We start from the raw sequence: 57074 nt of genomic DNA, 5'->3' as shown, positions 1-57074 counted from the left end.
TCACGGCAGCGACAAGTTTCTGACCGTGAGGGGTGGTTCATGCCGGAATTCGCGACGCCTTAGATTGATGCCTCTCAAGGCTATTGGATCCAAGATGACTGCCGCGATGCGTCGCCCGGATTGAACAGCATGATAGCTGCCTTCGCATATATGTTGTCATCAGGGATAAACCCCATATCGAAGCGGCTATCCAGGCTGTTGTCACGATTGTCGCCCAACACGAAATAATGCCCGTCGGGGACAACGAATTCCCTGGTATTGTCGCCACGGGCGTTGTCCACTTGCTCAACGATCGTATAGCTGCGGCCGGATGGCAACGTCTCTCTAAAAGTCTGCACAGTGACTGATTGATACGTCAAATCACCAGTCGGCTCGCGCTCAATTGCGATACCATTCAAGTAGAGAATGCCGGATCTCATCTGAATGCGGTCGCCCGGCAGGCCGACGACACGTTTCACAAAATCTACCTTCGTGTCCATTGGCGTCCGGAACATGACGACGTCTCCCCGCTCCGGCCCATGTCCGAATATACGATGCTCCGGGCCGAGCCCGTACGGGAACGAATAACGGCTGTACCCGTAGACGTATTTTTGCGCGAACATGTAGTCGCCGCTCCGCAAAGTAGGAAGCATAGAACTTGATGGTATCGTGAATGGCTGGACGATCAGCGCTTTCACCAGCATCGCGAAGGCGAGTGGAGCAATCAAAAAGATCAGAAGAAGATTGTACCACCTGGAGTACCAAGGAAACACGGCGTCCTCTCGTATCTTCCTCGCCGCGAGATAGCCATGAACCCACCCGATCAGATGCCAGGCAAAAGTCAGGAAATACCCGTAAACCGCAGTCGAGAGAACGACGAACAGCCAGAGCTGTGCGATTGAAATGATGAGGCCGCCGACAAAATAGGCCAAGGCCTTCCGGCCGCGACCGAGGTAGGCCATGGCCACATCCGGACCGAAAACCAATCCCAGCGTGGCTGCGCATGCGGGGCGACGGGCAACAAAAGCTCTGAAAATTCGCATTAAAATCTCAACAGGTTTGACGGACATACCGAGGCCGTGGCCGCGTCTTCGGAGCTGACTTTGTTTCGACTTTTAGTCGATATTTTAAAAGATGCCAGTCAGAGGTTTTGCAGGCCGTTCCGAACGCGCAGCATATCGGAAATTCTCTTGGTTGATGCCGGAAATTTAAATCGTTCCAATAAATCAAGCCGAGTCTGCACTACGGAAACGACTGATGAAAGCCAAATAGCATGCGGCAAAAAATCAAATACCTCTTGACACAATTGGAACGTTCCAAATAAATAAGCGCCAGTCGACGATGTCGTTGGGAGGACGAAGTGACAAAGGCGCGGGTGACCGTAATCGACATTGCGAAGGCCGCCGGCGTTTCCAAATCGACGGTGTCGCTGGTGCTTCAGGGCTCGTCCCTCGTCAACGAGGGAACGCGTTCCAAGGTCAATGCCGTCATGCGGGAACTCGGCTATGTCTACAATCGCGGCGCAGCCAATCTCCGGCAGGCCGGGGCCAAGTCGAGGATCATCGGCGTCGTCGTCAACGACCTGACGAACAGCTTCTTTGCGGAGCTGGCAGTGGGCGTCGATATGGTCGTTCAGTCGGCCGGTTTCGTGCAGTTCCTGTCGAACACCGGTGAGAGCATCGACAGGCAGCGCGAGGTTGTCGCATCGATGCGCGAACATGGCATTTCCGGCCTGATCGTCTCGCCGGCGCGTGCCACCGACGCTGCGGATTTCAAGCCGCTGGTGGCGGCAGGCATTCCTGTCGTGGTGGTCGTGCGAAATCTGCCCGGCGCCAGGGTCTCGTCCATCGTCTCCGACAATAGGGCCGGCATGATGGCCGCCGTCGAGCACCTTGTAGGGCTCGGCCACAAGCGTATCGCTTTTCTCGGCGGCTTTCCCGACACGGCTGTGTTCGACGACCGCCTTGCCGGTTACCGCAACGGAATCGAGGCGGCCGGGCTCACCTATGACGAGGACCTCGTCATCTCGTCCGCCCCCTCGCGGGCCGGCGGGGTGGAGGCGATCGGAAAAGGGATCGCTCTTGGGCGTCGGCCCACTGCGGCCGTCTGCTTCAACGATGCCGTCGCCTTCGGTGTTTGCGACGGATTGCGCGCGCGCCGTCTGGAGCCGGGCGCCGACTTTGCCGTCGTCGGCTTCGACGACGTCATCGAGGCTCAGGCGGCGGTTCCCGCACTGACGACGGTCTCGGTCGATCCGCAGGGCATTGGGCGCCGTGGCGCACAGATGCTCCTCAAGCAGATCAATGCCGGCAAGGCGGAAGCCGAGACGGTAACGACAGCCGTTCGACTGGTGGTCCGCGAGAGTTGCGGAGCCGGCAAAGCCACGCCGGCGAGGGCCGGCAGAGCGTGAATTGAAACAGGGTTCCGAGTGACGCACATGAAGAAGCATCTCACGCCAGCCGAAGCGGCGGCACTGATCCCGGATGGTGCTGTCGTAACGGTATCATCCTCGAGCGGTCTCGGCTGCCCTGATCTCATGCTGAAGGCGATCGGCGAACGGTTCGATGCGACCGGTCATCCGCGAGGCATCACCACTCTTCATCCGATTGCGGCCGGCGACATGAGCGGCATCAAGGGCGTCGACTACATCGCCAAAAAGGGACTGCTCAAGCGTATCGTCGGCGGTTCCTATCCCTCGGGTCCGTCATCCTCCGAGCCGCCGCTGATCTGGCAGATGATCACAGGCAACGAGATCCCGGCCTACAACATTCCTTCCGGCATCCTGTTCGACATCCATCGCGAAGCCGCCGCCAAACGGCCGGGCGTGCTGACCAAGGTCGGCATCGACACCTTCGTCGATCCCCGCCGGCAGGGCTGCGCGATGAACGCTCTCGCTTCGGAGGATCCGGTGGTCAAGCGCGTCAGCTTCGAGGGCGACGACTGGCTGTTCTTCCCTTCGATCGTCCCGCAGGTCGCCATCATCCGCGCCACGACAGCCGACGAGCGCGGCAATCTCACCTATGAGCATGAAGGCGCCTATCTCGGTGGTCTCGACCAGGCGCTCGCCGCCCGCAACAATGGCGGCATCGTCATCGCGCAGGTCAAGCGGATCACCAAGGAAGGTTCGCTGAAGCCGCATGACGTCCGGGTGCCGGGAATGCTGGTCGACTATGTCATCGTCGATCCCGACCAGAAGCAGACGACCCAGACGAGCTACGATCCCGCGATCTCAGGAGAGATATTCCGCCCGCTCGACAGCTTCAGCGTTCCGGAATTCAATGTCCAGAAGGTCATTGCGCGCCGCGTCGCACAGGAACTCGAGGCGGGAAGCTGCGTCAATCTCGGCTTCGGAATCTCGGCCAACGTGCCGCGCATTCTGCTGGAAGAGGGGCTTCACGGCGCCGTCACCTGGGTGATCGAGCAGGGCGCGGTCGGCGGCGTGCCGCTGCTCGACTTCGCCTTCGGCTGCGCCTCCAACGCCGACGCCTATATGCCGTCTCCCTATCAGTTCACCTATTTCCAGGGCGCGGGCTTCGATGCGTCGCTCTTGTCCTTCCTCGAAATCGGCAGGGACGGTTCCGTCAACGTCTCGAAGCTCTCCTTTCGGCCGCATGTGACGGCCGGCGCCGGAGGCTTCGTCGACATCACGGCGCGGGCCAAGAAGATCGTCTTCTCCGGCATGTTCAACGCTGGCGCAAAGCTTTCGATCGCTGATGGAACTCTCCTCATCGAGAAGGAAGGCAAGCTGAAAAAGCTGGTGAACGAGGTCGAGCACGTCACCTTCAGCGGCAGGCGCGCGATCGAGCAGCGGCAGGACATCACCTATGTCACCGAGCGGTGCGTGATGAAGCTGACGCCCGACGGCATCGTCCTCACGGAAATCGCTCCCGGCGTCGATCTTCAGACCCACATCCTCGATCAGTCCGAGTTCCCGCTGATCGTCGCCCCCGACCTGAAGCTCATGGACACCGCACTCTTCCGCAAGGAAAGCATCGGCCTGTCGCTTCCGGCAAAGAAGGCGCGGACTTTGGAGGGCGCCTTCAATGGCTAGCGGAACGGTTAAGGTCGATATCGAAGGCCACGTTGCGACGCTGACGATTTCTCGTCCGGAGAAGCTGAACGCGCTCGACCTCGACATGTTGAAAGCCTTGGCGGAGGCGGCCGATGCCGTGGAGGCGAACCCGAATGTTCGCGCTGCCATTCTCACCGGCGAAGGGAAGGGCTTTTCCGCCGGAGGCGATATCAAGGCCTGGGGCGGAATGCCGCCGCAGGAGTTCGGCCATGCCTGGGTGCGGCACGGCCATCGCATATTCGAAAGACTGGCGACGCTCCGGGTGCCGCTGGTCGCGGCTCTGAACGGCCACGCCCTCGGAGGCGGGCTTGAGCTGGCGGGCGTTGCCGACATTCGTCTTGCCGAAGAGCAGATCAAGATCGGCCTGCCGGAAACCGGCCTCGGAATGGTGCCTGGCTGGTCCGGCACCCAGCGTCTCGTACGCCGCTTCGGTGCGCAGGTCGTCCGGCGCATGGCGCTCGGTGGCGAGATATTCACTGCCGAAGAGGCGCGTTTGCTCGGTATCGTCGATGCGGTCGTTCCAACCGGAAATGCGCTTGCCGCCGCCAGGGAATATGCCGAGCGGATTGCCGCGAGAGGTCCGGCCGCCATCGAGATCGTCAAGCTGATGATCGCATCGGCAAACGGCGAAGACAACGGAACCGCGGTCGAAGCCCTGGGCTCGATCCTTGCCGCCAAGACCGGCGATCTGAAAGAGGGCGTCGCGTCGTTCAGCGAGAAGCGCCCGGCAAAGTTCAAGGGAGAATGGTAATGACGATCCTCGTCAATCCGACGGCGCTGAGAAATGATAAAGCGCGCGATTTCAAGATGCTCATCGACGGCAAATGGGAGGCCGCCGCCGCCGATCCGATCGAGCGGATCGCGCCAAGCCATGGCGTTGTGGTCAGCCGCTTCCCGACCGGCAGCAAGAAGGATGCCGAGCGTGCCATCGCCGCCGCGCGCAAGGCCTTCGATCTCGGGCCGTGGCCCCGAATGACCGCCTCCGAACGTTCCGCCATACTTCTGAAGGCTGCCGATCTGATCGCGGCCCGCGCCGAAGAGCTCGCATTCCTCGATGCCATCGAGGCCGGAAAGCCGATCACGCAGGTGCGGGGTGAAATTGCCGGCTCCGTCGACATATGGCGCTATGCGGCCGCCCTTGCCCGCGATCTCCACGGTGAAAGCTACAACACGCTCGGCGACGGCACGCTCGGCGTCGTCCTGCGCGAAGCGATTGGCGTAGTATCGATTATCACGCCCTGGAATTTCCCGTTCCTGATCGTCGGCCAGAAGCTGCCATTCGCCTTGGCCGCAGGCTGCACGACAGTCGTCAAGCCCTCGGAACTGACATCGGGATCGACGCTCGTGCTCGGGGAAATCCTGCAGGAAGCAGGCATTCCGGATGGCGTGGTCAACATTGTCACCGGTACGGGACCTGAGGTCGGTGCGGTCATGACGTCCCATCCGGACGTCGATATGGTGTCCTTCACCGGCTCGACCGGCGTCGGCAAGTTGACCATGTCGAATGCCGCGCAGACGCTGAAGAAGGTCTCGCTGGAACTGGGCGGCAAGAACCCGCAGATCGTATTCCCCGATGCCGATCTCGACGCCTTCATCGATGCCGCCGTCTTCGGCGCATATTTCAACGCCGGCGAGTGTTGCAATGCCGGCTCGCGGCTGATCCTGCACAAATCGATCGCTTCCGATGTCGTCAAACGGATTGCCGAACTGTCGAAGAATGTGAAGGTCGGCGACCCCCTCGATCCCCAGACGCAGGTCGGCGCAATCATCACGCCGCAGCATCTGGAGAAGATATCGGGATATGTCACCGGCGCGAGAAGCAGCGGTGCGAAGATCGCGCATGGCGGCGAGAGACTCGACCTCGGCATGGGGCAGTTCATGTCGCCGACGATCCTCGAAGCGGTCACGCCTGACATGGCGGTGGCGCGCGAGGAAGTCTTTGGCCCGGTCCTGTCTGTCCTGACATTCGAAACGACTGCCGAAGCCATCAGGATCGCGAATTCCATCGATTACGGCCTTTCGGCCGGTGTCTGGAGCCGCGATTTCGATACCTGCCTGACCATCGGCCGGTCGGTGCGGGCGGGCACAGTCTGGATGAACACCTTCATGGACGGCGCCTCGGAGCTGCCCTTCGGCGGCTACAAGCAGAGCGGCCTCGGCCGCGAGCTCGGCCGCCATGCGGTCGAGGACTACACGGAGACCAAGACGCTGAACATGCATATCGGCAAGCGCACCAACTGGTGGATGCCGAGAACTTAAGGCCGGCTTGGCCGGCAATGAAACTACGCCTGAGGAGGGCGGGTGATCGGATGCGGGAATGGTTCCGCATCTTCCAAACTGAACTGGGAGGTTCTTTGATGCGTAAGTTTCTGACAACGACTGCCGTGATCGCACTGGCTGTAGCCGGCGCCGGCGTGTCCGCACGTGCTGCCGACGTAAAGGAAGTTCAGATGCTTCACTGGTGGACGTCAGGCGGCGAGGCGGCTGCTTTGAATGTCCTGAAGGAGGATCTGTCGAAGGAAGGCTTTGCCTGGAAGGACGTGCCCGTTGCCGGCGGCGGCGGTGATGCGGCGATGACGGCGCTGAAGGCGATGGTGGCGGCGGGGACCTATCCGACGGCCTCGCAGATGCTGGGYTATACCGTGCTCGATTATGCCCAGGCCGGYGTSATGGGYGACCTGACSGAGACGGCCAAGAAGGAAGGCTGGGACAAGTCGGTGCCGGCGGCATTGCAGAAGTTCTCSGTCTATGACGGCAAGTGGGTCGCAGCCCCTGTCAACGTCCACTCGGTCAACTGGCTGTGGATCAACAAGGCCGTGATGGACAAGATCGGCGGCAGTGAGCCGAAGACCTTCGACGACCTGATCGCCCTGCTCGACAAGGCGAAGGCSGCAGGCGTCATCCCGYTGGCGCTCGGCGGCCAGAACTGGCAGGAAGCGACGATGTTCGATTCCATCGTGCTGTCGACCGGCGGRCCGGARTTCTACAAGAAGGCYTTCAACGATCTCGACGAGGCRTCGCTGAAGTCGGACACGATGAAGAAGTCCTTCGACAACCTTGCCAAGATCGTCCAGTACGTCGATCCGAACTTCTCCGGCCGCGACTGGAACCTGGCGACCGCCATGGTCATCAAGGGTGAYGCGCTGGTGCAGGTGATGGGCGACTGGGCCAAGGGCGAATTCGTCGCCGCCAAGAAGACGCCGGATACCGACTTCCTGTGCTACCGCTTCCCCGGCACCGACGGCAGCGTGATCTACAACTCCGACATGTTCGGCATGTTCAACGTGCCCGACGACCGCAAGGCGGCCCAGGTGGCGCTGGCGACKGCGACGCTGTCGAAGAGCTTCCARTCGGCCTTCAACGTCGTCAAGGGTTCGGTTCCCGCCCGCACCGACGTTCCCGATACCGACTTCGACGCCTGCGGCAAGAAGGGCATCGCCGACCTGAAGGCGGCCAACGAGGGCGGCACGCTGTTCGGCTCGCTCGCCCAGGGCTACGGCGCGCCTCCGGCGATCGCCAATGCCTATAAGGACGTCGTCTCGAAGTTCGTCCACGGCCAGATCAAGACCTCCGACGAGGCCGTCACCCAGCTCGTCCAGGCGATCGACGACGCCCGCTGAGACCGCTGCCGATGAACAAGGCTTCCCCGCGTCTTCGCGGGGAAGCATCAGACCCGCGAAGACGCGGGCCTGGCGATGCAGGGAGGAGATGACATTCCATGAGCACAGTTGCCACCACCGATCCGGTTCTGACGCCGGGGCAGGCGACGCGGGTCTCGCTCAGGGGCCGGCTGCAGGATGCGTTGCCGAAGATCGTGCTGGCGCCGAGCTTCGTCATCACGCTCGTCTTCGTCTACGGCTTCATCGCCTGGACGGCCTATCTCTCCTTCACCAATTCCAAGACCTTCCCCTCCTACCAGCTGACGGGGGCGCGCGCCTATCAGCGGCTGTGGCGCTGGACCTTCGAGAGCGACCCGCCGTCCTCGTGGTATACCTCGATCACCAACATGGCGATCTTCGGCTTCCTCTATGTCGGCATCTGCCTGGCGCTCGGCCTGCTGCTCGCCATCCTGCTCGACCAGAAGATCCGCGGCGAGGGGTTGCTGCGGCCGATCTTCCTCTATCCGATGGCGCTTTCCTTCATCGTCACCGGGGTCGCCTGGAAATGGTTCCTCGATCCCGGCCTCGGGCTCGAACAGACGCTGCATCACTTCGGCTGGACGAGCTTCCACTTCGACTGGATCAAGAACAAGGACTTCGTCATCTACACCGTCGTCATCGCCGGTGTCTGGCAGGCGTCCGGCTTCGTCATGGCGATGTTCCTCGCCGGTCTGCGCGGCATCGACGGCGAGATCATGAAGGCGGCCCAGATCGACGGGGCCTCCCCCTTGCAGCTCTATCGCCGCATCATCATCCCGCTGTTGCGCCCGGTCTTCCTGTCGGCCTTCATCGTGCTCGCCCATATGGCGATCAAGTCCTATGACCTCGTGGTGGCGCTGACCTCGGGCGGGCCGGGCGGCTCGGCCTGGCTGCCGTCCAACTTCATGTATGAATATACCTTCAAGCGCAATGAGATGGCCGTTGGCTCGGCCAGCGCCATCATCATGCTGATGACGATCTCGGCGATCATCGTGCCCTATCTCTATTCCGAACTGAAGGAGAAGGCCCGATGAGCATCTCGGCTTCCTCTCTCTCCCACTCCCAGTCCAGCAATGCCCGCTTCATCGGCCGCATCGTCATCTACGGCCTGCTTGTCATCTTCGCCGTCCTCTATCTGATGCCGCTCTTCGTCATGCTCGTGACCTCGTTCAAGACGATGGACGAGATCCAGAGCGGCAACATGCTGGCGCTGCCGCAGGCGCCGACCTTCGATCCCTGGATCAAGGCCTGGGGCGAGACCTGCGTCGGGCTGACCTGCGCCGGCATCAAGGGCTACTTCTGGAACTCGATCAAGATGGTGGTGCCGGCCGTCGCCATCTCCACCATCTTCGGGGCGCTCAACGGCTATGTCCTGACCAAATGGCGTTTCCCCGGCCACACGCTGGTGTTCGGCCTGATGCTGTTTGCCTGCTTCATCCCGTTCCAGTCGGTGCTCTTGCCGATGGCGACCATCCTCGGTTCGTTCGGCCGCTTCGGCATGACGCTGCAGAACGCCACAGGCCTTACCTTCGGCTTCGGCAATCCGACGGTCAACCTGGTCTTCGTCCATGTCGTCTACGGCCTCGGCTTCACCACGCTGTTCTTCCGCAATTTCTACGAGGCCTTCCCGACCGAGCTGGTGCGGGCCGCCCAGGTCGACGGCGCGAGCTTCTTCCAGATCTTCCGCCGCATCATGCTGCCGAACTCGCTGCCGATCATCGTCGTCACGGTCATCTACCAGTTCACCAACATCTGGAACGACTTCCTGTTTGCCTCGGCTTACGCCGGCACCGGCGATTCCATGCCGATGACGGTGGCGCTGAACAATGTCGTCAACACCTCGACCGGGGTGGTCGAATACAATGTCAACATGGCGGCGGCGATGATCGCGGCCGTTCCGACGCTCATCGTCTATATCCTCGCCGGCCGCTACTTCGTGCGTGGCCTGATGGCGGGCGCAGTCAAAGGGTAAGTCATGGCCTTCCTGGAAATCTCCGGTCTCAGAAAGCGCTTCGGCGCCGTCGACATCCTCAAGGGGATCGATCTCGAACTCGAAAAGGGCGGCTTCCTGGTGCTGGTCGGCCCGTCCGGCTGCGGCAAGTCGACCCTGCTCAACACCATTGCCGGGCTGGAGACGATCACGTCGGGCGAGATCAGCATCGACGGGCGCGCCGTCAACGGCCTGCATCCTTCCAAGCGCGACATCGCCATGGTGTTCCAGTCCTATGCGCTCTATCCGAACATGACGGTGGCGGGCAACATCGCCTTCGGCATGGAGATGCGCGGCGTGCCGCCGGAAGAACGCAAGCARGCGATCGACAAGGTCGCCAAGGTGCTGCAGATCGGCCATCTCCTCGACCGCAAGCCGTCGCAGCTGTCGGGCGGCCAGCGCCAGCGCGTCGCCATGGGCCGGGCGCTGGTGCGCGATCCCAAGCTCTTCCTGTTCGACGAGCCGCTCTCCAACCTCGACGCGAAACTGCGCGTCGACATGCGCATCGAGATCAAGCGGCTGCATCAGGCGACCGGCAAGACCATCGTCTACGTCACCCACGACCAGATCGAGGCGATGACGCTGGCGACCCGGATCGCTGTCATGAAGGACGGCATCGTYCAGCAGTTCGGCACGCCGGCGGAGATCTACAACAATCCCGCCAACATGTTCGTCGCCGACTTCATGGGSTCGCCGGCGATGAACCTGGTCAAGGCCTCGGTCGAAAACGGCGCCGCGGGCCTCGCGGTCTCGCTCGAACGGCCGAACGCCGCCCCGCTCAGGCTTCCCGTTGCAACGACCGGCAACGGCCTTTCCTCCTATGCCGGCCGGCAGGTGATCTTCGGCATCCGGCCGGAAGCGCTGACTGATCCCGACGGCGCCGACCGCAACGCCCGTTCGCTGACCGAAGGCGACTGCCTGATCGAAGTCGTCGAACCCGCCGGCTCCGACACCTTCGCCGTCACCAAGCTCGGCGGCAAGGAAGTCGTCGCGCGTCTGCGCGCCGATGCCGGCATCGCACCCGGCCAAAACACACGCCTCGCCTTCAATCTCGACAAGGCCGTCTTCTTCGATCCAGAAACGCAGGCGCGGATTTCGTAAGCTCATCAGAGCATCGCACGTCTGATAAGGCGCGCGATGCTCCAACATTTTGAATCATGCGTTAGGCGACGGCCGTTACGGCAAGTGTTACCGGCGCAAAACGCGAAGAGACCGCTTCGACGGTGATTTCGCCGGTCAGCCCCGTCGCCTCCAGCCAGAAGCCCGCGGTGCCGCCCTGCAGCGGCACATTGGTCGGGCCGACGATTTTTGCCGGGCCATGCACCTTCAGCGAAATGCTGTCGTTCATGAAGGGCAGGCGCTGGCTGCACTGATCCAGCGCGCGGATGATGACGCGGGTGCTGTCGCGTTCGCGGGCTTTCAGCGTGAGGTTGTCGGCAACGATCTCAAGCGTCGTCGGCAAGGGATCGGCCGCCAGTGTCAGGCTCGTCACCGGCTGGCCGCCGATATAGCCGGTGAGGGTACCGTCGATCCATTCGAGACCCCAGGTGCCGAGTTCATCGGCAGTGAAGTGCCGATGGTCGAGCACGACCGGCGGATGCGGCAGATGCGGATAGTTCTCGCGGTCCGGACCGATGCGCTTGGAAAGCGCGCCGTATTGCAGCTCGATCTCGTCACAATTGGTCAGGATGATCAGCGGCAGCACGCCGCCGATATTGCGCTCGCCGCGCGCCCAGAAGGTCGCCGGCTTCATGACGATCTCCTCGGAGGGATCGCACTGGCTGATATAGGCATAGGCGGCGAATTTCGGCTCGCGGAACATGTCCATGACGCCGTGATAGCAGATGCGGTCGCCGGAGCCGAAATCCTTGTGCGTGTTGTAATCGAACATGCACCAGCCGATGGCGCCCGAAATGTCGGGGTCGCCGTAGGCGGCGTTCAGCACATCGAGGTGACGGCGCACATGCTCGGCCTGGCGTTGCTCCTGATCGTAGATCTTCGTCGGGTGCATATGGCCGTTGAACTCGGTGATGAGGTACGGCACCTTCTGCGACAGGCCGGTGTTTTCCTGCTGGCCGCGTAGCGCGGTGCGGGGGCGGTTGGAGCCCGGCAGTTCCTCGTTGCCGAGGATGAAGTCGTTCATCGTATAGACGTCTTCGAGCAGCTCGCTCTCGGTGACATAGCGCACGCCGCCGGTTTGGCGGGTGCTGTCGAGTTCGCGGGCCAGGCGGTTGGTCTCGACATAGAAGTCGTGGCTATCCTGGGATTCGTTGATGCGCACGCCCCAGATGATGATCGAGGGATGGTTCCAGTCACGCTCGATCATGCGGCGGACGTTTTCGATCGATTCCTTCTGCCAGTCGGCATCGCCGATATGCTGCCAGCCGGGGATTTCCTCGAAGACGAGCAGGCCGATCGCGTCGCAGCGGTCGAGGAACCATTTCGACTGCGGATAATGCGAGGTGCGGACGATATTGCACTTCAGCACCGTCTTCATGATGTCGGCGTCGCGCTCCTGGGCGGAGCGGCCGGCGGCGTAACCGACATAGGGGAAGGCCTGGTGGCGGTTGAGACCGCGCAGTTTCAGCGGCTTGCCGTTCAGCAGGAAGCCTTCCGGCGTGAATTCGGCGGTGCGGAAACCGAAGCGCGCGGAGAGACGGTCGGAACCGTGTGCGGTCCTCAGTTCGACCGTGACCTCGTAGAGGTTGGGATCGGTAATGTCCCAGAGGGCAATGCCGGTAAGGCCGCCGAAGGAAAGCCGGGTGCTGTCGCTGATGGTTTCGGTTGCTGCGGTGGCGATGACAGTACCGTCGGCCTGTTTCAGCGTGGCGGTGACGGTCGCCGCAAAGCTGCGGCTTTCCGGATTGGCGATATCGACGCGGATGCTTGCCGATTTCTCCAAGGCGAGAACGTCCGTGGTTTCGATCTTGAGATTGCGGATCGAGACCGGGTCGGTGACTTTCAGCCAGACGTCGCGATAGATGCCGGCATAAGTGAGATAGTCGATGCGGCCGCCGAAGGGTGGAATGGCGGGATTTTCACTGCCGTCGATCTTCACGGTCACAAGGTTTTCGCCCTTCACCAGCTTGCCGGTCAGGCGGGCCTCGAAGGGGGTATAGCCGTCCTTGTGAGCGATGATTTCCTCGCCGTTCAGATAGACCACGCTGTCGGCCATGGCGGCGTCGAAGATCAGTGAAACCTCGCGGCCCTCGAATTCCGGCAGCCAGCGCAGCATCTTCTGATAGGTGAAGGCGCGCTGATAGCTGGTCTCGTCGAAATAGTTGAAGGGCAGCTGGACGGCAGTGTGCGGCAGACTGACCAACTTGGCGGCGTCGAAGCTTTCGAGCAGGCGCTGGCCGAAGCCTTCGTGAAAACTCCAGCCTTCGTTGAAGGAAACGACGGAACGCATTTCAGGCTCTCCAGGTCATGGCATCAGGAGTGGTGCGGCGCCATTGAGCGCATGAAAATCGGGTCATCTTCTATTCCTCCTTGATGCGAATAAGGCGCGGGCGGCTCGAGCGCTTCGCGTCAAATCTGATTCATGCGATGCGCTTTAGCTTTTTTCATGCATGCCGTCATCTGGAACCGCCTCACACTTCCTGATGGCATGCATCCGGCGGGCGTAATCCTGTGCGGGCCTTCGATCGATCCTTACGGATATTGCGCGCCGTTCGTCTTGATATAGATCGAATAGACCGAGCGCGTTGCCGTGATGAAGAGCCGGTTCTTCTTGGGGCCGCCGAAGGTGAGGTTGGACACCGTCTGCGGCACCTTGATCTTGCCGAGCAGTGTGCCATCAGGCGAAAAGCAGTGCACACCGTCGCTTGCGCTCGTCCAGAGATTGCCTTGGACGTCGAAGCGAAAGCCGTCGGGATTGCCGACATCGAGGCTGCAGAAATAGCGGCTGTTCGTCAGCCTTCTGCCGTCGACGACGTCGAAAACTCTTATGTGGCGCGGCACTTCATGTTTTGCCGAGCCGGAGTCGGCGATATAGAGCCGCGTCTCGTCGGGCGAGAAGGCCAGGCCGTTCGGCTGGATGAAATCCTCGACGACGGCCTCGACCGCGCCGCTTGCGGGGTCGATACGGTAGACGTTGCGGGTCGCTTGTTCAGGCTCGGCCTTGTGGCCTTCGTAGTCCGAGAGGATGCCGTAGGTCGGGTCGGTGAACCAGACCGAGCCGTCGGAATGCACGACGACGTCGTTCGGCGAGTTCAGCCGCTTGCCCTTGTAGCTGTCGGCGAGAACCGTGATCGTGCCGTCCGGCTCGGTGCGGGTGACGCTGCGCCCGCCATGCTCGCAGGACACGAGCCGGCCCTGCCTGTCGCGGGTATTGCCGTTGACGTAGTTGGAGGGCGAGCGGAAGACGGAGACCGTACCGTCAGGCGTCCAGCGCATGATGCGTTCATTCGGGATATCGCTCCAGAGCAGGCAGTTCAGGTCGGAAAACCAGACCGGGCCTTCCGTCCAGCGGCAGCCGGAATAAAGTTCCTCGAGCGCTGCGCTGCCGATGACCAGAGCGGCGAAACGTTCATCGCGGATGTCATAAAGCGGATTGTCGGCCACGCCAGTTTCCTCCCTGAATGCTGCCGCTCCTTCCTATCCACAAAAATCCGGTGGTGCCAGAGCCCGGCTGCCGGAATTGCCGGGCTCCGGGTTTCTCACAGCGCCGCGACCGGATGCGGCGAGCCGTCATAGGCGCCCCAGATCGACTGGTCGAAGCAGATGACCGAGCCGGTCATCAGGCCGGATTCGGAAGACGACAGATAGGCGCAGGCGCGCGCCACTTCCTGCGGATCGACGAGACGGCCGAAGGGCTGGCTGGCGGCGGCCTGTTCCAGCCAATCGGCGGGTGCACCGTGATATTCGCGCTGGATGCGGTCTTCGCCTTCGGAGGCCATCCAGCCGATGTTGAGGCCGTTGACGCGGATGCGGTTGCGCAGCAGCGCGTAGGCGGTGTTTTTCGTCAGCGTTTCCAGCGCGCCCTTGGAAGCGCAATAGGCGGCGATGAAGGGCTGGCCAGCCTTGGCCGACATCGAGCCGATGTTGACGATCGTGCCCTCGATCTTTTCACGTCGCATGACCTTCACCGTTTCCTGCATCAGGAAAAACGGCGCGCGCACGTTGACGGCGAACATGGCATCGAAGAGGTCGGGGCTGGTATCGAGGATGGTGCCGCGATCGGTGATGGCGGCGGCATTGACCAGCGCGTCGACACGACCGAAGGCCTCGTCGCAGGCGTGGACGACATTCTGCGCATCCTCGACCTTGGCAAGGTCGGCTTTGACGTAGACGACCTTCACGCCGGTCGCAGCCGAAATCTCTTCCGCCTTCGCCTTGCCCTTGGCTTCGTTGCGGCCGCAGATGACGATGCCTTCCGCGCCGCGTTCGGCGAAGAGGCGGGCAATGGTGGCGCCCAGTCCCTGGGTGCCGCCGGTGACGATGGCGATCTTGCCGTCGAGGCGGCCGTGGTCTGTGCTCATGTGGTTCCTCCCTTATGATGATGTGTGCGAATGGCCTCCCGTGGGGCGCGGGAGGCTCGTATGTTGGTGCCGTGTGGCCCCCTCATCCGCCCTACCGGCACCGACCGGGGTGAGCCACGGGGCTCACCCCGGTCGGTGCCGGTAGGCGGGTGAGGGGGCTCCGATTTCCAAGTCAGCTCAACTTCTTTCGGGCCTGTTCGGCAAGTGCTGCCGCAAAGGTTTCGTCGCTCCAGCCCTCTTTCAACGCCTCATGCATCAGCTGTGCCTGTGTCTTCGGCGCCAGGCCGCCGAGTGGCGGGTCGCGGTCGAGATTGGTGGGGAAGGAGTAGCCTTCGGCGCAGGCGGCGACGGCATTGGCGATTTCGCCGGGGGAGAGCCTGCCCTGCAATGTTTTCAGCGCGGGAAAGAGCGTCGCGCTCATCCGCTCGCGGTTGACGGTTTCCATGGCGCGGCCGAAGGCGGAGGAGACCTGCAGGAGGTTGGCGACCCGCTTGATATCCGTGGAGCGGTTGGTGCCGGCGGCGTGGAAAAGGGCGGGGTTGAAGAAGACGACGTCACCCTTGTCTAGCGGCAGCTGGATATGGTTGGCCTCGAAATAATCCCGGAACTCCTGGCGCTTCAGCGCGAGATAACCCGGCACATAGGTCTGGCTGTGCGGCAGGAAGAGCGTCGGTCCGCTCTCGAGCGGCATGTCGCAATGGGCAACCGCGCCCTGCAGCGTCAATACGGGCGAGAGCCGGTGCACATGCGCCGGAAACTGTTCGATCACATCAGATGACTGGAAGCCGAGATGGTAGTCACGATGGGCCGATTGCGCCGCGCCGCCCGGATTGACGCGGTTGACTTGGGCCGTCATCTGGTAGCTCGGGCCAAGCCAGGCCTCGCTTGCCAGCGCGATGACGGCGTTGCCGTAATATTCGGCGAAATTCGCGGGATCGGCGAGGCAATGTTTTTCCAGCGAATTCCAAATGCGGTCGTTGGCGCCGGGCTTGGCGAAGTGATCGCCGCCGCCAGTCGCGGTGCGGTGCTGTTCCTCGATGATCCCGTCGAAGATGGCGCTGGCGCGGTCGATGATGCCGGTATCCTCGAAGGCATGCTTGAACACGACGACGCCCGGCCCTTCGCCGAAGGCCTCGCAGATCTCAGCCAGAACGGCACGCCGGCCTTCACGAGCTGCGGCCGCCTCCATCACCTTGCGGCTGTCATAGATCAGGATGTTTTTGTCGACCGCCGACGCCAAGGGATAATCGGAAAGCGCAGTCGTCTTTTCCGCAAGCCGGCGAAAATCGCCGAGATCGCAGGTCTCTTCGGTCAGCCACACGCGGTCGGCGCGTCGTTTCTGCTGGTTGTCGGTTTTCATAGCGGCTCCTCCCTGGTTCCGATGGAGGCACTATACGCCGGGCTGCCAGGTGATATAGATCAGGAATCCATCAAAAAACCATCAGGACGGCCAATGGCCCATACCTTTCTCGTCAAGGACATCGCCTTCCAGGCGGGGCTCAGCACCGCTACCGTCGACCGGGTGCTGAACGGCAGGCCGGGCGTGCGCCGGCAGACGGAAATGCGGGTAAGGGCGGCGATCGCGGAACTTGAGAAACAGCAGGCGGGTACGACGGGCAGCGGGCGCATGCTGGCGATCGATATCGTCATGGAGACGCCGCAGCGGTTCAGCGATGCGGTGCGCGCCGCTTTCGAAGCGGAGATGGCGGCCTTCCTGCCGGGCGTCTTCCGCTGCCGTTTTCATTTCGCCGAGGTGATGAGGCCGGCCGAGCTGGTGCAGCTCCTCGATCGCATCCGGCTGCGCGGCACGCATGGCATCGTGCTCAAGGCGCCTGACGTTGCGGAGGTGGCCGCCGCCGTTGCCCGGGCCGATGCGGCCGGCATTCCCGTGGTGACGCTGGTGACGGACCTGCCGAATTCGGCACGCATTGCCTATGCCGGCGCCGACAACCGGACGGCGGGGGAGGTGGCAGCCTATCTCATCGGCGAATTCCTCGGATCTGACGGCGGCAAGGTGCTGGTGACGCTGTCGAGCGGACGGTTCCGCGGCGAGGAAGAGCGCGAAATCGGCTTTCGCCGCGTCATCCGCGCCCATTATCCCGGGATCGGCATCACCGAAATCAGCGAGGGACACGGCACCGATGCCGCGACGGGAACGCTTGCGGCGGCTGCACTTGCGGCCGATCCTGCCATCAATGCCGTCTATTCGATCGGCGGCGGCAATCGCGCGGTGCTGGCGGCGTTCGATGCGGCCAGGCGTTCGGCTCGCGTCTTCGTCGCTCATGACCTGGATGCGGATAATCGAGCCCTGCTTGCCGCGCGCCGCATCGGCTTCGTGCTGCATCACGATCTCAGAACCGATGCGCGTTCGGCCTTCAGGGCGATCATGAGCCGGGCTGCGGCATCGGGGCGAGCGGTTTCGGCCTCGCTTTCATCGGTCGAAATCGTCACGCCTTACAATATGCCCGCGGGCGACTGAGGCATCGGCGTTCCTTCCGCGGTGAATTTGGGCTACAGCTTCGGAACGTACAAAGGTGAGCGGCATGGATTACAGCGACGTCAGCAGTATCGCGGCCTGGGTCACGGAGCAGGGACTGAAGGGCGCCTCGGAAGCCGAGCTCATGACCGGTTTCTGCGCGGCCTGTCGGGATGCCGGCCTGCCGCTCGACCGCGGCATGGCGCTGATGGACACGTTGCATCCCGTGCATGAGGGCCGTGCCTTCCGTTGGGACAGCGTGGAGGAAATAGAGACGGAATTCGAATATGGTCCGACGAGTTCGGGCGAAGCGGCGTCGAGTTGGCAGCGTTCGGCCTTCTACCATCTTTGGGCGGGCAACGAGCGGGAGGTGCGCCGACGCATCGGCTTTGGCGATCCAATCGATTTCACCATGCTCGACAAGATAGCGGAAGCGGGCCACACCGATTTCGTCGCAATGATGCATCGTTTCAGCGAAGCCGGTACGATCGGTGAAATGGATTGCTTTTTCTCGCATTTCGCAACCAAACATCCCGAGGGCTTTTCCGACCACGATCTCGCCATCCTGCGCAAGCTGGTGCCTGTTCTGGGGCTGGCGATCAAGTGCGTCGCGCTCGGGCGCATCGCCCGCACCATTGCCGAAGTCTATCTCGGCGAGGATGCGGCGCGCCAGGTGATGGAAGGCAAGATCAGCCGCGGCAAATCGGAGCGGATTTCGGCCGCACTCTGGTTTTCCGATCTCCTGAACTACACCAAGATTTCCGACCGTGTGCCGCCGGAGGAAATCATCCCGCTGCTCAACGATTACAGTGAGATGGCGATCTCGGCGATCCACGAGGCCGGCGGCAACGTGCTGAAGCTGATCGGCGACGGTGTGCTCGCCATCTTCAAGGGCGAGGTGCCGGCAGAGACCTGCCGGGCGGCGCTCAACGCCGAATCGTTGCTGCGCGAAAAGCTCATCAAGCTCAATGCCGCGCGCGCAGCCGACGGGCGGCCAACGACCGACGTCTATATCGGCCTGCATATCGGCGATGTCTTCTACGGCAATATCGGCAGTCAGGATCGGCTGGATTTCACGGTCATCGGCCCCGCCGTCAACGAGGTCAGCCGCATTGCCTCCATGTGCCGTTCGGTCGATCTCAACCTGCTGATCTCCTCCGATTTCGCCGCTGTGATACCTGAGGAACAGCGATCGGCTCTCGCCTGTGTCGGACGTTATGCGCTGCGCGGTGTGCAGCGCGCGCAGGAACTCTACACGCTCGACAGCGCCCGGCTGAGCGCCTGATCCGTCGAGGCAATTTCAGCTCTATCGCAGCAGGCCCTGGCCGCCGTCGATCCAGATCGGGGTGCCGGTAATGTGGCGGGCGCGTTCGGAGGCGAGGAAGAGGATGGTTTCGGCGACGTCCTCACTCTTGCCGGCCTTGCCGCCGGCGATCGGGATATCGCCCTCCGGCCAGATGACCGGGACCTCCGTCTCTTCGCGATGGCGGCTGTCGGTATTGGCGCTGATGTTTGTTTCGATCTCGCCGGGGCAGACGGCATTGACGCGGATGCGGTGCCGGCCGAGTTCCAAGGCGAGTTGCTGGACCATGGCGACCTGACCTGCCTTGGTTACGGTATAGGCGGTGGCGCCCGGCGTCGTGAAGGTGCGGGTGCCGTTGATCGAGGAGACGACGACGATCGAACCGCCGCGGCGCTTGAGATGCGGAACCGTCAGATGCAGGGTCAGATAGGTGCCGCGCAGATTGACGGCGATCGTCTTGTCCCATTCTTCCGGCGTCAGATCGTCGATCGGTGCCCAGACACCATTGATCCCGGCATTGGCGATAACGATGTCGAGGCCGCCGAAAGTCTCCGTCAGTTTCTGAACCGCGGCGCGCATTTGGGATTCGTCGCTGGTGTCGGCCGTCAGCGCGATCGACTCGCCACCGCCGGCCTTGATTTCGGCGCAGGTCTTTTCGACTTCGTCTGCCGTGCGGCTCAGCACTGTGACCTTCGCTCCTTCGGCCGCGAGCTTCAAAGCGGCTGCTTTGCCGATGCCGGAACCGGCGCCGGTGACCAGCGCGACCTTATCCTTCAGCTCCATGGGCAACCCTCCGTGACGTTCTGCCGATAGGCCAATGTTCAGCGCGGCAGTTGGTTCCGGAGGGAAAAGGCTAACGGAGGAATGTGTGCCTCAAGGCCCATTTCTCCGGTCCGTGGACGGCGGCAAAGAGCAGGCCGGCGAGGAAGGTGAAGTGATCGACGAAAAAGCCGAACTCGGCCTGGTTCTGCTGCCAATGGGATGGCCCGTGGAAGGCAAAAGCGAGGAAGATCACATAGATGCCGGCGAGCATACTGGCTTCGGAAAAGAAGGCGCCCGAGATGAAGGCGAGCGCGAGCGCAATCTCGAAGAAGGCTGCGACCCAAGCAAGGAAGGTCGCCATCGGAAAGCCGGCAGCGGTGATATAGCCCGCCGTCGCGCCCATATCGGCGAACTTGAAGCCGGCTGCCATGAAGAAGATGAAACTGAAGATGATACGGGCGACGATGATTGCGATTGCTTTGGCCATATCGAAACCTCCTGTTGAGCTTCCATTATGACGCATGAACTGCCAGCGACCCGACAGCGCGAATGAAAAAGGGCCGCTTGCGCGACCCTTCGATTTTTCACCACTCGGCGAAGCTGCCGTCGGCATGGCGCCAGATCGGGTTGCGCCAGCGATGGCCCTCCTTGGCGCGCTCGATGACATAGGCCTCGTCGACCTCGATGCCGAGCCCAGGCCCCTGGGGGATGGAAACGAAACCATCGGCATAGTGGAACACCTCCTTGTTGGAGATGTAGTCGAGGATGTCGTTGCCGGTGTTGTAGTGGATGCCGAGGCTCTGTTCCTGAATGAAGGCGTTGTAGCTGACCGCGTCGACCTGCAGGCAGGCGGCGAGCGCGATCGGGCCGAGTGGGCAATGCGGCGCCAGAGCGACGTCATAGGCTTCGGCCATGGCGGCGATCTTGCGGCATTCGGTGATGCCGCCGGCGTGGGAAAGATCCGGCTGGATGATGTCGACATAGCCGTCCGAAAGGACCTGCTTGAAGTCCCAGCGTGAATAGAGCCTTTCGCCGAGCGCGATCGGCGTCGAGGTATGGTTGACGATGTCGCGCAGCGCTTCCTTGTTTTCAGACAGCACCGGTTCCTCGATGAACATCAGCTTGTAAGGGTCGAGCTCCCTGGCGAGAACCTTGGCCATCGGTTTGTGGACGCGGCCGTGGAAATCGACGCCGATGCCGATATGCGGACCGATCGCCTCGCGGATGGCGGCGATGGTCTCGACTGCCCTTTCCACCTTCTCGTTGGTGTCGACGATCTGCATTTCCTCGCAGCCGTTGAGCTTGATCGCCTTGAAGCCGCGGGCGACCACCTCTCTGGCATTGTTGGCGACGTCAGAAGGACGGTCGCCGCCGATCCAGGAATAGACCTTGATGCGCTCGCGCAGTTGGCCGCCGAGCAGGGAATGGATCGGCTGGCCGAGCGCCTTTCCCTTGATATCCCAGAGCGCCTGGTCGATGCCCGAGATCGCGCTCATATGGGTAGCGCCGCCGCGATAGAACCCGCCGCGATACATCACCGTCCAATGGTCCTCAATCAGGAAGGGGTCCTTGCCGATCAGGTAGTCCGCCAATTCGTGGACGGCGGCCTCGACGGTCAGTGCGCGGCCTTCGACGACCGGTTCGCCCCAGCCGACGATGCCTTCATCGGTCTCGACCTTCAGGAACAGCCAGCGCGGCGGAACGATATAGGTGGTGAGTTTGGTGATCTTCATCTCAGGTCTTAATCTCTTCTCGGATTTGCGATGGGACAGCGCGTCCACGGCCTCTCGTGATCGATCATTTCGTTCTGCCGATCGCCTTCTCGGCGGCGGCAAGGTCGCGAACCGCAAGGTCGAGCATGCGATTGGCGCATTCCCTGGCGCTTGCCTTGTCGCGCATGCGCAAGGCCTCGACGAGTTCGCCATGAACGAGCACCGCATCCTCCCGGTTTTCGACGGCGATATTGGAGGCATGCAACGCATATTTCAGCGCAGCATGGATGGCGCTGGACAGACGGCGGAACACCTGGTTGTGGCTGGCGGTGAGCAGCACCGTATGAAACATCACGTCGGCGTCGGTGAAGCTTTCCGGATCGCCTGCGCTGTCGCGCATCTGCCGCCAGGCCTTGTCGAGATCGGCGATCTCCTGGGCGCTGGCGCGTTCGGCGGCATATTCGGCGGCTGCCGGCTCTATGGTGCGCCGGGCTTCGAGAATGCATCCCAAAAGGTCGAAGTCCTTGATGTAAGGCCCCATCCAGTCGAGCACTTCGGCATCCAGGATGTTCCAGTCGTCCCTGTCGCAGACGGTCGTTCCGACTCGCGGTTTACCGCGCACGAGCCCTTTGGATTCCAGCACTTTCAGCGATTCACGAATGACGGTGCGGCTGACGCCATAGAGGTCGCAAAGATCGTTCTCGCGGGGCAACGGCGAGCCCGAGGGATAGCGGTCCGCGCAGATATCCTGAGCGATTGCCGCCGTGACGTTGCGGCGTACCCGCGGCCGGCGTTCGCTGCCTGAGCTTTCCGTTCGGCCTTGTTCCTCAGTCGATTCCAACTTCACCTCTCCGCGCTCACTCCCGGGCAGCAACCGAACCTGATTATCCGAATTCGATCCGCTTTGCGACGGGTCCATCCGGCTCCCATGACTATCCTATTATCTAAATCATCATACATTGGCAATTGACTGGTATGATGATTTAACATAATTCATTGGACGCTGCCGGGGAGGCAGTTGCTCGATTTCAGAGTTTAGGGAGAGAGACATGCGCTTGTTCAAAGCAGCTATTCTGGCTGGCACTTTCGCCATTCTGACAGCCGGCTCGGCATTTTCCGCAGACGTCAAGATCGGTTTCATCGTCAAGCAGCCGGAGGAGCCGTGGTTCCAGGACGAATGGAAGTTCGCGGACCAGGCCGCCAAGGAAAAAGGTTTCACGGTCGTCAAGATCGGCGCGGAAGACGGCGAGAAGGTTCAGTCGGCGATCGACAATCTCGGAGCCCAGGGTGCGCAGGGCTTCATCATCTGCACGCCCGACGTCAAGCTCGGTCCCGGCATCGTCGCCAAGGCTGAAGCCAATCAGCTGAAGCTGATGACGGTCGACGACCGCCTCGTCAGTGCGGACGGCAAGCCGCTGGAAGATGTGCCGCATATGGGCATTTCGGCGACCAAGATCGGTGAGACCGTCGGCCAGGCGATCGTCGACGAAATCAAGAAGCGCGGCTGGGACATGAAGAATGTCGGCGCGATCCGGGTCTCCTACGACCAGTTGCCGACCGCTGTCGACCGCGTCGAAGGTGCGATCTCGGTACTGAAATCCGCAGGTTTCCCGGCCGAGAACATCTATGATGCGCCGCAGGCGAAGACGGATACGGAAGCAGCGCTCAACGCGGCGACCACCGTTCTCAACAAGCATGCCGACGTGAAATACTGGGTGGCTTTCGGACTCAACGACGAAGCCATTCTCGGCGCCGTCCGCGCTTCGGAATCGGTCGGTATTCCAGCAGCCAACGTGATCGGTGTCGGTATCGGCGGCGCGGAATCGGCGATCAACGAGTTCAAGAAGCCGGCAGCGACGGGCTTCTTCGGCACGGTCATCATCTCGCCGAAGCGTCACGGCTATGAGACGGCGCTCAACATGTACGACTGGATCGCCAACGGCAAGGAGCCGGAAAAGCTGACCTTGACGTCAGGTTCGCTGGCGCTGCGCGGCGATTATGAGAAGGTCCGCAAGGAACTCGGCATCGAATAACCATCGCCCGCGATGATGCATCTCCGGCGGCCGCTTGGGCGTGCCGCCGGAACCTTCGGTGGAGTGACGATGGCTTTTCTCGAATTCAAACATATTTCCAAGGGCTATCCAGGCGTACAGGCGCTGTCGGGTGTTTCCTTCTCAGTGGAGAAGGGCGCCGTCCACGGGCTGATGGGTGAGAACGGCGCGGGTAAATCGACGCTGATCCGTGTGCTTTCGGGCGATCAGGCCGCCGATGCCGGCGACATTCTCATCGATGGCGAAGAACAGAAATATGCCTCGGTCCGTGACGCCTTCCACGCCGGCGTCATCGTCATCTATCAGGAACTGCAGCTCGTTCCGGAGCTGACGGTGGCAGAAAATCTCTGGCTTGGCCGTTTTCCCGCCAAAGGCGGCGTGATCCATGCCAAAACCCTGATCGAGACGGTGCGCTCGAAGCTCGAAGAGATCGGCATCGATGTCGATCCCTCGGCCAAGGTTGCTTCGCTTTCGATCGGCGCGCGGCAGATGGTCGAGATCGCCAAGGCCGTCATGCTCGAGGCGCGGGTGATCGCGCTCGATGAGCCGACCTCCTCGCTTTCCTCGCGCGAAAGCGAAATCCTGTTTTCACTCATCGAAAGGCTGAAGGCGAAGGGAACGGTCATTCTTTACGTCTCACATCGGCTCGATGAGATCTTCCGGCTTTGCGACAGCCTGAGCGTGCTGCGCGACGGCAAGCTTGCCGCCCATCATCCTCAGATTGCCGGCACGACACGCGAACAGGTCATCTCGGAAATGGTCGGCCGAGAGATCAGCGATATCTGGGGATGGCGCGAACGCCCGCTCGGCGACGTCAGGCTCGAGGTCAAGGACCTATCCGGATCACGATTGCGCAATCCCATCAGCTTTTCGGTCTGTCGGGGCGAGATCCTCGGCTTCTTCGGCCTGATCGGCGCCGGCCGCAGCGAGATGGCGCGGCTGCTCTACGGCGCCGATGCGAGGCATCAGGGCCAGGTAACGATCGACGGCGCCGCCGTTTCGCCGAACGATCCGAAAGCGGCGATCGATGCCGGCATGGTGCTCTGTCCGGAGGATCGCAAGTCCGACGGCATCGTCCAGGGACGGTCGATCGAAGAAAACATCGCCATCTCGTCGCGCCGGCATTTCTCTCCTTTCGGGATTTTGAACCCGAAAAGGGAGGCGGCGCTGGCGGATGAATTCATTTCCCGTCTGCGGGTGCGGACGCCCTCGCGCAAGCAGGACATCATCAATCTCTCCGGCGGCAACCAGCAGAAGGTCATTCTCGGCCGCTGGCTTTCCGAACAGGGCATCAAGGTTCTGGTGATCGACGAACCGACGCGCGGCATCGATGTCGGGGCGAAGTCGGAGATCTACGAAATCCTTTATGAGCTGGCGGCGGGCGGCATGGCGATCGTGGTGATCTCGAGCGAGCTGCCCGAAGTGATGGGCATTTCCGACCGCATCATCGTGATGTGCCAGGGCAGGGTGGCGGCCGATGTCGCCCGCCCGGATTTCGACGAGCGCAGCATTCTGACGGCGGCGCTTCCCGACAAGAATGCCGCAGGCACCATTTAAGACTGGGAACACCGACGATGAATTCGTTGAAAAAAATCCTTCTCGGCGAACAGGGGCTGGTGGTGATTTTCGCCGCCGCCTTCGTGATCGTCTCGCTCTTCGTGCCGAACTTCCTGACCGAGCGGAACATGCTGGGGCTGCTGCAATCGGTCGTCACGATCGGCATCGTCGCCTGCACGATGATGTTCTGCCTGGCCTCCCGCGACTTCGATCTTTCGGTTGGATCGATCGTCGCCTTCTCCGGCATGGCCGCCGTGATGGTCTCGAACGCGACCGGCTCCATTCCCGTCGGGCTGCTGGCAGCCCTGCTGTGCGGCGCCGTCGTCGGTTTCGTCAACGGCATCGTCATCGCCCGGTTCCGCATCAACGCGCTGATCACCACGCTTGCGACCATGCAGATCGTGCGCGGGCTGGCGCTGATCGCTTCGGACGGGCGCGCCGTCGGCATCAACGATCCTGCCTTCTACCAGCTTGCGCTCTCGCGTTTCCTCACCGTGCCGACACCGATCTGGATCATGCTCATCCTTTTCGTCTTCTTCGGCTTCGTGCTCAACCGCACCGTCTTCGGCAAGAACACGCTGGCGATCGGCGGCAATCCGGAAGCCTCGCGGCTTGCGGGCGTCAATGTCGTCAACATGCGCGTCTGGATCTTTGCGCTGCAGGGTCTCGTCTGCGGCATTGCCGGCATTCTGCTCGCCTCGCGCATCACTTCCGGCCAGCCGAATGCGGCGACCGGGCTCGAGCTCTCGGTGATCTCGGCCTGCGTTCTCGGCGGCGTTTCGCTTGCCGGCGGCCGGGCGGCGATGAGTGGCGTCATCGTCGGCGTGCTGATCATGGGCATTGCCGAAAACGTTATGAACCTCCTGAATATTCAGGCATTCTATCAGTATGTCGTGCGCGGGCTGATCCTGCTGATCGCGGTGCTGCTCGACAATTTGAGATCTTCGGCTGCGGGGCGACGCGGATGAACCAGGGACGAGCGGAGGACGAAATCGAGCTGAGGCGCGGTGATCTCGCCGTCCGGGTCAGCCGTCGGGGTGCAGCCGTTGCCGCCGCGACCTATCGGGAGACGCCCTTTCTCGTCGCGGCCGGCGGCCTGGATGGCACGATGGCGAATTTTGCGATGGTGCCGTTCGGCAATCGTGTGGAAGGCAATGCCATGTCCTTTGCCGGACGCGACTATGCTTTCCAGCCGAATACTTCCGATCCGCTCTATCGGCACGGCGACGGCTGGCTCGGCCTCTGGCAGATGGAAGAGGCCAGCATGGAGCATGCGCAGTTCTCCTTTTCCCGCAGCGCCGACAAGGTTTCACCCTATGCTTATCTGACCCGGCAGGAGATCCGCCTCGTCGGCGATGCCCTGGTGCTGACGCTTTCGGTGGAAAACCGGGGCGAAACCACGCTTCCTTTCGGTCTGGGCCAGCATCCCTTCTTTGTTCGGACTTCGAAGACACGGCTGACGATTGCGGCCGATCGTTACTGGAACGAGCGGCCTGACCATCTTCCCGATATGCCCGGCCCTGTGCCTGACGATTTCGATTTCAGGTCAGGCAAGCTGTTGCCGCAGACATGGATGAACAATGCCTTCGAGGGCTGGAACAGGCGGGCGGCAATCGCCTGGCCGGAGCTTGGAATTCAGGCGGCGCTGAAAGCCGAGGGCGCGCTTGACCGCTTCATGCTCTATATGCCGATCAATCGCAGTGACTTCTTCTGCCTCGAGCCGATGAGCCACCTTCCGAACGGCCATCACCTGCCCGAATTCGGCGGGCTCGCGCCGCTTGCGCCGGGTGAAGCACTCGCCGGCAAGATGACGATCGAGCTGTCTGCGCTGCCGGTTCAACCGGAGGGGAGATAGATGGGCGATCGCCTGCAGGGCAAGAACATCCTGATCACCGGCGCTGCGCAGGGTATCGGCCTTGCGATCGCCAAGGCCTTCATCAAGGAGAATGCCGCCGTCTATCTCGTCGATCGCGATGGGGCGCTGCTGGCGCAGGCAGCGGGAGAGCTCGCAGGCACCGGCGGCCGGGTTGGTTATCTGCCGGCCGATATAACCGATGCCGGAACAATCACGAGGGCGGTTGCGCAGGCGAATGACGAGATCGGGCCACTGAATGCGCTCGTCAACAATGCCGGGGTCAACGTCTTCGCCGAACCGCTCGATACGACGGACGAAGCGTGGAGCCGCTGCTTCGACATCAATCTCAAGGGAGCATGGAATTGCTGCAAGGCGGTGCTGCCCGGCTTTATCGCGCGGGGCGGGGGCGTCATCCTCAATATCGCCTCCACGCATGCCTTCACGATCATCCCGCACACGTTTCCCTATCCGCTGGCGAAACATGCGCTGCTCGGCATGACGAAATCGCTCGGCCTGGAGTACGCGGCCCGCAATATCCGGGTCAACGCGCTGGCGCCCGGCTATGTCTCGACGCAGAAAGTGATCGACTATTGGAACAGCTTCCCCGATCCGGCGGCAGCCAAGGCCGAGACGATGCGGCTGCATCCCGGCGGGCGGATCGCGACACCGGAAGAGATCGCCATGGCGGCGGTGTTCATGATCTCCGACGAATGCCCTTTCATGAACGCCACCTGCCTGACGATCGACGGCGGTCTCAGCGTGCAGCAGCATCCCGTCTGAGCGGCGATGATTTTTACAAGCCTGTCGTCTTCTGCAGATAGAGCGTTATATTGCCTGTCGGGAAGGCCAACCTGATCTTCCGCAGGCGTGGAGCGGCGGCGCCGCTGCCGGAAATAGTTGGAGCATGATGTTGTCCGAAAACCGTTCACAGTTTTCGGCATCATGCTCTGAAAGCTCAATCGAAAACAGGAGGATGGCATGCAGATCAATCGCACGGCTTCGGCTCATTGGAGCGGCGGCCTCAAGGACGGCAAGGGCCTGATCTCGACGCAGAGCGGCGCCCTGAAAGATTATCCCTACGGCTTTGCCAGCCGCTTCGAAGGTATTCCCGGCACCAATCCGGAAGAGCTGATCGGTGCCGCCCATGCCGGCTGCTTCACCATGGCGCTGTCGCTGATCCTCGGCGAAGCCGGCTTCACCGCCGAACACATGGAAACCTCCGCCAAGGTGACGCTCGAAAGCGTCGAGGGCGGTTTTGCCATCACCGCCATCCATCTCTCGCTCTCCGGCCGCATTCCCGGCGCCGACGAGGCAACCTTCACCGAACTGGCCAACAAGGCGAAGGCCGGCTGCCCGATTTCCAAGGCGCTTGCCGCCGTTCCGATCACGCTCGACGTCAAGCTCGCCTGATTTTCTCCTGTTGCCGATGAGGTGCCGCGCGTTTAACGTCGCGGCACTTTTCATTGTGTCGGCGTTCATGTCACATCATTGCGAAATCGACCATGCACAAGCCACGGGTGTCCACAGGCGGCATTGACAAATGACGCCTGATATTTTACGACTGACGAAATTCAAAATTCGTCAGTCGTAACTCGAGGCATCGAAACTCATGAACGACATTGCGGAAAATACGCTCGACGTCACGCGGCAGGAGAATGTCACACGCATTCTCGACGCGGCCGAGCGGCTGTTCCGTCACTACGGTTACAGCAAGACGACAGTGGCCGACATTGCCCGCGATCTCGGCATGTCGCCGGCCAATATCTATCGCTTCTTCGCCTCCAAGGTGGAAATCCACCAGGCCCTCTGCGGGCGCATGCTCGCAACCGCTTATCAGATCGCCTATGACATCCGCCATCAGCCGATCAGCGCCAGCGAGCGGTTGCGCCGCTACGTCGAGACCCAGCATCAGTTGACGCTGGATCTGATGCTCGACGAGATGAAAGTGCATGAGATGATCATCGTCGCGATCGAGCGCGATTGGCACGTCATCGAGAAACATATCGACCGCGTCCATGATCTGATTGCCGAAATCATCGCCGAAGGCATCGCCGCCGGCGAGTTCGCCGAGCAGGACCCGGTGGTTGCCTCGCGCTGCTTCGGTGCGGCGACGATCAATCTCTGCCATCCGCAGATGGTGGCGCAATGTCTTGCCAAAACCAACCGCGCAAGCGTCGACGAACTGATCGACTACGTGATCAGGGCGCTGAAGAAATAATGGACGGCAGCCGCCGGAACCCCCGAAACGATCCAGGAGTGCGGACGATGTTTTCGCTCAAGACCCTCAGCAACCGCATGCCGTCCGTCGCCGGCCTCGTGCTCGTCGGCGCCATCGGCATCGGCCTTTCCGCCTGCTCGGAGGAAAAGGCCGAGGTGAAGGAGGTCATCCGGCCGGTCAAGGTCGTCGAGATCGCCAAGGCCGGCGATACCCGCAAGCTAGATTATTCCGGTTCGGTCAAGGCGCGCACGGAGATGAACCTCGGCTTTCGGGTCGCCGGCAAGATCACCGAACGTCTCGTCGATATCGGCGACCGGGTGAGCCCGGGTGATGTTCTCGCCCGCGTCGACGCCACGGATTACCAGCTGGCGGTCAAGACGGCGGATGCCAATCTCGCCGCTGCCGAAAGGGGCGTCGAAACCGCCGATCTCGCCAACAAGCGCGCCGAGCAGCTCTTCGACAAGAGCGTCGCCCCGAAATCGCAGCTCGAACAGGCCGCGCTCAGCCACGACCAGGCGATCTCGCAGCGCGATGCCGCGCTTTCGGCGCTCGACCAGGCGAAGAACCAGGTGAGCTATACCGAGCTCAAGGCCGGCCAGACCGGCATCGTGACAGCGATCAATGCCGATATCGGCCAGGTCGTCGGCTCCGGCACCCCTGTCGTCACCGTCGCCGTCGATGGCGAGAAGGAAGTGCAGATCGCGGTTCCGGAAAACGACATCGCCGAATTCAAGCCGGGCAAGACGATGAAGGCCAGTTTCTGGGCCGATGACAAGCTGGTGCTCGACGGCAAGGTGCGGGAGGTTTCCGGCAGCGCCGACCAGCAGTCGCGCACCTTTGCGGTTCGGGTGAGCCTGCCGAACGATCCGCGCATATTGCTCGGCATGACGGCGACGATCGAGGCCGCCGTCAGCAACGGCAACAGCTACGTCTCGATCCCGCTCAGCGCGCTTGCCGAGAAGGACGGCAAGAAGATGGTTTGGACCGTCGACCGCGACACGGCGACGGTGCACGGCCGCGACATCAAGGTCGCCGATTTCACCGGCGACGGCGTGCATGTGACCGAGGGTCTCGACAGCGGCGATCTCGTCGTTGCCGCCGGCACGCAGTTCATGCGCGAGAACCTGAAAGTGAAGGTGCCGGAGCAGCAGTCGGCCTCGGCCGATACGGACCAGACCGTCCGCTGATCGCGTCACGAGAGGGAATAGAACCATGGACGCCAACACCGAAAAGCGGCCCTTCAATCTGTCGCGCTGGGCAATCGGACATCCGAGCATCGCCCGCTTCCTCTTCGGCCTGATCATCATCACCGGCGTGCTCGGCCTGATGCGCATGGGCCAGCGCGAGGATCCCGAATTCACCTTCCGCGTCATGGTCGTCCAGGCCATCTGGCCGGGTGCTTCCATTCAGGAAATGGAAGACCAGGTCGTCAACAAGATCGAGCGCAAGCTGCAGGAAACGCCGCATATCGATTGGGTCAAGTCCTATACGCGGGCGGGCAGCGCCATCATCACGCTGCAGGTCAAGGGCGATACGAATTCGCAGGAGGTGGCGGATGCCTTCTATCAGGTGCGCAAGAAGGTCGGCGATATCGCGAGCGAGTTGCCGCAGGGCCTGCTCGGCCCCTATTTCAACGACGAATTCGGCGATACCTTCATCACGCTGCATTCGATCAGCGGTGACGGCTATTCCTATCCGGAGCTGAAGAAATTCGCGATCCAGGCGCGCGACATGCTCTTGACGACGCCTGGTGTCGAGAAGGCCGTCATCATCGGCGACCAGCCTGAGAAGATCTATATCGACGTCTCGTCCAAGGCGCTCGCCGAGCGCGGCCTGACGATCCTCGACCTGCAGAACGCCATCAAAGGCCAGAACAATGTCGATCCGGCAGGTTCCGTCGATACCGGCCTGCGGTCGGTGCGCATTTCGGTCGAAGGCGACGTGAAGAAGGCGGCCGATATCCGCGAACTCCGCCTTCGCGCCGGCGGTCAGGTGACGCGCCTCGGCGATATCGCCATCGTCAGTTCCGGGCTCGAAGATCCCTACCAGCGCAAGTACCGGTTCAACGGTCATGAAAGCGTTCAGGTCGGCGTCGTCATGGCCAAGGGTTTCAACGTGACCGATGTCGGCAAGGACGTGGAGGCGACCTATCACCGCTTCGAGGAAGCACTGCCTTACGGTGTGGCAGTCGACCAGATCGCCAACCAGCCTGACGTCGTGACGGATGCAATCAGTGAATTCATGCATGCGCTCGGCGAAGCCCTCGTCATCGTGCTCGTCGTTTCGTTCCTGTCGATCGGCTGGCGCTCGGGTCTCGTCATCGCCATCGCCATTCCGCTGGTGCTCGCCGCCACCTTCGCATTGATGTACGAACTCGGCATCGACCTGCAGCGCATCTCGCTCGGCGCGCTGATCATCGCGCTCGGCCTGCTGGTCGACGATGCGATGATCGTCGTCGAGATGATGGAGCGGAAGCTGGAGGAGGGGCTGGTCAAGATCGAGGCGGCAAGCTTTGCCTATTCCTCGACCGCCTTCCCGATGCTGACCGGCACGCTGATCACCACCGCCGGCTTCATTCCCGTCGGATTCGCCGCGTCGACGGCGGGTGAATATGTGCGCTCGCTGTTCTATGTCGTCGGCATCGCGCTCGTGACCTCGTGGTTCGTCGCGGTCTATTTTACGCCATGGCTCGGCTACATGATCCTCAAGCAGCGCCATCACGCCGGCGAGCATCACGATGCCTTCGACACCGGCTTCTATCGCCGGCTGCGCGGCACGGTCGGCTGGGCGGTTCGCCACCGGGTCATCGTGCTGCTCTTGACGCTCGGGACATTCGTCACCAGCCTCTGGGCCTTCCAGTTCATTCCGCAGAATTTCTTCCCGCAATCCTCTCGGCCTGAGATCCTCGTCGATCTCTGGTTGCCCGAGGGCACCAGCATTCGGGAAGTCGAGGTACAGGCAAAGGCGCTCGAAGCGAAGATGATGGATGATCCGGACAAGCGGTTCATCGCCACCTATATCGGCGAAGGCGCCCCGCGCTTCTTCCTGCCGCTCGACCAGCAGCTGCGCAATCCGAACTTCGCCCAGCTTCTCGTCATGGCGAAGGACGAGCCGGCGCGCGAACGGCTGATCGTCAAGATGCGCACGATCCTTGCGGAGGACTTCCCCGACATTCGCGGCAAAGTCGACCGCCTCTTCCTCGGCCCGCCCACCGGCTGGCCGGTGCAGATGCGCGTGATGGGGCCTGACCGCCAGGAAGTGCGAGCGATCGCCGATCAGGTGAAGGCGCGCTTCGAAGCCAACCCGATGCTCGGCGCCATCCATGACGACTGGCTGGAACAGGTGCCGGCGATGAAGCTGGTGATCGACCAGGACCGCGCCCGGGCGCTCGGCGTCACCTCCCAGCGCGTGCGTCAGATGCTGCAGACCGCCATGTCAGGTGCTGCGCTCGACGATTTCCGCGACGGCGAGGAGACGGTCTCGATCGTCGCCCGCGAGCCGGATGCCAGCCGCTCGCTGCTGTCAGCGGTCAATTCGGTCTATGTCCCGACCGATTTCGGCGGCTTCGTGCCGGTCTCGCAGGTCGCCAAGGTCGTGCCTGTGATGGAGCAGGGCATCGAATGGCGGCGCGACCGGCTGCCGACGATCACGGTGCGCGCGACGCTGCCGGACGGCGTGCAGCCGAACGACGTCGTCATGAAGATGTATGCCGACATGAAGGACCTGCGCGACAGCCTGCCGGCCGGCTATAATGTCGAGATCCAGGGCGGCGCCGAGGATGCGGCGGAAAGCCAGATGTCGATTGCCGCCAAGGCGCCGATCATGCTCGCCGTCATCGTCGTGCTCTTGATGGTGCAGTTGCAGCATTTCGGCAAGGCGATGCTGGTGCTTGCCACCGGGCCGCTCGGCATCATCGGGGCTGCCGCCGCCTTGCTGATCAGCGGTGCGCCCTTCGGATTCGTCGCGATCCTCGGCGTCATCGCGCTGCTCGGCATCATCATGCGCAACTCGATCATCCTGGTCGATCAGATCGATCAGGACATCAAGGCCGGCATGCACCGGCAGGAGGCGATCGTCGGCGCTGCCGTGCGTCGTTTCCGGCCGATCATGCTGACGGCGCTGACGGCCGTGCTCGCGCTGATCCCGATCTCGCGCGGCGTCTTCTGGGGGCCGCTTGCCTTTGCGATGATGGGCGGCATCCTCGTCGCCACAGTGCTCACCATTCTGGTTCTGCCCGCCGGTTACGCCCTTTTCTTCGGCCGCGAGCCGAAGGCGAAGGAAGAGCCAGGCCGGGATGCCGACGCCATCCAGGAAGAGGCGGATGACAGACATCCGCCGGCGTTGGCAGCAGAGTGAGGACGGCGCGGCGAAAGCCGCGCCGTTTTCCTTACGGGCCACTGGTCGCTGGCCGCTAAGTCCGTGTTCGCGCCGATTCCCTTGCCGCCCCGAAAAAGTTAAGCTCGGGAAAACATGCCGGGAGAGCCGCCGAGACCCCGGCCGCTCATGGACGGGGAGGGTGCGACAATGGCCGATTATCGTCTGGAAACAAGCTGGCGCCCGGTCGAAGGCAGCTTTGGGTGCTTGAACTTCACGCTCTTCAACCTTTCGGCCGAGCCTCTTTCCGGCTTCTCGCTCGCCTATACGTCGGAGACACGGGTTGCCGGCAAGCATGTCTGCGACGGCGGCAGCCTCAAGCGGCAGGTGGCGCATTTCCATGAATTCCTGCCGCCCGATGGGCTGAGCGTGCCGCCGGGTGGGCACTGGCGGTTTACCGTCGAGGGGCTGACCCGGGAGCCGAGACATGCGACGTCAGGCGTCAAATCGGCCTATCTCACACTTGGCGACGGACGCCATGTTCCTGTCGCCTTCCGCGATCTCGTTCTCGAAGGCCGGGATGGCGGCGTGGCGCCGCCGCTTCTGCCGCCCGGCCGGGTCCAGGAGCCCTATTCGCTGCTGCCCTGGCCGCTGGTGCTCGGGCTGAAGGCGGGAGAGCTGCCGGTCGTCCTCTATCCGGCGGGGAAGACGCGGCCCGATGCGATCAAGGCGCTTTCCCTGGTTATCGAGCTTTACCAGCGGCTCTATCCGGCCGACAATGCGCCGTTTTCGCTCTCTGCCGTCGAAGGCGGGCGGGCTATCCGTTTCGTCACCGAATCGTCGATCGCCGAATTCTCCTATGAATTGCGGTTTACCGCGCATGAGATCGTGCTTTCCTCTGCCGATGCGACGGGGCGACACTACGGGCTGATCAGCCTGGCGCAGCTCATGCACGGCGCGCGCGCCGATCGGGAGAACTTCAAATTCCCCAATTTCGGCACCATCGCCGACCAGCCGCGTTACGACTGGCGCGGCTGCCATCTCGATGTGGCCAGGCAGTTTTATCCCGTTGCGGACGTCATGCGGCTGATCGATATCCTTGCCTGGAACAAGCTCAACATCTTTCATTGGCACCTGACCGATGACGAGGCCTGGCGGCTGGAGATCAAGGCCTATCCGGAGCTTACGGAGATCGGCGCGCGGCGCGGGCCGGATGAAGTGCTCGTGCCGCAGCTCGGTGACGGGGCGGAGCCGCGCTCCGGCCACTACACGCAGGAGGATGTCGGGCGGATCGTCGCGCATGCCGCCGCGCTGCATGTCGAGGTGGTGCCGGAAATCGACGTTCCCGGCCACAGCACCGCGACGCTGTTCTCGCTGCCCGCGCTCGTCGACGGGCAGGAGGCGCCGGACAGCTACCGCGCGGTGCAGGGTTATCCCAACAATGCCCTCAACCCGGCGGTCGAATTCACCTATGAATTTCTCGGCAGGGTCTTCGACGAGATGGTGGCGCTGTTTCCCGGCGACTATATCCATATCGGCGGCGACGAGGTGGCGAACGGCGCCTGGCTTTCCTCGCCGCTTTGCAAGGCATTGATGGAACGGGAGAAACTTGCCGGTACGGCCGAGCTGCAATCCTATTTCCTGAAACGCATCAAGGCGATGCTGTCGGAGCGCGGCAGGAAGCTCGCCGGCTGGAACGAGGTCTCGCACGGCGGCGGCGTCGATCGCGACGGCACGTTGCTGATGGCCTGGGAAAAGCCTGCGGTCGGGATCGAGCTGGCGCAGCAAGGCTACGATGTGGTGATGACGCCGGGGCAAGCCTATTATCTCGACATGGCGCAGGCCGAAGCCTGGGACGAGCCCGGTGCGAGCTGGGCGGGCCATGCGCCGCCGGAACATACCTATGCTTACGAGGCCGAGGGCGAATTGCCGGAAGCGTTGCGGGAGAAGATACGCGGCGTTCAGGCCTGTATCTGGACAGAAAACTTCCTCTCTCGCGCTTATTTCAACCGGCTGGTCTTCCCGCGCCTTCCTGCCGTCGCCGAAGCCGCATGGACACCCTTGGAACGCAAGGACTGGGATCGGTTTGCAGCGATCGTGCGGATGTGGCCGGAGCTTTAGGAGGCAGCGGCATCGGCTTTCAGCCCCAGAAGTGCGGCGCCGATCAGGCCGGGTTCGATGCGGCATTGGCTCGGCACCACCAGCGGGCGGTCGAATTTGCGCAGGATGCGGGCGCGCACCGCATGGTCGAGTTCGGCAAGCAGGGGCTCGACATTGGAAAGCCCGCCGCCGACCGGGACGATGGTGGCGCCTGTGATGTTGATGGTCAGCGCCAGCGGCGAGGCGACGAGATCGACATAGACGTCGATGGTGCGCGTCGCTTTTTCCTCGCCGCGCCCCCAGGCATCGATGATCTCTTCGCTCGAAAGGTCGAGATCGTGCAGCGTCTTGTGCAGGCGCTCCAGCCCGCGGGCGCCGCCGACGGTGTCGACGCAGCCCTTCTGCCCGCAGCCGCAAGCATAGGCGGGAATGGCGACGGGCGGATTGCCGGCCGCCGATGCGATGATCGGGCCGTGACCCCATTCGCCGGCAAAGCCGCCGGCCTCGTTGACGAGACGCCCATCGGCAACCAGCCCGCCGCCGACACCGGTGCCGAGGATGGCGCCGAAGACGATGCGGTGGCCGCAGCCTGCGCCGAGACCGGCTTCGGCCATGGCGAAACAGTCGGCATCGTTGGCGATCAGGACAGGCAGAGCAAGTTCGGTTTCGAGGTCGGCTGCGAGCGTGCGGCCGTGGATGCAGGGAATGTTGGCGCAGGTCAGGCGCTGCGTATCGGGATCGACGACGCCGGCGATCGACAGGGCGATGCGGCTCGGCTGTTCGCCGGTCTCGGCGATGATGCTGCGCAGGGTCTCGACGAAAGCGGCAAAATCATCCCTCGGCGTCGGGCGGCGGCCGAGGGGGACGATGTCTGTCTCGGAGCGGGCGATGCCGCCCTTGATGGCGGAACCGCCGATGTCGAATGAAATGATCATTGCGCCCTGCCGTTTCTCTGCTCTTGCAGCGTCTGCTCGCACTGTTGATGGGGAATTACAAGCCTTCATTCGCAGTGCCCTACGAGATGAAGGAGGTGGACGGGAGCGACGCCCCGCCACAATTTCTAACCCGATAAGTCATTCAATTGGCATATTGCATCGCCAGAATTCAGCCCTACACTTCCATCGCTCACCGGTATCATGATCATCGAAAACGCCGATTCCCGCAGACCCCGCAGACCGCGTCCGCCACGTCCCAAAGGCCGCCGCCTCTCAGCCGTCCTGCGGCAGCTGGCAGGCGACCGAAGCCGGGAGTGGATTTCGATCGGCGACCTTTTCCAGACGATGGGCGACCGCGCGATCAGTGCTCTGATGCTGATCTTCGCGCTGCCGAACGCCTTTCCTACCCCGCCCGGCACCTCGGCCGTGCTCGGCGCGCCGCTGGTTTTCCTGGCGGTGCAACTGACTTTCGGGCTCAAACCCTGGCTGCCGAAGGCGATCGCGAACCGCTCCATGCGGCGGGAGGACTTCGAGACCATCGTCGTGCGCATCCATCGCTGGCTCGCCTGGGCCGAACGCATGCTGAAGCCGAGGCTTGCGATCTTCGCCGAGCCGCCGGCGGAGTATCTCGCCGGTCTCGCATGCCTGCTGCTTTCGATCGTGCTGGTGCTGCCGGTTCCGCTCGGCAACATCCTGCCGGCGATCACGATCTCGGTCTTCGCTTTCGCCATCATGGGACGTGACGGGCTCTTCGCGCTCATCGGTTTCCTCATGACGACCGTGTCGCTCGTCGTCGCGGGCGGCGTGATTTACGGTTTGGCGAAGACCGCGATTTATCTCGTCATGCAGTGGTTTGCCTGAGCGATGGCGTCAACGGGCTCGACATTTTCAGGAATTTTGTTTTGATCTGGCGATACAGACTCAAAATCATGTTCGACGGCGACAAGCCGGCTCACTTTGCGCGGTAGGCATTCAATGGCAAAAAGATCCGAGACCCCTGGACGGCTCGACGATGCGGCACGTGCCGGCTGGCTTTATTACGTCGCCGGGCGCACGCAGGATGAAATCGCGGCTTCGATGGGGATCTCGCGGCAATCGGCGCAGCGGCTGGTATCGCTGGCGGTCGCCGAGCGTCTGATCAAAGTGCGGCTTGACCATCCGATCGCCGCCTGCCTCGAGCTTGCCAATCAGCTGCGGCGGAAGTTCGGGCTGAAACATGTGGAGGTGGTGCCGAGCGATCCCGGTTCCTCATCCACGACAGTCGGCATCGCCGAGGCGGCTGCGGCCGAGATCGAGCGCTGGCTGAAGCGGCCGGAGCCGATCGTGCTTGCGGTCGGCACGGGCCGCACGCTGAAGGCGGCCGTCGACCAACTGCCGGCAATCGAATGTCCCGGCCATCGCATCGTTTCGCTCACCGGCAACATCGCGCCTGATGGATCGGCCGCCTATTACAACGTCATCTTCAGCATGGCGGATGCGGTGAAGGCGCGGCACTACCCGATGTCGCTGCCCGTGCTCGTCACTTCGGCGGAGGAACGGGAACTGCTGCACGGCCAGCAGCTCGTGCGCTCGACGCTCGACATGAGCGCCCAGGCGGACGTCACCTTCGTCGGCATCGGCGAGCTCGGCATCGACGGCCCGCTCTGCGTCGATGGTTTCCTCGAGAAGGACGAGATGATGGAGCTGATGCGCGGAGGAGCTGCCGGCGAGATCTGCGGCTGGATCTTCGACGCCGACGGAAGGCTGATCGACAACCCGATCAACGAGCGCGTGGCGTCCGCGCCGATCCCCTCGCGCGAGTCCTCGACGGTCATCGGGCTGGCCAAGGGCAAGCGGAAATACAAGGCGATCAGGGCGGCCGTCGTCGGCCATCAGATCAATGGGTTGATCACCGACGAAGACACGGCTGAGTTTTTGCTCAAGAGTTGAGCAAAAAATTCACATTCCAGATCAATGAGATAGGCATAGCCTTCGGCATCGCAGCATCGAATGCCGATTGACATTTTTCGCGGCTTGGTGAGTAATTGCCCATGAGCAAAGCGAATGCTCACATCTCATCTTCTGGGAGGAAGATATGACATTGAGAACTTTTCTGCTGGGCGCCTGCTCGGCACTGGCGTTTGCCGGCATGGCTTCGGCCGAGACGCTGACAATCGCGACCGTCAACAACGGCGACATGATCCGGATGCAGAAGCTGACGGATGATTTCAAGGCGAAGAATCCCGGCATCGACCTCGAATGGGTCACTCTCGAAGAAAACGTGCTGCGCCAGAAGGTCACGACCGACATCGCGACCAAAGGCGGCCAGTACGACGTCCTGACGATCGGCACCTATGAAGTTCCGATCTGGTCGAAGCAGGGCTGGCTGCTGCCGCTCGACAATCTCGGCGCCAATTATGACGTCGATGACCTGCTGCCGGCAATCCGCAGCGGCCTGACCACGGACGGCAAGCTCTATGCGGCGCCGTTCTACGGCGAAAGCTCCATGGTCATGTACCGCAAGGACCTGTTCGATGCCGCCGGGCTGAAAATGCCCGACGCTCCGACCTGGGACTTCATCGCCGACGCTGCGAAGAAGATCACCAACAAGGATAAGGAAATCTACGGCATCTGCCTGCGCGGCAAGGCCGGCTGGGGCGAGAACATGGCCTTCCTGACGGCTATGTCGAACTCTTTCGGCGCGCGCTGGTTCGATGAACAGTGGAAGCCGCAGTTCGATCAGCCCGAGTGGAAGGACACGCTGAACTTCTACGTCAACCTGATGAAGGAAGCCGGCCCTCCGGGTGCTTCCTCCAACGGCTTCAACGAGAACCTGGCGCTCTTCCAGACCGGCAAGTGCGGCATGTGGATCGATGCGACCGTTGCTGCCTCCTTCGTCAGCAACCCGAAGGAATCCACCGTCGCCGACAAGGTCGGCTTCGCGCTCGCCCCGGACAAGGGCCTCGGCAAGCGCGGCAACTGGCTCTGGGCCTGGAACCTCGCCATTCCGGCAGGCTCGCAGAAGGTCGAAGCCGCCGAGAAGTTCGTCGCCTGGGCAACGAGCAAGGACTACACCAACCTCGTCGCCGAGAAGGAAGGCTGGCTGAACGCACCTCCCGGCACCCGCACGTCGCTCTATGCGAATGCGGAGTACCAGAAGGCTGCTCCCTTCGCCAAGATGACACTCGATTCGATCAACTCGGCCGATCCAACCAAGCCGACCGTCAAGCCGGTCCCCTATGTCGGCGTCCAGTTCGTGGCGATCCCGGAATTCCAGGGCATCGGCACGGCGGTGGGCCAGCAGTTCTCGGCAGCCCTTGCCGGCCAGATTTCGGTCGATCAGGCGTTGCAGAGTGCACAGCAGCTGGCAACGCGTGAAATGACCAAAGCCGGCTACATCAAATAAAACCTCCTGAGCCAAGAGGCGGATCCTTGACAATCCGCCCCTCTAGGCCGCCGATTGCCCGAACCGCATCGGCGGCCTCTTTTCAGACACAGCTGCCTTGCGGCCGCTCCCCGCTTCAGTCCAGATCGGTGATTGCCATGGCAACGTTACACACTCGTTCCGCCGCGCGCCTGATGATCGCGCCCTCCGTGCTCTTCCTGTTTGCATGGATGATCGTCCCGCTCGCGATGACGATCTATTTCTCGCTCTTGAATTACAATCTGCTCAATCCGGGCATGGAAAGCTTCGTCGGCTTTCTGAATTACGAATATTTCCTTTCCGATCCGGCCTTCTTTGCGGCGCTGGTCAATACGCTGCTGCTCGTCGCGGGGGTGTTGCTGATCACGGTCATCGGCGGCATCGCCTTCGCGCTGCTGCTCGACCAGCCGATGTACGGGCAGGGGATCGTGCGCATCCTCGTCATCGCGCCGTTCTTCGTCATGCCGACGGTGGCGGCACTCGTCTGGAAGAACATGTTCATGAACCCGGTCAACGGCCTCTTCGCCCATCTTGCGAAGGCGCTCGGCCTGCAGCCGATCGATTGGCTGGCGAATGCGCCGCTGTTTTCCGTCATCCTCATCGTCGCCTGGCAATGGCTGCCCTTTGCCACCCTCATCCTGCTGACCGCATTGCAGTCGCTCGACGAAGAGCAGAAGGAGGCGGCCGAAATGGACGGCGCCGGGGCGATCTCGAAATTCATCTACATCATCCTGCCGCACATGGCCCGCGCCATCACCGTGGTGATCCTGATCCAGACGATCTTCCTGCTTTCGGTCTTCGCCGAAATCCTCGTCACCACCAATGGCGGGCCGGGCACTGACAGCACCAACCTCACCTATCTCGTCTATGCCCAGGCCCTGCTGCAATTCGATATCGGCGGCGCTTCGGCCGGCGGCATCGTCGCGGTCGTGCTTGCCAATATCGTCGCGATCTTCCTCGTCCGCCTCGTCGGCAAGAATCTGGAGGCTTGAGAGATGGCCAGAAAAGTCACAACTCAGCGCAAGGTCATCGTGACCGCGATCGCCTGGACGCTCGGCATCCTGATCTTCTTCCCGATCCTCTGGACCTTCCTGACGAGCTTCAAGTCGGAAGCCGACGCGATTGCCTCGCCGCCGCAGTTCCTGTTCTTCCACTGGACGATGGAGAATTATGCGGAGGTGCAGAGCCGGTCGAACTATCTCAGCCACTTCATGAACTCGGTGGTCATTTCCTTCGGCTCGACGCTGATCGGCCTGATCATCGCCATTCCGGCCGCCTGGGCGATGGCGTTCGCGCCCACCAAGCGGACCAAGGACGTGCTGATGTGGATGCTGTCGACCAAGATGATGCCGCCCGTCGGCGCACTGATCCCGATCTATCTGATGTTCCGCAATTCGGGCCTGCTCGATACGCGCACCGGGCTGGTGATCGTGCTGACGCTGATCAATCTGCCGATCATCGTCTGGATGCTCTACACCTACTTCAAGGAAATCCCCGGTGAGATCCTCGAAGCGGCGCGCATGGACGGCGCATCGCTGATGAAGGAGATCGTCTACGTGCTGACGCCGATGGCGGTGCCGGGCATTGCCTCGACGCTGCTCCTGAACATCATCCTTGCCTGGAACGAGGCGTTCTGGACGCTCAACCTCACCGCCTCGAAGGCGGCGCCGCTGACGGCCTTCATCGCTTCCTATTCCAGCCCGGAGGGTCTGTTCTACGCCAAGCTCTCGGCGGCCTCGACCATGGCGATCGCGCCGATCCTGATCCTCGGCTGGTTCAGCCAGAAGCAACTCGTCCGCGGCCTGACCTTCGGCGCAGTGAAATAAGAAAAGGGAGAGAAACATGGGCAGCATTACCCTTCAGAAGGTTTCCAAGGTCTTCGGCGAAGCCAAGGTCATCCCTTCGATCGATCTCGATATCAATGACGGCGAATTCGTCGTCTTCGTCGGCCCCTCGGGCTGCGGCAAGTCCACGCTGCTCAGGCTGATCGCCGGCCTCGAGGATGTCTCCGGCGGCAAGATCGTCATCGACGGCAGGGACGCCACCGAGAAAGCGCCCTCGGAACGCGGCCTTGCCATGGTGTTCCAGTCCTACGCGCTCTATCCGCATATGAGCGTGCGCAACAACATCGCCTTCCCGCTGAAGATGGCAGGCGTCGACAAGGCGGAAATCGACCGGAAGGTGACGGATGCCGCCCGCGTGCTGAACCTGACCGATTATCTCGAGCGCAAGCCGCGCCAGCTTTCCGGCGGCCAGCGCCAGCGCGTCGCGATCGGCCGCGCCATCGTGCGCCAGCCTTCGGCCTTCCTGTTCGACGAACCGCTGTCGAACCTCGATGCGGCCCTGCGCGTCAACATGCGCCTCGAAATCAGCGAGCTGCATCAGCAGCTGAAGACGACGATGGTCTACGTCACCCACGACCAGGTCGAGGCCATGACCATGGCCGACAAGATCGTCGTGCTGAACAGGGGCAATATCGAGCAGGTCGGCTCGCCGCTCGAACTCTACAGCCGCCCGCGCAACCTTTTCGTCGCCGGCTTCATCGGCTCGCCGAAGATGAATTTCATCAAGGGCCAGAACGCGGCCGAGCTCGGCGCGCATACGCTCGGCATCCGTCCCGAACACGTGCTGCTGTCGATGGAGAGCGGCGACTGGAAGGGCAGGGTCGTCGTCGCCGAGCATCTCGGCTCCGACACCTTCCTCCACATCGATGTCGAGGGGATCGGCACGGTGACGGCGCGCGGCAGCGGCGATTTCGCCGCCAAGGCGGGCGATATGGTCTATCTGACACCGGACCGTTCGCGCATTCATAAATTCAACGAGGGCGGCCTTGCCATCTGAGCAGGCGGCCGGCTGGGGGCAGGCATGCGAGCTGGGCGATGGCGCCCGGCCGTCTCGGCAAGACCTTCAAGAGGACTGAAACATGACGTGCAAACTATCGCTGGCAACGCTTTCCGACGCGGCGCGCACCGCCGCCATCCCTGGATATGACAGGGCGTCGCTGAAAGCCGGCATCGTGCACTTCGGCGTCGGCAATTTTCACCGCGCCCATCAGGCGATCTATCTCGACGATCTCTTCAACCAAGGCGCCGATCACGACTGGGCGATCGTCGGCGCCGGCGTGCTGCCGTCGGACGCCGCCATGCGCGAAAAGCTCGCGGCCCAGGATTTCCTGACGACGGTGGTCGAACAGGACAACAACAAGACGGCGGCGCGCGTCACCGCGCCGATGATCGACATCCTGCCGGTCGGCGATCCCGCCGCGATCATCGCCAGGCTTGCCGATCCGGAAATCCGCATCGTCTCGCTGACGATCACCGAGGGCGGTTATTTCATCGATGCTTCGGGCACGTTCAATCCGGCCCATCCGGCGATCGCCGCCGATGGGCAAAATCCCGGCGCGCCGAAGACGGTTTTCGGGCTTGTTGTCGCCGGCCTGAAGGCGCGCAAGGACAAGGACATCGGCCCTTTCACCGTCATGTCCTGCGACAACATTCCCCATAATGGCGTCGTCACCGCCAATGCCGTGATCGGCACGGCCGCGCTTTCCGATCCTGCGCTGGCCGACTGGATCCGGGCCAACGTCGCCTTCCCGAATGCGATGGTCGACCGCATCACGCCGGCGACCGGCCAGCGGGAGATCGATTTCCTGAGGGACAATTTCGAGATTGAAGACAACTGGCCAGTCTATTGCGAAGAATTCAAACAATGGGTGCTCGAAGACAAGTTCACGGCCGGCCGGCCGGCACTGGAAAAGGTCGGCGTGACCTTCGTTCCCGATGTCACGCCCTACGAGCATATGAAGATCCGCATCCTGAACGGCGGGCATGCGGCGATCGCCTATCCGGCGGCGCTGATGGATATTCACTTCGTTCATGATTCCATGGAAGATCCGCTGATCCGGGCCTTCCTCGCCAAGCTCGAGAAGGACGAGATCATCCCGATCGTGCCGCCGGTGCCGAACACGTCGCTGACCGATTATTTTGCCCTGATAGAGCATCGCCTGCTCAATCCGAAGATCGCCGACACCATTCCGCGGCTGGCGCAGGACGGCTCGAACCGCCAGCCGAAATTCATCCTGCCGTCGACGCTCGACAATCTCCGCCAGGGCAGGGACATCGTCGGCCTGGCGCTGGTTTCGGCGCTCTGGTGCCGCTATTTCGCCGGCAAGACCGACAGCGGCAAGGATATCGTCTTCAACGATGCCAGCGCCGATCGCCTGCATGCGGCTGCCCTGAAAGCCAAGGACGATCCGTCAGCCTTCCTCGTCTTCGACGACATTTTCGGCGAGGTGGCAAAATCGGAACTTTTCCGCAAGCGTTTTGCCCATGCTCTCAAAACCCTGTGGGAAAAGGGCACGCGGGAGACGCTGCAGCTCTATCTCGACGGCAAGCTCGCAGTGTAGGAATCGGGATGGCGGCAGCAACTGCCGCCGTCCATCCGGCTTTGCGGGCGAAGCTGGGCGCGTCCGAATCGAACTCAGGTTGGGTCTTTCATGGCTGATGCTGAACCAGGGCTGGTCATCTTCGATTGCGACGGCGTGCTCGTCGACAGCGAGCCGATCTCGATCAGTGTGCTCGTCGGCGCGATGAGCGATTTCGGCGTCTCGATCACCGAGGACCAGGCCTATGAACGTTTTCTCGGCCGCAGCCTTTCCACGGTCATCGATACGCTGGAAACCGAATTCAACGTCCATGCCGGCGAGGAGTTCCTCGAGCGTATCCGCACCGACCTCTACGCCCGTTTTCGCACCGAATTGAAGCCGATCGAAGGAATTGCCGCGACGATCGACGGGCTCGGCATTCCCTGCTGCGTCGCTTCTTCAAGCCAGATGGAGCGAATCCGGCTGTCGCTGTCCGTCACAGGGCTTCTCGACAGGCTGCCCGACATTTTCAGCGCGACGATGGTCAAGCGCGGCAAGCCGGCGCCCGATCTCTTTCTGCATGCGGCCCGGCAAATGCATGTGGAGCCCGCAGCCTGCGTCGTCGTCGAGGACAGTCCGGCCGGTATTGCGGCTGCCAAGGCGGCGGGCATGACGGTCTTCGCCTTCACGGGCGGATCGCACGCCAACTTCGCCGGATACCGCGCCGAATTGGACCGGCTTTCGCCTGATGTGGTGTTTGACGCCATGCCGGATTTGAGACACCTTGTCCGCAAACACAAGCTGGACGGGACCAAGCCTTGATGCGTGATCATGTGGTTGCGGTGGATATCGGCACGGGCAGCGCGCGCGCCGGCATCTTTAATGCAAGCGGCAGGCTGCTTGCCAAGGCCGAGCATCCGATCGTCATGAACCGGCCGCGTGAGAATCATGCCGAACATGATTCCGAGGACATCTGGTCCGCCGCCTGCACGGCGGTGCGCAGGGCCATGGAGCAATCGGGCATTGCCGCCGCTTCCGTTGGAGCGATCGGTTTCGACGCCACATGTTCGCTCGTCGTGCGCGATGTCGAGGGCCGCCAGATCAGTGTTTCCACGGGTGGCGAAAAGCGTTTCGACACTATCGTCTGGCTCGATCACCGGGCGCTGAAAGAAGCCGACTTCTGCACTGCGACGGAGCACAGGGTACTCGAACATTCCGGCCACGTGATGTCGCCTGAGATGGAGATGCCGAAGCTGATGTGGCTGAAGAAGAAGCTGCCCGCCACATGGGAAAAGGCCGGCTATTTCTTCGATCTCGCTGATTTCATGACGTGGAAATCGACTGGGTCGCTTGCCCGTTCGCGCTGCACGCTGACGGCGAAGTGGAACTATCTCGCCCATCTCGAAACGGGCTGGCAGCAGGATTTCCTGGAGCGGATCGGCCTCGATGACCTTCAGGCGCGCGGCCATCTGCCTGACGAAACCGCGCCCGTCGGAGACAGCGTCGGCCGGCTGACGCCTGACGCGGCCGAAGCGCTCGGGCTTACGACCGATTGCCATGTCTCAGCCGGCATGATCGACGCCTATGCCGGTGCGCTCGGTGCGCTCGGCGGTTATGCCGCCGATCCCGTGAAACGCGAGCATCAGTTGGCGCTGATCGCCGGCACGTCGAGTTGCATCGTCGCCTTTTCGCAGGAGCGCAAGCCGAGCCATGGGATGTGGGGTCCCTATTACGAGGCGGTCTTCCCGCAATGCTGGCTGGTGGAGGCCGGGCAATCGGCGACCGGTGCGCTCCTCGACCATATCGTGCGCATGCATGCGGCCGGCGGCGAGCCGACCTCGGCGCTGCACCAGAAGATCGTGGCGCGGATTGCCGAATTGCGGGCCGAGGAGGGTGACGCCTTCGGGGAGCGCATTTTCGTGCTGCCGGATTTTCACGGCAATCGCTCGCCGCTCGCCGATCCGCATGCGGTCGGTGTCGTCAGCGGGCTGACGCTCGATGCCTCCTTCGACGGGCTTTGCGCGCTCTATTGGCGCACGGCGGTGGCGATCGCACTTGGTATCCGCCACATCCTGGAGAAGATGAAGGAATACGGCTACGTGCCCGACACGCTGCATATCGCCGGCGGGCATGTGAAAAACCCGGTGCTGATGGAGCTCTATAGCGACGCCACCGGCTGCAAGGTGGTGGTGCCGAAGATGAACGAGGCGGTGCTGCTCGGTACGGCGATCGCGGCGTCGGTCGCCTGCGGCCTGCACGAGGATCTGGCGGCGGCGGGCGAGGCGATGTATCCGGGCGGCGAGGAGCGGCTTCCCGACAGGACCAAGCAGGCGCTCTACGACCGCGACTACCGCCGCCTGCTTGCCATGCACCGGCACCGCGCCGAACTGGAAGCGATGCAATAGGTTTAATGGTTTGCCGTCTCGCCGAGGACCGTCGCGAATTCCAGCATGCGGCGGCGGCGGAGCGCTGCCTCCTCCCCGACTTCGAGAATGACGGCTTCCGACAGGCAATCGAGTAGCGCGATCAGCGGCGGAAGATTGTCGAGATCGGGAGCGCGGGCGGCCGGCAGCGGCAGCATGACGTTCGACTGGTCGGCCATCCAGTCCGCCTGCTGCGGCGAAATGAGCACGACCTTGTAGCCGTAGCGCCGCGCGGTCCTGGCAAGCAGCCGCGCCTTGGCGAAGCGGCGACAGTCGATGATGACGAGCAGCGCATCGTCGACCGCCGGCCGGGCGAAGAGGTCGGCGAAACGGTTGTCGGCACCGTCGAGCGCGCGCACGCCGTCGCGGGCCTGAGTCAGCCGCTGGCAAAAATGGTTGGCGAGGCTCGCAAGGCGCGCATGCGTGGCGATCGACACTTCGCGGGCCGTGCTGATCAGACTGACGGCTTCCGACCAGTTCGGCTGTGCGGTCAGGTGATAGATGTGATGAAGCGCCTGGATCTGCTCTGCAACCAGCACGGCAAGCGGTTTGCCTTCCGCCGCGTCCTGATGCAGTTCCGTCATCGCGCTCTGCAATTGCGCCGGCGATGTTGTCACCGTCTCGCGAATCTCCACCTTGACGCTGTCCAATCCCTGATAGCCGAGGGCCCGCAGGAAGCGCCCGACGGTCATCGGCGACAAATCCAGCCTGTCGGCGACGGATGCGGCCGTCTCGAATGGCAGGTCGTTCAGGTGTTCGGAGAAATATTTCGCGATACGACGTTCGGCGGGTGTCCCCGTTTTAACGTATTGTCTCAGTTTGTGCACAAAGTCTTCCACATCAGCCTCCCCCCGTATTTCCTCAGAGGCGTTCCGTGGATGCGCTGTTGCGACCCCTTGTCTTTGCAACTATTTCGGAAGCTGCTTCTCAGGTCCATGCATATTCTGCCATCACACAATATTATATTAGCATTTATTTTGCGACAAGTTTTCTAGTAAAGCATGCAATTTTATTCTCTCTTGCCGGTGGCATTCGCTATTCCTACATCTTACGCGCAACCGGAGACGCCTTAAGACATGATCCTTGACGCCGCACGACTTTCCCTGGTCAATCTGTTCGCCGCCGAGACACGTTCGGTCTTCTGGAAAGTGCTCGGGCTGACGATTCTGGTGCTGACCGGCCTTTGGTTCGCATTGCGCGGAGCCTTCATGGCCTTCGTCTTTCCCTGGCTGACCAGCTTCTTTCCGGATCTGCCGGATTGGGCGGGATGGTTTGCCCTGGTCTTCGCGATCCTTGCCGGCATCGGCCTTGCGCTCCTGCTGGCGCTGCTGCTTTCGCCGGTGACGGCGCTCATTGCCGGCCTGTTCCTCGACGATGTCGCCGATGTCATCGAAAAACGCGACTATCCCACGGATGCGCCGGGCACCGCCATGCCGATCGGGCCGGCGATGGCAAGCTCGCTCAAGTTCCTCGGCGTGGTGATCGTCGGCAATATCGTCGCCTTGCTGCTGCTGTTCATTCCCGGCGTCAATCTGGTCGCGTTCTTTCTGGTGAACGGCTATCTGCTCGGACGGGAATTCTTCGAATTCGCCGCCATGCGCTTCCGTCCGCCGCAGGAGGCGCGGCTCTTCCGCGCCAAACATGCGCCCACCGTCTTTCTCGGCGGGCTGGTGATCGCGCTCTTCCTGATGATCCCCTTCGTCAATCTGCTGACGCCGCTCTTTGCCGCCGGCATGATGGTGCATCTGCACAAGCTGATATCCGCTCGCGAAGCTCGTTGAGGCTCAGCCGGGCAGGGCGGAGGCGTCATACATCGCCGCGAATTCCGCGCTCGGTGGGATCGGTTTGATGATGTCGATCAGCACGCCGTTCGGATCGGCGGTGATGAAATGCCTCTGGCCGAAATCCTCGTCGCGGATCTCTCTCAAAATCGGCAGGCCGGCATCCCTGCAGGCCTCATAGATGCGATCGACATCCTCGACCTCAAAATTGAGCAGCAAACCGCGAACTTCGCCGCGTGCGACGGCGGGAATGGTCTGGTGGCTGCCGTCGAGAATGGCGAGCGCGACATGCTCCGCCTCGGCCGATTGCAGGTGAACGTACCAGTCGTTTTCGAACAGCGCCTTGAAGCCGAAATGGGCGCAGTAGAAGGCGGCGGTGCCCGGAACGTCGCCGGTCATGATGACGGGATAGTAGCTGGTCGATTTCATTTCTCGCTCCTTCGCGACTTACATACAGTCTGTATGTTTTTATCTCTTAACATACATGCAGTTTGTATGTAAATGACTCTCATGAGCCGCAGCAATCGCGAGAGAACGGAACAGACGAGGCAGGCCCTGATCGACGCCGGACGGCGCATCTTCGTCGAGAAAGGTTATGCCGAGACGGCGACGCCGGAGATCGTCGCGGCGGCGGGAGTGACGCGTGGCGCTCTCTATCATCACTTCGAGGACAAGAAGGCGCTTTTCCAGGCGGTGATCGAGTGCGAGGCGCGGGAGGTGGCCAAGGCGATCGAGGCCTCTTCAGTGCCGGCGGACGGGCCGCGGGCTGCGCTGATCGCAGGCGCTTCGGCCTATTTCACGGCAATGGCGCAGCCGGGCCGAACACGGCTGTTGCTGATGGAAGCCCCTGCCGTTCTCGGGCTGCCGGCGGTTGCGGCGCTGGATGCCGAGAATGCCGAGGCGAGTTTGCGTGCTGGGCTTGCGGCGCTCATGCCTGAGGCGGGGGCGGCGCTGCTCGGCCCGCTGACATCCCTGCTGTCGGCGGCCTTCGACCGCGCGGCGATCGCGATCGAAGCGGGTGGGGAGAGGCGGGATTACGAGCAGGCGATCGCGGCCCTACTCGACGGCCTCGCCGATCACCTGCGGCGGTAGCTCGACGAGCGGTGCGGGAATATCGCAGCTCTTTTCCGGCGACTTGCAAATATCGGCGATGACACAGCGTTCGCATTCCGGGCGGCGCGCCTTGCAGGTATAGCGCCCGTGCAGGATCAGCCAGTGATGAGCGTGATAGAGGTAGTGTTTCGGCACCACCTTCATCAGCCGCTCTTCCACCTCGTCGGGCGTCTTGCCCGGCGCGAGCTTGATGCGATTGGCGATGCGGAAGATATGGGTGTCGACGGCCATGGTCGCCTGGCCGAAGGCCATGGAGAGCACGACATTGGCGGTCTTGCGGCCGACGCCCGGCAGGCGGATCAGTTCCTCGCGCGTTTCCGGAACTTTGCCTGCGAATTCGTCGACCAGCATTTGCGACAGCGCGATGACGTTCTTGGCCTTGTTGCGATAAAGCCCGATCGTCTTGATGTAGTCGCGCACCTTCTCCTCGCCGAGATCGAGCATTTTCTGCGGCGTATCGGCGATTTTGAACAGCGCCCGCGTCGCCTTGTTGACGCCGGCATCCGTGGCCTGGGCGGAAAGCGCCACCGCGACGACGAGGGTGAAGGGGTTGGTGTGCTCGAGCTCGCCCCTCGGCTCCGGCCGCTGCACCGAGAAACGGCGGAAAATCTCTTCGCGCTCGGCCGGGGAATAGGCGGTTTTGACCGCGGCCGCCGGTTTGCGGCGGGCGATCACATTCGAGTTTTGCGAGGGTTTGCCAACGGATTTGAGTTTCGGATTCGCCATGGAGAATCTATACTCAACGCCCATGATGGAAAGCAACGCCGACAGCTTCAACGAAAAGCCTGTTTTCGCCGCCGAGCTCTTTCCCCACCGGTCGCTCGGCCGCAAGGGCTTCAAGGTGCTGCTCATTTTGTCGGGCACCGTCTGCTTCCTCTACGGCATGTTCTTTATCGTGTCCGGCGCCTGGCCGATCGGCTTCTTCTTCGGGCTGGACTTCATGCTGCTCTACGGCGCTTTCTGGCTCAGCTACCGCTCCGGAAGGGCGCGCGAGGAGGTCACGGTGTCGCGCACCGATGTTTCGGTGCGCAAGTTCGCTCCGTCGGGACGAATGGTGGAGCATCATTTCAATCCGTTCTGGGCACGGTTCCTCGTTCGCCGGCATCAGGAGATCGGCATCCTCTCGATGCAGATTTTCGGCGAGGGCCGGCGCACGGATATCGGCTCCTTCCTCAATCCCGATGATCGCGAGAGTTTCGCCAAGGCCTTCAAAGGGGCGCTCGCCACGGTCAAGCAGCGTATCTGAGACATTTGCATATGTGTCGGGGCGCAAGAATCGGGTGGTTTGGCTGCCCGCCCTTGATTATCTCCTGCCTAAAGGAGAAAAACGATGAATATGATCGCGAAGCTCGACACCGATATCACCCCTGACGGCCCGGACTACGATACCGTGCGCCAGGTCATCGAACTCATCAGCGAAGAATATCGTGACCAGCCCTCGCTGGAAGCGATCGCGGCGCGGCTGAACCAGTCGCCGACGCAGCTTCAGAAGACCTTTACCCGCTGGGCCGGCCTTTCCCCGAAGGCGTTCCTGCAGGCCGTCACGCTGGATCACGCAAAGCGGCTGCTGCGGAGCGAAGAGATGCCGCTGCTCGAAACCTCGATCGAAGTCGGTCTTTCCGGCCCGAGCCGCCTGCACGACCTTTTCGTCACCCATGAGGCGATGTCTCCCGGCGAGTGGAAGGCGAAGGGCGGCGGCCTGACGATCCGCTACGGCTTCCACAGCTGCCCCTTCGGTACGGCGCTCGTCATGGCGACGGATCGTGGCCTTGCCGGCCTCGCCTTCAGCGATGCCGGCGACGAGAGGGCTTGTTTCGAGGACATGAGCTGCCGCTGGCCGAATGCAGACTATATCGAAGACCGGCAGGCGACGGCTCCCTATGCCGAACGCATCTTCCAGCCGGGGCGCTGGACCTCGGACCGGCCGTTGCGGGTGGTGCTGATCGGTACGGATTTCCAGGTCAGTGTCTGGCAGAGCCTGTTGAAGATCCCGTTCGGCAAGGCGGTGACCTATAGCGATATCGCCCGGGATATCGGCCGGCCGACGGCGATGCGCGCCGTGGGTGCCGCCGTTGGCGCCAACCCGATTTCCTTCGTCGTGCCCTGCCATCGCGCGCTCGGCAAGAATGGAGCATTGACGGGATATCACTGGGGTCTGACCCGCAAGCGGGCCATGCTCGGCTGGGAGTCGGCGCACGCCTGAGCGGCGGCGCCGAAAGTAAATCAAGCGTGCTCCGCCAGTTCCAGCAGTGCCCGTGCCGCACTTTCATCCGTGATCAGCGTGTTGCAGCCGATGCGCTTGATCGTGGCGCGGATGGCGACGGCGCGGTGGGCGCCGCCGGAGGAGAGCACGATATGCCTGGCTTCCTTCAGCGTATCGAGATCGACGGACATGACGCGCCGATTGATCGAATGGTCGACGGAATTGCCGTCCTTGTCGAGGAAGTTGAACATGGTGTCGCAGACGCAGCCGGCATCGATCAGCTCCTGCAGCTCGGCTTTCGATATCCAGCCTTCCGACAACGAGGTCGAGTGCGGGCCGATGTCGCCGCAGCTGACGATGGCGAGATCGAGATTTTCGGCAAGACGATAGATCGTGTCCAGCCCGCATTTCTCGATGAGATTGCGCTTGGTCTCGACGGAATCGACGAGAAGCGGCGCCAGGAACATGTAGCATTCGGCGCCGAGCTGGTTTGCCAGGCGCCAGGTATAATCGATCGGGTTCGTCTGGTGCACGGCGACGATGCCGCCGAGCAGGGAAACGATCTTGCAGTTGTCGCGGCGCGGCGGACGGAAGCTTGCCAGCGAGGCCGTCATGGTGCGGCCCCAGCCGACACCGATCGTATAGTCGTCGGGAATGGCTTCCGAGAGGAACTGGCCGAGCGCCAGGCCGACATTCTTTGCCAGTGAATCGACGTCGCATTTGACCGGGGCCGGCACCACGATCGCCTCATCGAGGCCGTAGGCGCGCTCCAGCTTCACCGAAAGCTCGACGCAGTCGCCGATCGAATCGTTGATCCAGATCTGGACTTCGCTGCGCTTCATCGCTTCGTCGAGCAGGCGGATGACGGTGGTGCGGCTGATGCCGAGCTGTTCGGCAACGTCTTTCTGCGTCAGGCCCTCATTGTAATAGAGCCATGCGGCCCTCAGCCGAAGCGAGGACGCTTCGGAATAGGCCGTATGCGTGCCGCGTTTGAGTTTGACCACATCTCCTCCCGCACGATTCCTGTCCTCTTGGGGATAGAGGCTTTGACGATGCGCTTGCTGCTGGGATAATGACGGGCGTGACACTTATGTCAATTGAAATGCACAAATGTCCTTGACTTTTCCATCGCCGAGCGTTGATAGTCCTGACGACATCAAGTCGTTCCTGTCCGTCCGAGGAGGACATAGTGCGGGCATGCCGAAAGTCACGACCGGCCTTTGAGCCGCAGGCGGCGCCGCTTGCGTTCGATCGGCCGTTCGCACGCGGCCGGAACACGTCGACTGTCCTTCACGTTTATGAATCAGCCGTGACGGATGCGCGTATTTTCGCCTGCAGCATGCAAACCATCTGTCCCTAGATCACCTCTTTGCCGGGCGAACTCGCGCCGGTCCGCAGCCCAAATTCAACAAGGATTACCGACCATGACATCCAAGCTTGACCAACTCCGCGAGATTACCACCGTCGTCGCCGATACCGGCGATATTCAGGCTGTCGCCCGCCTGAAGCCGGTCGACTGCACGACCAACCCCTCCATCGTTCTCAAGGCGCTCGGCACCGACATGTTTGCCGACGACATGAAGGAAGCGATCGCCTGGGGCAAGAAGCTCGGCGGTGATGCGAATGTTGCCGCCGCAGCCGTTGCCGACCGCCTTGCCATCTCCGTGGGCGCCGCCCTGGTGAAGCTCGTTCCCGGCCGCGTTTCGACTGAGGTCGATGCCGACCTGTCCTTCGATACCGAAGCATCGCTGAACAAGGCGCGCAGCATCATTGCCGCCTACAAGGAGCGTGGCATCGAGAAGGACCGCATCCTCATCAAGCTTGCTTCTACCTGGGAAGGCATTCGCGCAGCTGAGATCCTGCAGAAGGAAGGCATCGACTGCAATCTGACGCTGCTCTTCTCCAAGGCACAGGCGATCGCCTGCGCCGATGCCAAGGTTTTCCTGATTTCGCCCTTCGTCGGCCGTATCCTCGACTGGTACAAGAAGTCGACCGGCAAGGATTTCACTGCCGAAGAAGATCCGGGCGTCCTGTCCGTCCGCGACATCTACAACTACTACAAAGCCAACGACATCAAGACGGTCGTCATGGGCGCATCGTTCCGCAACACCGGCGAAATCGAAGCGCTGGCCGGCTGCGATCGCCTGACCATCGCTCCGAACCTGCTCGACGAGCTTTCGAACGATCAGGGCAAGCTCGAGCGCAAGCTGTCGCCTGAAACGATCAAGCCGGCCGCAAAAATCACGGTCGACGAGAAGACCTTCCGCTGGATGATGAACGAAGACGCGATGGCGACCGAAAAGCTCGCCGAAGGCATCCGCGCTTTCGCCAAGGATCTGGGGACGCTGCGCACCATGGTGCAGAAGGAACTGCAGCTCGCCGCCGCCTGATAGGGTAAGGCAAACGATCGCAGGCGCGGCGGCCCACTGGCAGCCGCGCCTTTTTCATGCTGTTATCAAGGGCCTATGCGGCCGGAGGCGAAGATGGAGGAGGAACGGGCAACATCTCTGGCGGCGCTTTCCTCCCGGCATGCAAGCTTCATCATCGCCGCCCTTGCCGGCCTGGCGGTCTTCCTGGCCGTGACCTCGCGCGATGTCAGCGCCCGCAACGTGCTGTTCGGATGGAATGCCAGCGCCGGCCTTTTCGTTGCGCTCAGCTGGCGCAAGATGCTGCGGGCGACGGTCGAGAGCATCCGGAAACGCGCCGAAGACCTCGATTTTTCCGATACGGTCCTGCTGGCTCTTTCGATCGGTGCTTCGCTCGCAAGCATTGCCGGCATCGGCCTCGAGCTTCATTCGATCAAGGAGGCGGCGCCCGATGTCGCCCTGGCGCGGGCGGGCGGCGCGGTGCTGACGATCCTGATCTCCTGGGTTTTCCTGCACACGCTCTTCACCATCCACTATGCCCACTATTTCTACGGCGGAGCGGACGATGAGGGCGGCCTGAAATTTCCCGACGGGATCGACGAGCCCGGCTACTGGGATTTCCTCTATTTCTCCTTCACCATCGGCGTTGCGGCGCAGACGGCGGACGTGGCAGTCAGTTCGACCAGCATGCGCAAGCTGACGCTGCTCCATGCCGTGCTGTCGTTTCTGTTCAATACGACGATACTGGCGCTGGCGATCAATGTCGGGGCAAGCCTGCTATAGGGCGAGCCGTGGCGGGCAATAAGGAGTATGGAAGAAGGCCTGAACGAAAGAGCGGGCCTGCCTGCTCGGCAAACCGGAGGATGTGATGGAAAGCGCCTCAAGCCGGCCTAGCCTGGCCGATTTCATTCTTCTCCTGGGCAGGCTTCTCTTGTCCCTGATCTTCCTGCATGAAGGAACGACGCTGGCGGTAGATCTTCCGGCGACCATCGAAACCTTCGAAAAACTCGGCCTCTCGGCGCCGGTTGCCCTCGCCACCATCGCGCTTCAAATCGGCGCCGGCCTTTCTGTCGCGGCGGGCTTCCTCTGCCGGCTCGGCGCATTGGCGCTGGCGCTTTTCTGCCTGGCGACCGCCTTGCTTTTTCATGCCAATTTCGAGAGCCAGAACGAACTGCTGCACTTCGAAAAGGACCTGGCGATTGCCGGCGGTATGTTCGTTCTCGCGGCCGTCGGCGCGGGATCGATATCGATCGACCATCTGCTGAAACGGCGGGCTGATAGCATGCATCCCTTGTTCAGGGCCGTCCTGTAGCGGATTTTGTCCTCAAGCGTTCAGAGGATCGCCTGGCCCGCCATCAGCGCCAGGACGAGGAAGATCAGGAAGATCACCAGCGCGATGCCGAATAGAACGCGTGCGATCGTCGCGGTGGCGGCGGATACGCCGGAGAAGCCGAAGAAACCGGCGATGATCGAAATGACGAAGAATATCAGAGCCCATTTGAGCATGGCATCATCCTTTGCGTTTGCTTGGGAAGACGCGGCAGCAGGGAAATTGTTCCCGGATGGCTGGAAGGATGCTTCGCCATGCGCGGGCGGAGGGTTGCCAATGTCCGGCGCTAGATTTTCACGGCGGAGAGAAGCGAGATCAGCTGCGACTGGCGCTGCGTCCCGGTCTTGGCGAGCACCTTCTTGACGTAGCCGCGCGCCGTTTCATAGCTCAGGCCGCAAATCTCGGCGATCTGGCGCGGCGAGGAGCCTTCCGTCAGCAGACGGGCGACGGTCGCCTCCTGCGGCGTCAGGGCGAAGAGCCGCCGCAGGAGGTCGCCGTCCGTTCTTGCGCGTTCGGAAAGGTCGGTGATGATGGCCACGGCGCGCGAGTGGGCGAAGATGTCCGCGGGCAGGCCTCGCAGCGCTTGGGCGCGAATGACGAGCGGGGCCTTGCCGGCGCGCGAGAAAAGCACCGGCGTCGAGACGGCAGGGCTGACGAAAGGGTCTCCCGCAAGAACCGCTTTCACATGCTGCCGCAGAAGGCCGGTTTCTTCCTGGCTTGCGGACACCAGTTCGCGGTCGACGATGCGGATGTCGCCGTTGAGCAGCCTTTCGGCCCGATTGTTCAGATGGCTGACACGGCCGGTACGGTCGAAGAAGACGGCAGCGGTGCCGCTGAGCTCGAAAGCCTCGCTCATGCCGTCGATCTTTGCGGCCTGCAATGAACGGATGATTTCGGCCGAGGTGGTCAGCTTCGATTGCATGGAGAGCAGGATGCGCTCGTCCTCCCGGTTAAAGGGAGGATCGTCGATCCGGCGCTGGAGGTTGAGGCTGAGCAGCGTATCGCCCGAGGTAAAGGCGATCATGGCGGAATAACGCAGACCGAAACGGCTGAGGAATTCGGTATAGAATTCATGGTGCCGAAACTCTTCTTCCGAGGCGATGTCGTGCTCGATGATGACGCCCTTGGCAAGCGCGACGGGAAGTCCGCGCTCACGGTAATCCCGCTTATGCCAGCCCTCGGCGAAATAGACGTCGAAGGCTTCGAGCAGGTTGGGCGTCGTCAGGAAGCCGGGTGAAAACTTGCCGACCGCCGGCATGATGTGGGCGCCTTCCGAGCTGGTCGCCCGGCAGATCGCTTCCAGCGTGCCGGTCCATTTTTCTGGAACGAGGGCGGATTCCAGTAATCCGTCCGTGGCCTTTTCGAGTTCGGAGATATCGATGCGCGTCGCCATGAATAATGCTGCCTCACCGAGATCCGTTGCGGAGCCGGCAATCGAGCCGGAAATCACGATTTACCTTCATTATTGCTGCAATGGATATGACAATAGCAGGCAATATTTGGCGATATGTTGTTTTGCCGCAGAAGGTTCGCCCCGTTTCTACGCGCGAACCTGATCTTTATGCCACATCTTTTCCTTTCGTCGTTCACCCGTGATTGATCATCACGTGGCGAACGGCGGTATAGTCTTCCAGCGCATAGACGGACATG

54 protein-coding genes (2 of these 54 cut by a window edge) are annotated in these 57074 nt (G+C 62.1%); 37 read left to right on the top strand and 17 right to left on the bottom strand.

Annotation, left to right across the window (positions count from 1 at the left end; genetic code table 11):
* Positions 1-23 carry the 3' end of a GAF domain-containing protein gene (locus tag QD408_RS15795; RefSeq protein ID WP_414139969.1) on the top strand. The gene continues 466 nt to the left of window position 1, outside the view, so only the last 23 of its 489 coding nucleotides appear in the window; its start codon lies off the left edge, out of view; it ends in the stop codon at positions 21-23.
* A gap of 57 nt (positions 24-80) precedes the next feature.
* On the opposite strand, the gene lepB is transcribed toward QD408_RS15795, so the two are convergent.
* Positions 81-941: a signal peptidase I gene (gene lepB, locus QD408_RS15790; RefSeq protein WP_414139968.1), complete on the bottom strand. Its 861-nt coding sequence runs from the start codon at positions 939-941 to the stop codon at positions 81-83.
* 398 nt (positions 942-1339) lie between these two features.
* Here lepB and QD408_RS15785 point away from each other — a divergent pair, with 398 nt between their 5' ends.
* The 8 genes from QD408_RS15785 to QD408_RS15750 all read left to right on the top strand — a co-directional run bounded on the left by QD408_RS15785 (position 1340) and on the right by QD408_RS15750 (position 10780).
* A complete protein-coding gene (locus QD408_RS15785) occupies positions 1340-2389 on the top strand; it encodes a LacI family DNA-binding transcriptional regulator (RefSeq protein WP_414139967.1) in 1050 nt (349 codons plus the stop codon).
* 27 nt (positions 2390-2416) lie between these two features.
* The gene (locus QD408_RS15780; RefSeq protein WP_414139966.1) at positions 2417-4030 is read left to right on the top strand and encodes an acyl CoA:acetate/3-ketoacid CoA transferase; all 1614 of its coding nucleotides are present in this window, start codon (positions 2417-2419) and stop codon (positions 4028-4030) included.
* Positions 4023-4802, top strand: coding sequence for an enoyl-CoA hydratase/isomerase family protein (locus QD408_RS15775; protein ID WP_414139965.1), 780 nt, complete (start codon positions 4023-4025; stop codon positions 4800-4802). The genes QD408_RS15780 and QD408_RS15775 overlap by 8 nt, the downstream gene beginning before the upstream one ends.
* The gene (locus QD408_RS15770; RefSeq protein WP_414139964.1) at positions 4802-6310 is read left to right on the top strand and encodes an aldehyde dehydrogenase family protein; all 1509 of its coding nucleotides are present in this window, start codon (positions 4802-4804) and stop codon (positions 6308-6310) included. The genes QD408_RS15775 and QD408_RS15770 overlap by 1 nt, the downstream gene beginning before the upstream one ends.
* A gap of 98 nt (positions 6311-6408) precedes the next feature.
* A complete protein-coding gene (locus tag QD408_RS15765; RefSeq protein ID WP_414139963.1) occupies positions 6409-7671 on the top strand; it encodes an ABC transporter substrate-binding protein in 1263 nt (420 codons plus the stop codon).
* Between the two features lie 98 nt (positions 7672-7769).
* Positions 7770-8723, top strand: coding sequence for a carbohydrate ABC transporter permease (locus QD408_RS15760; RefSeq protein ID WP_414139962.1), 954 nt, complete (start codon positions 7770-7772; stop codon positions 8721-8723).
* Positions 8720-9661, top strand: a complete 942-nt coding sequence (locus QD408_RS15755; protein WP_414139961.1) for a carbohydrate ABC transporter permease — start codon at positions 8720-8722, stop codon at positions 9659-9661. The genes QD408_RS15760 and QD408_RS15755 overlap by 4 nt, the downstream gene beginning before the upstream one ends.
* A 3-nt stretch (positions 9662-9664) precedes the next feature.
* Positions 9665-10780: an ABC transporter ATP-binding protein gene (locus tag QD408_RS15750; protein WP_414139960.1), complete on the top strand. Its 1116-nt coding sequence runs from the start codon at positions 9665-9667 to the stop codon at positions 10778-10780.
* A gap of 61 nt (positions 10781-10841) precedes the next feature.
* Here QD408_RS15750 and QD408_RS15745 read toward each other — a convergent pair whose 3' ends face one another.
* The 4 genes from QD408_RS15745 to QD408_RS15730 all read right to left on the bottom strand — a co-directional run bounded on the left by QD408_RS15745 (position 10842) and on the right by QD408_RS15730 (position 16519).
* On the bottom strand, positions 10842-13088 hold the full coding sequence (locus tag QD408_RS15745; protein ID WP_414139959.1) for a glycoside hydrolase family 2 TIM barrel-domain containing protein: 2247 nt from the start codon (positions 13086-13088) through the stop codon (positions 10842-10844).
* A gap of 242 nt (positions 13089-13330) precedes the next feature.
* A complete protein-coding gene (locus tag QD408_RS15740; protein WP_414139958.1) occupies positions 13331-14242 on the bottom strand; it encodes an SMP-30/gluconolactonase/LRE family protein in 912 nt (303 codons plus the stop codon).
* A 95-nt stretch (positions 14243-14337) separates the two neighbouring features.
* Positions 14338-15159, bottom strand: a complete 822-nt coding sequence (locus QD408_RS15735; protein WP_414139957.1) for an SDR family oxidoreductase — start codon at positions 15157-15159, stop codon at positions 14338-14340.
* Positions 15160-15331: 172 nt separating this feature from the next.
* Entirely contained in the window at positions 15332-16519 is a 1188-nt protein-coding gene (locus QD408_RS15730) for a phytanoyl-CoA dioxygenase family protein (protein ID WP_414139956.1), read from the bottom strand.
* Positions 16520-16612: 93 nt separating this feature from the next.
* Here QD408_RS15730 and QD408_RS15725 point away from each other — a divergent pair, with 93 nt between their 5' ends.
* Positions 16613-17638 (top strand): LacI family DNA-binding transcriptional regulator, encoded by a 1026-nt coding sequence (locus tag QD408_RS15725; RefSeq protein WP_414139955.1) that lies wholly within the window; start codon positions 16613-16615, stop codon positions 17636-17638.
* A 64-nt stretch (positions 17639-17702) separates the two neighbouring features.
* Complete coding sequence (locus tag QD408_RS15720) at positions 17703-18920, top strand: adenylate/guanylate cyclase domain-containing protein (RefSeq protein ID WP_088681603.1); 1218 nt, start codon at positions 17703-17705, stop codon at positions 18918-18920.
* Positions 18921-18941: 21 nt separating this feature from the next.
* Here the strand turns inward: QD408_RS15720 and QD408_RS15715 are convergent, their stop codons facing one another.
* From QD408_RS15715 to QD408_RS15700, 4 genes are all read right to left on the bottom strand, one after another.
* On the bottom strand, positions 18942-19721 hold the full coding sequence (locus QD408_RS15715; protein WP_414139954.1) for an SDR family oxidoreductase: 780 nt from the start codon (positions 19719-19721) through the stop codon (positions 18942-18944).
* 70 nt (positions 19722-19791) lie between these two features.
* Positions 19792-20187, bottom strand: coding sequence for a DoxX family protein (locus tag QD408_RS15710; RefSeq protein WP_414139953.1), 396 nt, complete (start codon positions 20185-20187; stop codon positions 19792-19794).
* A gap of 97 nt (positions 20188-20284) precedes the next feature.
* On the bottom strand, positions 20285-21433 hold the full coding sequence (dgoD, locus tag QD408_RS15705) for a galactonate dehydratase (protein ID WP_414139952.1): 1149 nt from the start codon (positions 21431-21433) through the stop codon (positions 20285-20287).
* A 64-nt stretch (positions 21434-21497) separates the two neighbouring features.
* Complete coding sequence (locus tag QD408_RS15700; RefSeq protein WP_088681607.1) at positions 21498-22253, bottom strand: FadR/GntR family transcriptional regulator; 756 nt, start codon at positions 22251-22253, stop codon at positions 21498-21500.
* 208 nt (positions 22254-22461) lie between these two features.
* Between QD408_RS15700 and QD408_RS15695 the strand changes: the two genes are divergently transcribed.
* The 10 genes from QD408_RS15695 to QD408_RS15650 all read left to right on the top strand — a co-directional run bounded on the left by QD408_RS15695 (position 22462) and on the right by QD408_RS15650 (position 35528).
* Entirely contained in the window at positions 22462-23445 is a 984-nt protein-coding gene (locus tag QD408_RS15695; RefSeq protein WP_414139951.1) for an arabinose ABC transporter substrate-binding protein, read from the top strand.
* A gap of 69 nt (positions 23446-23514) precedes the next feature.
* Positions 23515-25020: an L-arabinose ABC transporter ATP-binding protein AraG gene (gene araG, locus QD408_RS15690; protein ID WP_414139950.1), complete on the top strand. Its 1506-nt coding sequence runs from the start codon at positions 23515-23517 to the stop codon at positions 25018-25020.
* A gap of 17 nt (positions 25021-25037) precedes the next feature.
* Positions 25038-25988 carry an L-arabinose ABC transporter permease AraH gene (araH, locus tag QD408_RS15685; protein WP_414139949.1) on the top strand — a complete coding sequence of 317 codons (951 nt, stop codon included), beginning with the start codon at positions 25038-25040 and terminating at the stop codon, positions 25986-25988.
* Positions 25985-26875: an aldose 1-epimerase gene (locus QD408_RS15680; protein ID WP_414139948.1), complete on the top strand. Its 891-nt coding sequence runs from the start codon at positions 25985-25987 to the stop codon at positions 26873-26875. The genes araH and QD408_RS15680 overlap by 4 nt, the downstream gene beginning before the upstream one ends.
* Positions 26876-27655: an SDR family oxidoreductase gene (locus QD408_RS15675; RefSeq protein WP_414139947.1), complete on the top strand. Its 780-nt coding sequence runs from the start codon at positions 26876-26878 to the stop codon at positions 27653-27655. It begins immediately after the preceding gene.
* Between the two features lie 198 nt (positions 27656-27853).
* Entirely contained in the window at positions 27854-28285 is a 432-nt protein-coding gene (locus tag QD408_RS15670; protein WP_088681612.1) for an OsmC family protein, read from the top strand.
* Between the two features lie 199 nt (positions 28286-28484).
* Positions 28485-29093 (top strand): TetR family transcriptional regulator, encoded by a 609-nt coding sequence (locus QD408_RS15665; protein ID WP_064694220.1) that lies wholly within the window; start codon positions 28485-28487, stop codon positions 29091-29093.
* A 47-nt stretch (positions 29094-29140) separates the two neighbouring features.
* Positions 29141-30280 (top strand): efflux RND transporter periplasmic adaptor subunit, encoded by a 1140-nt coding sequence (locus QD408_RS15660; RefSeq protein WP_088681613.1) that lies wholly within the window; start codon positions 29141-29143, stop codon positions 30278-30280.
* Between the two features lie 25 nt (positions 30281-30305).
* Complete coding sequence (locus QD408_RS15655; protein WP_414139946.1) at positions 30306-33449, top strand: efflux RND transporter permease subunit; 3144 nt, start codon at positions 30306-30308, stop codon at positions 33447-33449.
* Positions 33450-33617: 168 nt separating this feature from the next.
* Positions 33618-35528 carry a beta-N-acetylhexosaminidase gene (locus QD408_RS15650; protein WP_414139945.1) on the top strand — a complete coding sequence of 637 codons (1911 nt, stop codon included), beginning with the start codon at positions 33618-33620 and terminating at the stop codon, positions 35526-35528.
* Here QD408_RS15650 and QD408_RS15645 read toward each other — a convergent pair.
* Positions 35525-36442, bottom strand: a complete 918-nt coding sequence (locus tag QD408_RS15645) for an ROK family protein (RefSeq protein WP_088681616.1) — start codon at positions 36440-36442, stop codon at positions 35525-35527. The two genes, QD408_RS15650 and QD408_RS15645, sit on opposite strands and share 4 nt — an antisense overlap.
* A gap of 282 nt (positions 36443-36724) precedes the next feature.
* Between QD408_RS15645 and QD408_RS15640 the strand changes: the two genes are divergently transcribed.
* The 9 genes from QD408_RS15640 to QD408_RS15600 all read left to right on the top strand — a co-directional run bounded on the left by QD408_RS15640 (position 36725) and on the right by QD408_RS15600 (position 46613).
* Positions 36725-37303, top strand: a complete 579-nt coding sequence (locus tag QD408_RS15640) for an exopolysaccharide biosynthesis protein (protein WP_190237411.1) — start codon at positions 36725-36727, stop codon at positions 37301-37303.
* 114 nt (positions 37304-37417) lie between these two features.
* On the top strand, positions 37418-38371 hold the full coding sequence (locus tag QD408_RS15635) for a sugar-binding transcriptional regulator (RefSeq protein ID WP_414139944.1): 954 nt from the start codon (positions 37418-37420) through the stop codon (positions 38369-38371).
* Positions 38372-38516: 145 nt separating this feature from the next.
* Positions 38517-39827, top strand: coding sequence for an ABC transporter substrate-binding protein (locus QD408_RS15630; protein ID WP_088681619.1), 1311 nt, complete (start codon positions 38517-38519; stop codon positions 39825-39827).
* Between the two features lie 137 nt (positions 39828-39964).
* A complete protein-coding gene (locus QD408_RS15625; RefSeq protein ID WP_064694471.1) occupies positions 39965-40837 on the top strand; it encodes a carbohydrate ABC transporter permease in 873 nt (290 codons plus the stop codon).
* A 3-nt stretch (positions 40838-40840) separates the two neighbouring features.
* On the top strand, positions 40841-41671 hold the full coding sequence (locus QD408_RS15620; RefSeq protein WP_414139943.1) for a carbohydrate ABC transporter permease: 831 nt from the start codon (positions 40841-40843) through the stop codon (positions 41669-41671).
* 16 nt (positions 41672-41687) lie between these two features.
* The gene (locus tag QD408_RS15615; RefSeq protein WP_414139942.1) at positions 41688-42686 is read left to right on the top strand and encodes an ABC transporter ATP-binding protein; all 999 of its coding nucleotides are present in this window, start codon (positions 41688-41690) and stop codon (positions 42684-42686) included.
* An 82-nt stretch (positions 42687-42768) separates the two neighbouring features.
* Positions 42769-44250, top strand: a complete 1482-nt coding sequence (locus tag QD408_RS15610; RefSeq protein WP_414139941.1) for a mannitol dehydrogenase family protein — start codon at positions 42769-42771, stop codon at positions 44248-44250.
* Positions 44251-44340: 90 nt separating this feature from the next.
* Positions 44341-45030 carry an HAD family hydrolase gene (locus QD408_RS15605; RefSeq protein ID WP_088681624.1) on the top strand — a complete coding sequence of 230 codons (690 nt, stop codon included), beginning with the start codon at positions 44341-44343 and terminating at the stop codon, positions 45028-45030.
* Positions 45030-46613 carry an FGGY-family carbohydrate kinase gene (locus QD408_RS15600; RefSeq protein WP_414139940.1) on the top strand — a complete coding sequence of 528 codons (1584 nt, stop codon included), beginning with the start codon at positions 45030-45032 and terminating at the stop codon, positions 46611-46613. The genes QD408_RS15605 and QD408_RS15600 overlap by 1 nt, the downstream gene beginning before the upstream one ends.
* Positions 46614-46615: 2 nt before the next feature.
* Here the strand turns inward: QD408_RS15600 and QD408_RS15595 are convergent, their stop codons facing one another.
* A complete protein-coding gene (locus QD408_RS15595; RefSeq protein ID WP_088681626.1) occupies positions 46616-47470 on the bottom strand; it encodes a MurR/RpiR family transcriptional regulator in 855 nt (284 codons plus the stop codon).
* A 237-nt stretch (positions 47471-47707) separates the two neighbouring features.
* Between QD408_RS15595 and QD408_RS15590 the strand changes: the two genes are divergently transcribed.
* Complete coding sequence (locus QD408_RS15590) at positions 47708-48412, top strand: sulfate transporter family protein (RefSeq protein ID WP_414139939.1); 705 nt, start codon at positions 47708-47710, stop codon at positions 48410-48412.
* A 3-nt stretch (positions 48413-48415) separates the two neighbouring features.
* Here QD408_RS15590 and QD408_RS15585 read toward each other — a convergent pair whose 3' ends face one another.
* Positions 48416-48841, bottom strand: a complete 426-nt coding sequence (locus tag QD408_RS15585; RefSeq protein WP_414139938.1) for a VOC family protein — start codon at positions 48839-48841, stop codon at positions 48416-48418.
* Positions 48842-48922: 81 nt separating this feature from the next.
* On the opposite strand from QD408_RS15585, the gene QD408_RS15580 reads away from it, so the two are divergent.
* Positions 48923-49504 carry a TetR/AcrR family transcriptional regulator gene (locus QD408_RS15580; RefSeq protein ID WP_414139937.1) on the top strand — a complete coding sequence of 194 codons (582 nt, stop codon included), beginning with the start codon at positions 48923-48925 and terminating at the stop codon, positions 49502-49504.
* Here QD408_RS15580 and nth read toward each other — a convergent pair.
* Entirely contained in the window at positions 49469-50251 is a 783-nt protein-coding gene (nth, locus tag QD408_RS15575) for an endonuclease III (RefSeq protein WP_414139936.1), read from the bottom strand. The genes QD408_RS15580 and nth overlap by 36 nt on opposite strands.
* A gap of 22 nt (positions 50252-50273) precedes the next feature.
* Between nth and QD408_RS15570 the strand changes: the two genes are divergently transcribed.
* Both QD408_RS15570 and QD408_RS15565 read left to right on the top strand, forming a co-directional pair.
* Positions 50274-50771 carry a DUF2244 domain-containing protein gene (locus tag QD408_RS15570; RefSeq protein WP_414139990.1) on the top strand — a complete coding sequence of 166 codons (498 nt, stop codon included), beginning with the start codon at positions 50274-50276 and terminating at the stop codon, positions 50769-50771.
* Between the two features lie 84 nt (positions 50772-50855).
* Positions 50856-51728, top strand: a complete 873-nt coding sequence (locus QD408_RS15565; protein ID WP_414139935.1) for a methylated-DNA--[protein]-cysteine S-methyltransferase — start codon at positions 50856-50858, stop codon at positions 51726-51728.
* Positions 51729-51748: 20 nt separating this feature from the next.
* On the opposite strand, the gene QD408_RS15560 is transcribed toward QD408_RS15565, so the two are convergent.
* Positions 51749-52732: a sugar-binding transcriptional regulator gene (locus QD408_RS15560; RefSeq protein ID WP_414139934.1), complete on the bottom strand. Its 984-nt coding sequence runs from the start codon at positions 52730-52732 to the stop codon at positions 51749-51751.
* 420 nt (positions 52733-53152) lie between these two features.
* Here QD408_RS15560 and tal point away from each other — a divergent pair, with 420 nt between their 5' ends.
* The 3 genes from tal (at position 53153) to QD408_RS15545 (ending at position 55406) form a co-directional block, all read left to right on the top strand.
* Positions 53153-54118: a transaldolase gene (gene tal / locus QD408_RS15555; RefSeq protein WP_088681634.1), complete on the top strand. Its 966-nt coding sequence runs from the start codon at positions 53153-53155 to the stop codon at positions 54116-54118.
* Between the two features lie 93 nt (positions 54119-54211).
* Entirely contained in the window at positions 54212-54877 is a 666-nt protein-coding gene (locus tag QD408_RS15550) for a DUF1345 domain-containing protein (RefSeq protein ID WP_414139933.1), read from the top strand.
* An 82-nt stretch (positions 54878-54959) separates the two neighbouring features.
* Entirely contained in the window at positions 54960-55406 is a 447-nt protein-coding gene (locus QD408_RS15545) for a DoxX family protein (protein ID WP_414139932.1), read from the top strand.
* 20 nt (positions 55407-55426) lie between these two features.
* Here QD408_RS15545 and QD408_RS15540 read toward each other — a convergent pair whose 3' ends face one another.
* From QD408_RS15540 to QD408_RS15530, 3 genes are all read right to left on the bottom strand, one after another.
* A complete protein-coding gene (locus QD408_RS15540) occupies positions 55427-55600 on the bottom strand; it encodes a DUF1328 domain-containing protein (RefSeq protein ID WP_003552965.1) in 174 nt (57 codons plus the stop codon).
* 110 nt (positions 55601-55710) lie between these two features.
* Positions 55711-56817, bottom strand: a complete 1107-nt coding sequence (locus tag QD408_RS15535) for a helix-turn-helix transcriptional regulator (protein ID WP_414139931.1) — start codon at positions 56815-56817, stop codon at positions 55711-55713.
* A gap of 193 nt (positions 56818-57010) precedes the next feature.
* Positions 57011-57074 carry the 3' end of a gamma-aminobutyraldehyde dehydrogenase gene (locus QD408_RS15530; RefSeq protein WP_414139930.1) on the bottom strand. 1364 nt of this gene lie beyond the right edge of the window, so the window shows 64 of its 1428 coding nt (coding positions 1365-1428); the start codon falls outside the window, past its right edge — the gene reads right to left on this strand; it ends in the stop codon at positions 57011-57013.

The organism is Rhizobium sp. BR 249 (assembly GCF_047445895.1).
Taxonomy (GTDB): Bacteria; Pseudomonadota; Alphaproteobacteria; order Rhizobiales; family Rhizobiaceae; genus Rhizobium.
Note: the sequence above shows the minus strand (reverse complement) of the source record. Positions and strands in the feature narration are given on the sequence as shown.

Excerpts from the sequence above, each read along its gene's own strand:
- lepB (WP_414139968.1), bottom strand. The coding sequence starts at position 941 with ATGGCCTACCTCGGTCGCGGCCGGAAGGCCTTGGCCTATTTTGTCGGC.
- QD408_RS15780 (WP_414139966.1), top strand. The coding sequence starts at position 2,417 with ATGAAGAAGCATCTCACGCCAGCCGAAGCGGCGGCACTGATCCCGGAT.
- QD408_RS15775 (WP_414139965.1), top strand. The coding sequence starts at position 4,023 with ATGGCTAGCGGAACGGTTAAGGTCGATATCGAAGGCCACGTTGCGACG.
- QD408_RS15770 (WP_414139964.1), top strand. The coding sequence starts at position 4,802 with ATGACGATCCTCGTCAATCCGACGGCGCTGAGAAATGATAAAGCGCGC.
- QD408_RS15760 (WP_414139962.1), top strand. The coding sequence starts at position 7,770 with ATGAGCACAGTTGCCACCACCGATCCGGTTCTGACGCCGGGGCAGGCG.
- QD408_RS15755 (WP_414139961.1), top strand. The coding sequence starts at position 8,720 with ATGAGCATCTCGGCTTCCTCTCTCTCCCACTCCCAGTCCAGCAATGCC.
- QD408_RS15745 (WP_414139959.1), bottom strand. The coding sequence starts at position 13,088 with ATGCGTTCCGTCGTTTCCTTCAACGAAGGCTGGAGTTTTCACGAAGGC.
- QD408_RS15735 (WP_414139957.1), bottom strand. The coding sequence starts at position 15,159 with ATGAGCACAGACCACGGCCGCCTCGACGGCAAGATCGCCATCGTCACC.
- QD408_RS15730 (WP_414139956.1), bottom strand. The coding sequence starts at position 16,519 with ATGAAAACCGACAACCAGCAGAAACGACGCGCCGACCGCGTGTGGCTG.
- QD408_RS15725 (WP_414139955.1), top strand. The coding sequence starts at position 16,613 with ATGGCCCATACCTTTCTCGTCAAGGACATCGCCTTCCAGGCGGGGCTC.
- QD408_RS15720 (WP_088681603.1), top strand. The coding sequence starts at position 17,703 with ATGGATTACAGCGACGTCAGCAGTATCGCGGCCTGGGTCACGGAGCAG.
- QD408_RS15715 (WP_414139954.1), bottom strand. The coding sequence starts at position 19,721 with ATGGAGCTGAAGGATAAGGTCGCGCTGGTCACCGGCGCCGGTTCCGGC.
- QD408_RS15710 (WP_414139953.1), bottom strand. The coding sequence starts at position 20,187 with ATGGCCAAAGCAATCGCAATCATCGTCGCCCGTATCATCTTCAGTTTC.
- dgoD (WP_414139952.1), bottom strand. The coding sequence starts at position 21,433 with ATGAAGATCACCAAACTCACCACCTATATCGTTCCGCCGCGCTGGCTG.
- QD408_RS15695 (WP_414139951.1), top strand. The coding sequence starts at position 22,462 with ATGCGCTTGTTCAAAGCAGCTATTCTGGCTGGCACTTTCGCCATTCTG.
- araG (WP_414139950.1), top strand. The coding sequence starts at position 23,515 with ATGGCTTTTCTCGAATTCAAACATATTTCCAAGGGCTATCCAGGCGTA.
- araH (WP_414139949.1), top strand. The coding sequence starts at position 25,038 with ATGAATTCGTTGAAAAAAATCCTTCTCGGCGAACAGGGGCTGGTGGTG.
- QD408_RS15680 (WP_414139948.1), top strand. The coding sequence starts at position 25,985 with ATGAACCAGGGACGAGCGGAGGACGAAATCGAGCTGAGGCGCGGTGAT.
- QD408_RS15675 (WP_414139947.1), top strand. The coding sequence starts at position 26,876 with ATGGGCGATCGCCTGCAGGGCAAGAACATCCTGATCACCGGCGCTGCG.
- QD408_RS15670 (WP_088681612.1), top strand. The coding sequence starts at position 27,854 with ATGCAGATCAATCGCACGGCTTCGGCTCATTGGAGCGGCGGCCTCAAG.
- QD408_RS15665 (WP_064694220.1), top strand. The coding sequence starts at position 28,485 with ATGAACGACATTGCGGAAAATACGCTCGACGTCACGCGGCAGGAGAAT.
- QD408_RS15660 (WP_088681613.1), top strand. The coding sequence starts at position 29,141 with ATGTTTTCGCTCAAGACCCTCAGCAACCGCATGCCGTCCGTCGCCGGC.
- QD408_RS15655 (WP_414139946.1), top strand. The coding sequence starts at position 30,306 with ATGGACGCCAACACCGAAAAGCGGCCCTTCAATCTGTCGCGCTGGGCA.
- QD408_RS15650 (WP_414139945.1), top strand. The coding sequence starts at position 33,618 with ATGGCCGATTATCGTCTGGAAACAAGCTGGCGCCCGGTCGAAGGCAGC.
- QD408_RS15645 (WP_088681616.1), bottom strand. The coding sequence starts at position 36,442 with ATGATCATTTCATTCGACATCGGCGGTTCCGCCATCAAGGGCGGCATC.
- QD408_RS15635 (WP_414139944.1), top strand. The coding sequence starts at position 37,418 with ATGGCAAAAAGATCCGAGACCCCTGGACGGCTCGACGATGCGGCACGT.
- QD408_RS15630 (WP_088681619.1), top strand. The coding sequence starts at position 38,517 with ATGACATTGAGAACTTTTCTGCTGGGCGCCTGCTCGGCACTGGCGTTT.
- QD408_RS15625 (WP_064694471.1), top strand. The coding sequence starts at position 39,965 with ATGGCAACGTTACACACTCGTTCCGCCGCGCGCCTGATGATCGCGCCC.
- QD408_RS15620 (WP_414139943.1), top strand. The coding sequence starts at position 40,841 with ATGGCCAGAAAAGTCACAACTCAGCGCAAGGTCATCGTGACCGCGATC.
- QD408_RS15615 (WP_414139942.1), top strand. The coding sequence starts at position 41,688 with ATGGGCAGCATTACCCTTCAGAAGGTTTCCAAGGTCTTCGGCGAAGCC.
- QD408_RS15610 (WP_414139941.1), top strand. The coding sequence starts at position 42,769 with ATGACGTGCAAACTATCGCTGGCAACGCTTTCCGACGCGGCGCGCACC.
- QD408_RS15605 (WP_088681624.1), top strand. The coding sequence starts at position 44,341 with ATGGCTGATGCTGAACCAGGGCTGGTCATCTTCGATTGCGACGGCGTG.
- QD408_RS15600 (WP_414139940.1), top strand. The coding sequence starts at position 45,030 with ATGCGTGATCATGTGGTTGCGGTGGATATCGGCACGGGCAGCGCGCGC.
- QD408_RS15590 (WP_414139939.1), top strand. The coding sequence starts at position 47,708 with ATGATCCTTGACGCCGCACGACTTTCCCTGGTCAATCTGTTCGCCGCC.
- QD408_RS15585 (WP_414139938.1), bottom strand. The coding sequence starts at position 48,841 with ATGAAATCGACCAGCTACTATCCCGTCATCATGACCGGCGACGTTCCG.
- QD408_RS15580 (WP_414139937.1), top strand. The coding sequence starts at position 48,923 with ATGAGCCGCAGCAATCGCGAGAGAACGGAACAGACGAGGCAGGCCCTG.
- nth (WP_414139936.1), bottom strand. The coding sequence starts at position 50,251 with ATGGCGAATCCGAAACTCAAATCCGTTGGCAAACCCTCGCAAAACTCG.
- QD408_RS15570 (WP_414139990.1), top strand. The coding sequence starts at position 50,274 with ATGATGGAAAGCAACGCCGACAGCTTCAACGAAAAGCCTGTTTTCGCC.
- QD408_RS15565 (WP_414139935.1), top strand. The coding sequence starts at position 50,856 with ATGAATATGATCGCGAAGCTCGACACCGATATCACCCCTGACGGCCCG.
- tal (WP_088681634.1), top strand. The coding sequence starts at position 53,153 with ATGACATCCAAGCTTGACCAACTCCGCGAGATTACCACCGTCGTCGCC.
- QD408_RS15550 (WP_414139933.1), top strand. The coding sequence starts at position 54,212 with ATGGAGGAGGAACGGGCAACATCTCTGGCGGCGCTTTCCTCCCGGCAT.
- QD408_RS15540 (WP_003552965.1), bottom strand. The coding sequence starts at position 55,600 with ATGCTCAAATGGGCTCTGATATTCTTCGTCATTTCGATCATCGCCGGT.
- QD408_RS15535 (WP_414139931.1), bottom strand. The coding sequence starts at position 56,817 with ATGGCGACGCGCATCGATATCTCCGAACTCGAAAAGGCCACGGACGGA.